General features: G+C 40.2%; 44 protein-coding genes and 1 pseudogene (1 of these 45 only partly in view). 26 read left to right on the top strand and 19 right to left on the bottom strand.

The annotated features are described in order from the left end of the window. The first annotated feature begins 217 nt into the window (after positions 1-217). The 3 genes from AAC000_RS04245 (at position 218) to AAC000_RS04235 (ending at position 3,254) form a co-directional block, all read left to right on the top strand. A complete protein-coding gene (locus AAC000_RS04245; RefSeq protein WP_339720368.1) occupies positions 218-1,732 on the top strand; it encodes a serine hydrolase domain-containing protein in 1,515 nt (504 codons plus the stop codon). A 142-nt stretch (positions 1,733-1,874) separates the two neighbouring features. Then, positions 1,875-2,114: a hypothetical protein gene (locus AAC000_RS04240; protein ID WP_339720366.1), complete on the top strand. Its 240-nt coding sequence runs from the start codon at positions 1,875-1,877 to the stop codon at positions 2,112-2,114. A 159-nt stretch (positions 2,115-2,273) separates the two neighbouring features. Further along, the gene (locus AAC000_RS04235) at positions 2,274-3,254 is read left to right on the top strand and encodes a transposase (protein WP_339720364.1); all 981 of its coding nucleotides are present in this window, start codon (positions 2,274-2,276) and stop codon (positions 3,252-3,254) included. A 274-nt stretch (positions 3,255-3,528) separates the two neighbouring features. Here AAC000_RS04235 and AAC000_RS04230 read toward each other — a convergent pair whose 3' ends face one another. Beyond that, a complete protein-coding gene (locus AAC000_RS04230) occupies positions 3,529-4,149 on the bottom strand; it encodes a hypothetical protein (protein ID WP_339720363.1) in 621 nt (206 codons plus the stop codon). 549 nt (positions 4,150-4,698) lie between these two features. Between AAC000_RS04230 and AAC000_RS04225 the strand changes: the two genes are divergently transcribed. From AAC000_RS04225 to AAC000_RS04210, 4 genes are all read left to right on the top strand, one after another. After that, a complete protein-coding gene (locus tag AAC000_RS04225; RefSeq protein ID WP_339720362.1) occupies positions 4,699-5,709 on the top strand; it encodes a DUF1028 domain-containing protein in 1,011 nt (336 codons plus the stop codon). A 333-nt stretch (positions 5,710-6,042) separates the two neighbouring features. Next, positions 6,043-6,810 (top strand): ABC transporter substrate-binding protein, encoded by a 768-nt coding sequence (locus AAC000_RS04220; protein WP_339720390.1) that lies wholly within the window; start codon positions 6,043-6,045, stop codon positions 6,808-6,810. Between the two features lie 129 nt (positions 6,811-6,939). Next, on the top strand, positions 6,940-8,385 hold the full coding sequence (gene modF, locus AAC000_RS04215) for a molybdate ABC transporter ATP-binding protein ModF (protein ID WP_339720388.1): 1,446 nt from the start codon (positions 6,940-6,942) through the stop codon (positions 8,383-8,385). Between the two features lie 110 nt (positions 8,386-8,495). Continuing rightward, the gene (locus AAC000_RS04210; RefSeq protein WP_339720361.1) at positions 8,496-9,695 is read left to right on the top strand and encodes an EAL domain-containing protein; all 1,200 of its coding nucleotides are present in this window, start codon (positions 8,496-8,498) and stop codon (positions 9,693-9,695) included. Between the two features lie 77 nt (positions 9,696-9,772). Here AAC000_RS04210 and AAC000_RS04205 read toward each other — a convergent pair whose 3' ends face one another. After that, positions 9,773-10,591: a hypothetical protein gene (locus tag AAC000_RS04205; RefSeq protein WP_339720359.1), complete on the bottom strand. Its 819-nt coding sequence runs from the start codon at positions 10,589-10,591 to the stop codon at positions 9,773-9,775. Positions 10,592-10,935: 344 nt separating this feature from the next. On the opposite strand from AAC000_RS04205, the gene AAC000_RS04200 reads away from it, so the two are divergent. Next, positions 10,936-11,685 carry a flagellar basal body L-ring protein FlgH gene (locus tag AAC000_RS04200; RefSeq protein ID WP_339720357.1) on the top strand — a complete coding sequence of 250 codons (750 nt, stop codon included), beginning with the start codon at positions 10,936-10,938 and terminating at the stop codon, positions 11,683-11,685. Next, positions 11,685-12,878 (top strand): flagellar assembly protein T N-terminal domain-containing protein, encoded by a 1,194-nt coding sequence (locus AAC000_RS04195; protein ID WP_339720356.1) that lies wholly within the window; start codon positions 11,685-11,687, stop codon positions 12,876-12,878. The genes AAC000_RS04200 and AAC000_RS04195 overlap by 1 nt, the downstream gene beginning before the upstream one ends. 103 nt (positions 12,879-12,981) lie before the next feature. On the opposite strand, the gene AAC000_RS04190 is transcribed toward AAC000_RS04195, so the two are convergent. Then, positions 12,982-13,392: a hypothetical protein gene (locus tag AAC000_RS04190; protein ID WP_339720386.1), complete on the bottom strand. Its 411-nt coding sequence runs from the start codon at positions 13,390-13,392 to the stop codon at positions 12,982-12,984. 342 nt (positions 13,393-13,734) lie between these two features. Further along, positions 13,735-14,277, bottom strand: a complete 543-nt coding sequence (locus tag AAC000_RS04185) for a hypothetical protein (protein WP_339720354.1) — start codon at positions 14,275-14,277, stop codon at positions 13,735-13,737. A gap of 302 nt (positions 14,278-14,579) precedes the next feature. Between AAC000_RS04185 and AAC000_RS04180 the strand changes: the two genes are divergently transcribed. The 3 genes from AAC000_RS04180 to AAC000_RS04170 are packed head-to-tail and all read left to right on the top strand — an operon-like array spanning position 14,580 to position 17,791. Next, positions 14,580-16,253, top strand: coding sequence for a SufS family cysteine desulfurase (locus tag AAC000_RS04180; protein ID WP_339720352.1), 1,674 nt, complete (start codon positions 14,580-14,582; stop codon positions 16,251-16,253). Next, positions 16,254-16,748, top strand: a complete 495-nt coding sequence (locus tag AAC000_RS04175) for a thioredoxin family protein (protein WP_339720351.1) — start codon at positions 16,254-16,256, stop codon at positions 16,746-16,748. 38 nt (positions 16,749-16,786) lie between these two features. Then, positions 16,787-17,791, top strand: coding sequence for a purine nucleoside permease (locus tag AAC000_RS04170; protein ID WP_339720349.1), 1,005 nt, complete (start codon positions 16,787-16,789; stop codon positions 17,789-17,791). Positions 17,792-17,799: 8 nt separating this feature from the next. Here the strand turns inward: AAC000_RS04170 and AAC000_RS04165 are convergent, their stop codons facing one another. Next, positions 17,800-18,294, bottom strand: coding sequence for a hypothetical protein (locus AAC000_RS04165; protein ID WP_339720347.1), 495 nt, complete (start codon positions 18,292-18,294; stop codon positions 17,800-17,802). Positions 18,295-18,550: 256 nt separating this feature from the next. On the opposite strand from AAC000_RS04165, the gene AAC000_RS04160 reads away from it, so the two are divergent. After that, complete coding sequence (locus tag AAC000_RS04160; RefSeq protein WP_339720345.1) at positions 18,551-19,018, top strand: VOC family protein; 468 nt, start codon at positions 18,551-18,553, stop codon at positions 19,016-19,018. A 16-nt stretch (positions 19,019-19,034) separates the two neighbouring features. Here AAC000_RS04160 and AAC000_RS04155 read toward each other — a convergent pair whose 3' ends face one another. Then, positions 19,035-20,303, bottom strand: a complete 1,269-nt coding sequence (locus AAC000_RS04155; protein WP_339720343.1) for a glycosyltransferase — start codon at positions 20,301-20,303, stop codon at positions 19,035-19,037. Between the two features lie 10 nt (positions 20,304-20,313). Next, the gene (locus AAC000_RS04150) at positions 20,314-21,570 is read right to left on the bottom strand and encodes a GGDEF domain-containing protein (RefSeq protein WP_339720341.1); all 1,257 of its coding nucleotides are present in this window, start codon (positions 21,568-21,570) and stop codon (positions 20,314-20,316) included. 138 nt (positions 21,571-21,708) lie between these two features. Here AAC000_RS04150 and AAC000_RS04145 point away from each other — a divergent pair, with 138 nt between their 5' ends. From AAC000_RS04145 to AAC000_RS04135, 3 genes are all read left to right on the top strand, one after another. Beyond that, a complete protein-coding gene (locus AAC000_RS04145) occupies positions 21,709-22,773 on the top strand; it encodes a 2-dehydropantoate 2-reductase (RefSeq protein WP_339720339.1) in 1,065 nt (354 codons plus the stop codon). Further along, a complete protein-coding gene (locus tag AAC000_RS04140) occupies positions 22,770-23,282 on the top strand; it encodes a hypothetical protein (protein WP_339720338.1) in 513 nt (170 codons plus the stop codon). The genes AAC000_RS04145 and AAC000_RS04140 overlap by 4 nt, the downstream gene beginning before the upstream one ends. Before the next feature lie 221 nt (positions 23,283-23,503). After that, positions 23,504-23,797: a HigA family addiction module antitoxin gene (locus AAC000_RS04135; protein ID WP_339720337.1), complete on the top strand. Its 294-nt coding sequence runs from the start codon at positions 23,504-23,506 to the stop codon at positions 23,795-23,797. Between the two features lie 33 nt (positions 23,798-23,830). Here AAC000_RS04135 and AAC000_RS04130 read toward each other — a convergent pair whose 3' ends face one another. Next, positions 23,831-24,520: a hypothetical protein gene (locus AAC000_RS04130; RefSeq protein ID WP_339720335.1), complete on the bottom strand. Its 690-nt coding sequence runs from the start codon at positions 24,518-24,520 to the stop codon at positions 23,831-23,833. A 123-nt stretch (positions 24,521-24,643) separates the two neighbouring features. Further along, a pseudogene (gene cysZ / locus AAC000_RS04125) lies at positions 24,644-25,381 on the bottom strand (sulfate transporter CysZ); the annotation flags it as partial. Between the two features lie 181 nt (positions 25,382-25,562). Here cysZ and smc point away from each other — a divergent pair. The 5 genes from smc (at position 25,563) to AAC000_RS04100 (ending at position 33,930) form a co-directional block, all read left to right on the top strand. Continuing rightward, entirely contained in the window at positions 25,563-29,051 is a 3,489-nt protein-coding gene (gene smc / locus AAC000_RS04120) for a chromosome segregation protein SMC (protein WP_339720333.1), read from the top strand. 53 nt (positions 29,052-29,104) lie between these two features. Next, positions 29,105-30,502, top strand: a complete 1,398-nt coding sequence (gene zipA / locus AAC000_RS04115; protein ID WP_339720332.1) for a cell division protein ZipA — start codon at positions 29,105-29,107, stop codon at positions 30,500-30,502. A gap of 84 nt (positions 30,503-30,586) precedes the next feature. Then, complete coding sequence (gene ligA / locus AAC000_RS04110; protein ID WP_339720330.1) at positions 30,587-32,626, top strand: NAD-dependent DNA ligase LigA; 2,040 nt, start codon at positions 30,587-30,589, stop codon at positions 32,624-32,626. Then, complete coding sequence (locus AAC000_RS04105) at positions 32,627-32,959, top strand: DUF3392 domain-containing protein (RefSeq protein ID WP_339720328.1); 333 nt, start codon at positions 32,627-32,629, stop codon at positions 32,957-32,959. It abuts the gene before it with no gap. Between the two features lie 248 nt (positions 32,960-33,207). Continuing rightward, positions 33,208-33,930 (top strand): helix-turn-helix transcriptional regulator, encoded by a 723-nt coding sequence (locus AAC000_RS04100; RefSeq protein WP_339720326.1) that lies wholly within the window; start codon positions 33,208-33,210, stop codon positions 33,928-33,930. Here AAC000_RS04100 and AAC000_RS04095 read toward each other — a convergent pair. Next, entirely contained in the window at positions 33,923-34,672 is a 750-nt protein-coding gene (locus AAC000_RS04095) for an RES family NAD+ phosphorylase (protein WP_339720324.1), read from the bottom strand. The two genes, AAC000_RS04100 and AAC000_RS04095, sit on opposite strands and share 8 nt — an antisense overlap. Then, on the bottom strand, positions 34,669-35,034 hold the full coding sequence (locus tag AAC000_RS04090) for an MbcA/ParS/Xre antitoxin family protein (RefSeq protein WP_339720323.1): 366 nt from the start codon (positions 35,032-35,034) through the stop codon (positions 34,669-34,671). The genes AAC000_RS04095 and AAC000_RS04090 overlap by 4 nt, the downstream gene beginning before the upstream one ends. A gap of 320 nt (positions 35,035-35,354) precedes the next feature. On the opposite strand from AAC000_RS04090, the gene AAC000_RS04085 reads away from it, so the two are divergent. From AAC000_RS04085 to AAC000_RS04070, 4 genes are all read left to right on the top strand, one after another. Next, positions 35,355-35,780: a GntR family transcriptional regulator gene (locus tag AAC000_RS04085; RefSeq protein ID WP_339720322.1), complete on the top strand. Its 426-nt coding sequence runs from the start codon at positions 35,355-35,357 to the stop codon at positions 35,778-35,780. Then, positions 35,777-36,679 carry an ABC transporter ATP-binding protein gene (locus AAC000_RS04080; protein WP_339720321.1) on the top strand — a complete coding sequence of 301 codons (903 nt, stop codon included), beginning with the start codon at positions 35,777-35,779 and terminating at the stop codon, positions 36,677-36,679. The genes AAC000_RS04085 and AAC000_RS04080 overlap by 4 nt, the downstream gene beginning before the upstream one ends. A 37-nt stretch (positions 36,680-36,716) precedes the next feature. After that, positions 36,717-38,582, top strand: a complete 1,866-nt coding sequence (locus AAC000_RS04075; protein ID WP_339720320.1) for a hypothetical protein — start codon at positions 36,717-36,719, stop codon at positions 38,580-38,582. Positions 38,583-38,756: 174 nt separating this feature from the next. Continuing rightward, positions 38,757-40,736, top strand: a complete 1,980-nt coding sequence (locus tag AAC000_RS04070; RefSeq protein ID WP_339720319.1) for an alpha/beta fold hydrolase — start codon at positions 38,757-38,759, stop codon at positions 40,734-40,736. 15 nt (positions 40,737-40,751) lie between these two features. On the opposite strand, the gene glpT is transcribed toward AAC000_RS04070, so the two are convergent. Next, positions 40,752-42,101, bottom strand: coding sequence for a glycerol-3-phosphate transporter (gene glpT, locus AAC000_RS04065; RefSeq protein ID WP_339720318.1), 1,350 nt, complete (start codon positions 42,099-42,101; stop codon positions 40,752-40,754). Positions 42,102-42,274: 173 nt separating this feature from the next. On the opposite strand from glpT, the gene AAC000_RS04060 reads away from it, so the two are divergent. After that, positions 42,275-43,102 carry a formyltransferase family protein gene (locus AAC000_RS04060; protein ID WP_339720317.1) on the top strand — a complete coding sequence of 276 codons (828 nt, stop codon included), beginning with the start codon at positions 42,275-42,277 and terminating at the stop codon, positions 43,100-43,102. On the opposite strand, the gene AAC000_RS04055 is transcribed toward AAC000_RS04060, so the two are convergent. The 7 genes in view from AAC000_RS04055 to xdhA are tightly spaced (at most 13 nt apart) and all read right to left on the bottom strand, a layout consistent with a single transcriptional unit that may run on beyond the window. Then, on the bottom strand, positions 43,095-44,309 hold the full coding sequence (locus tag AAC000_RS04055) for a urate hydroxylase PuuD (protein ID WP_339720316.1): 1,215 nt from the start codon (positions 44,307-44,309) through the stop codon (positions 43,095-43,097). The genes AAC000_RS04060 and AAC000_RS04055 overlap by 8 nt on opposite strands. Further along, the gene (guaD, locus tag AAC000_RS04050) at positions 44,309-45,628 is read right to left on the bottom strand and encodes a guanine deaminase (RefSeq protein WP_339720314.1); all 1,320 of its coding nucleotides are present in this window, start codon (positions 45,626-45,628) and stop codon (positions 44,309-44,311) included. Before guaD ends, AAC000_RS04055 begins: the two co-directional genes overlap by 1 nt. A gap of 13 nt (positions 45,629-45,641) precedes the next feature. Beyond that, positions 45,642-45,968 (bottom strand): hydroxyisourate hydrolase, encoded by a 327-nt coding sequence (uraH, locus tag AAC000_RS04045; protein ID WP_339720312.1) that lies wholly within the window; start codon positions 45,966-45,968, stop codon positions 45,642-45,644. Next, entirely contained in the window at positions 45,965-46,504 is a 540-nt protein-coding gene (gene uraD / locus AAC000_RS04040) for a 2-oxo-4-hydroxy-4-carboxy-5-ureidoimidazoline decarboxylase (protein WP_339720311.1), read from the bottom strand. Before uraD ends, uraH begins: the two co-directional genes overlap by 4 nt. Further along, positions 46,501-47,379 (bottom strand): xanthine dehydrogenase accessory protein XdhC, encoded by an 879-nt coding sequence (xdhC, locus tag AAC000_RS04035; protein ID WP_339720309.1) that lies wholly within the window; start codon positions 47,377-47,379, stop codon positions 46,501-46,503. Before xdhC ends, uraD begins: the two co-directional genes overlap by 4 nt. Beyond that, on the bottom strand, positions 47,376-49,718 hold the full coding sequence (gene xdhB, locus AAC000_RS04030) for a xanthine dehydrogenase molybdopterin binding subunit (protein ID WP_339720307.1): 2,343 nt from the start codon (positions 49,716-49,718) through the stop codon (positions 47,376-47,378). The genes xdhC and xdhB overlap by 4 nt, the downstream gene beginning before the upstream one ends. After that, positions 49,711-50,260, bottom strand: partial view of a xanthine dehydrogenase small subunit gene (gene xdhA / locus AAC000_RS04025; RefSeq protein WP_339720305.1) — the 3' portion only. Its footprint extends 929 nt past the window's final position; the window shows 550 of its 1,479 coding nt (coding positions 930-1,479); its start codon lies beyond the right edge, outside the window; it ends in the stop codon at positions 49,711-49,713. The genes xdhB and xdhA overlap by 8 nt, the downstream gene beginning before the upstream one ends.

Genomic DNA, 50,260 nt, shown 5'->3' with positions numbered 1-50,260 from the left:
TTTACCGTAAACTGTTTTAAAAGGGGTTAATGGGTAGGTGTATTATCCATACAAGAATTTCAAGCAGAACAAAATACAGTTGGCTTTTTGTTCACTACGTTCACCTATTTTAGCCAACTATATTTTGCCTCTTAAATGGGCGTTAGGCTGATCGATATTTCATCCACTCATCCACTCATCCACTCATCCAATTAAGTTAAATGCTCGGAAACTAGACATGAACAAAAGAATCCAACTTATAACGGTGTTAGCTAGCGTAATTAGTTCAACCACTGCTAATGCATCTGGAGTATTAGAGATTGAAAACAGCCAGCATGCTAATCTCAATTACTGGAATTGCTATGTGGCAAGTGATGCACAAGAGCGTAAGAATAAAGTTGAAAACGGCATACTACCTCAGGTTGTGTTTGATGGAGATATAAAGCCTACCAATATTGAAATGGATATGGCTATTTCAAAGACGCCTGCTTTTTCAGTCGCAGTAATCCATAACGGAAAACTAGATTGGAGTGCAACTTGGGGGCGGCTCAAAAGAAGTGGTCCTCAAGCCAGTTGTAGTAGTCTATTCCAAGCAGGTTCTCTTGCTAAGCCATTAACTGTTCTTGCGGCGATGCGTATTAAAACAGCTGGGGATATAGATTTTGATCGTGACATTGAAACCTACCTTTCATCCTACCAACTTCCGGTTGGCCGACAAACCAGCGAAAACCCAGTAACATTCCGTAACTTATTTTCCCATACGTCAGGAGTTACGAGGGGAGGTTATGCTGGATATACAAAGAAAGAACCGTTTCCAAGCGACCAACAGATCGTCCTAGGAGAAGCCCCTACTAATTCGCCTAAAGTTGAAGTGACCAACACACCTGGCGCAGCTCTAGCTTATTCAGGTGGAGGTTACACCGTCGCAGAAATTGCTTTGCAGGATAAACTACGCAAACCATTTGAAACGATCATGAATGAATGGCTGATTACCCCTTTAGCTATGAAGCAAGCAGAGTTTACTGTGTCATTACCCGATGATCGTCACTCTTATACTGCTAGCGGACATCAAGTGGATGGCACCATTGTTCCTGGAGGGTGGAATAACTACCCAGAACAAGCGGCGGCAGGATTATGGGCAACGGCAACCGATTTGGCCATGTTCCTTATTGAGATAAGCAAAGGTTATCATGGCGAAAGTAATGTATTCACTAAATCTAACATTCGAGAGCTACTGGATAATCCTATCCAAAATCATGTTTATGGATTTAGACAAATTGCCAACGGTGACCAAGTGTTTATAACACATTATGGTGGTACCGTTGGCTACAGGGCAGGGATGACTTTGAATTTGCAAACAGGTGACGGAGCTGTGTTTCTGAGCAATTCTGATAATGCCTCGAATCTTGGTGAAGCATTCTTGAGTTCTGTGTCCCGCGCCTATAACTGGCCAGTGTTTCAAGGAGAGAAAGTTAAACGAAAAGCCTATTCTTCAGAAGAATTGAAATCACTTGCAGGTACTTACGTTTTTCCTGAACAAGGCTGGGAGGTTTCAGTCGCTTACGAACATAATATACTCAAGTTTGACTTCCCCGCAGGCAACCGCCTACCCCTTGTTATGATACCGATTGAAAGTAAATACCGTGAGTTTGTTCATGAAACGGGTGTGCATGCATACTTTGATGGTGTAGGGCCAGACATGAAAATTAAATTATTTGGGCAAACGGGGCTGCGACAGTCAATCAAGAAATAGATTAACTCATGGCCATAACAGCCTAACAAGTTGCTAAAACGGAAAAATAACAGTTGGCCATCGCTTCGCGATTATAGCCAACCATTATTTTCCGCTTAGCAAAGCGTTATAAGTAAAGTCACTTTCAGGAGTATTACTAAGCATGGATGAAGCAAAACTAAAACGAATAATAAGAAAGCACAGAAATAGAGCTGTTAACTTTTTCATATTGTCGTCTCTCATTTTTCTATCAATTCATTATTATTATCAAAACCATGATGCGTTAGAGATATTGGCATATTCAACAGCTTTGGTTGTAGCGGCAGTTGCAGCTGTTTTAAGTTTTGTTGAAAAGAGTTTATTGGAAATTAATAAAAGCTTAAAAGACCCCAGTAATGAGTAATCATTTACTTATAAAGCAATTAAGAACAATTAAGAAGAACAATTAAGAAGACACCCAATTAAGAACACCCAATTAAGAAGACACCCATTTTTAAAAAGTAGCAAAACAGCTGCTTTGTCCTAAACTTTAAGGTACTCAAACAACCACGGATGGTCTGTTATGCCTCAGCCACGTAAAACCCAAATCAGTTTAATCGATACCCCTTATTACCACTGTGTTTCCCGCTGTGTTCGCCATTCTTTTTTGTGCGGAGAGGATAAGTTTACGGGGCAAAGTTACGAACATCGCCGAGGTTGGGTAGAAGAACGGTTGTTGTTTCTAGCCAGTGTGTTTGCCATTGATATATGTGCTTATGCAGTCATGAGTAATCACACCCATGTGGTTGTTTGTGTGGATAAAGACATGGCAGATAACTGGTCAATGAAAGAAATCATTAGGCGTTGGCATCAGTTATACCAAGGCACGCTGTTGAGTCAAAAATATCAAAGAGAGGATAGCCTCAGTAAAAGTGAGTTTATGAGCCTAGAAGAAACCGTGACAATTTACCGTCAACGTTTGTATGACATCAGTTGGCTCATGCGCAACCTCAATGAACACATAGCCCGTGAAGCCAATAAAGAAGATGGTTGTACTGGTAGGTTTTGGGAAGGGCGATTCAAATCCCAAGCATTGTTAGATGAAAGTGCGGTGTTAGCTTGTATGGCTTATGTAGACTTAAACCCTATTCGAGCTAAAATGAACTCTACACCAGAAACGTCAAAACACACCAGTATTCAACAACGTATTCACGCTCTTATTAAAGGAGAACAACCGAGAAAACTGATGCGCTTTGTGGGAAATTACAAACAAAACATGCCCAAAGGTATTGCGTACAGTCTAATTGATTACTGTGAATTAGTGGATTGCACGGGTAGGTGTATTCGAGAGGATAAAGCGGGGTACATCGAGCATCACAACAGCCCTATTTTAGAGGGACTAGGCCTTAACTCAGAGCAATGGTTAACGTTGACGACAGAGTTCGAACAACACTTCCATACCGCGGTAGGAAGTCGACATATGCTGCAACAATTCAAACAGCATACAGACCATCTACGTATACGAGGGATGGCAAAGGCTAGAGTGCTATTGCAACAAGCCTGAATCATTACTATCACATCTTTGAAAAGCTATCTGCATGCCATGCGTTCAACCGCGGTGCCTGTAATTTGAGTTTGACTATACATTCAACCGTTGTAAGCGAGTCCAGCCCCTACAAATTTAAAATTTCTAACTTTAAAACCAAAGAATCTAAATAACCGCAGGATTTTATACTTGGAGATTACGCTGCGATTGGGTAGTTTATTACCTTGGGTGTCTCAATATTTTGCTTTGGGTGTCTCAATATTTTGCCCTTTTTTCATCGTTAAGCGCAATCTTAATGATCATTCACAATCTGCTTGGCTAAATTAACCGCTTTAGATAAATTCTGGCTAGCGTCGCTAAAACCCTTCACGGTAACTGCGAAGCGACCGTTATTATCTGCCACTTGCAACTCGCCTAGTTTCGGCGCCCAAATGGCCTTGTTACCAATATCCTCAATCCAGTCATTAAACTCCACCTGTGTCGTATGCACCTTTCCCTTTACGGTAACATTGACACCCTTACTAAGCTCAGTAACTGTATTCTCAAGACTAGCAACAGCGTCTTGTGGCGAATCAAAAATTTGGTCAATAATCGTCAGACTCACCGAGTAGCCGGCCGCAGGAGGAGCGATTTTGTTAAACTCCTGCTTCAGCATTTTTGCCATAGCCTTTTGGGTTTCGTACTGGGTGACTGCCTTCGTTAGTTCTTGATGATTAGGCTTATCCCAGCTAGCTGTACACAACTTATGTGGTACATACTTAGAGCCCTCACGGAATGTCGCGATGCTGGCATCGCTGCCAAAAACATCAACTAATATGCCTGACTTTAATTTATCACAGGCCTCATTGGCCATGACGAGCGTTGGGCTACTTAGTGCTAGGATGCAAAGCACCCGTTTAATGGAATGGTTCATATTTACCCTCTAAGCTATTGGTCATATACGCATTACAAAACAAACACAAAAAGATTCATTCACTCAGGAACTTAATTTTAACCCAACAAGGGTAATTTTTCCTTTAGCAGCTCCCTAACTGCAAACTTTACCGAACCAAACTGAACTCGGTCAACTACTACGGATTTATCATGATTAAAGATATTTTCAATATAAAAATATAAAAATATAAAAGTATAAAAGTATAAAAGGTGATAATGATAAAGGGGTCAGTGTTGTTGAAATCGATAGTCATAAGAGAATTATAAGACCCATCATAAAGAAACCCTAAGCGGGAAGGGTGTTAATAAAATGGGCCAGATTCAATTTAATAAACAAAGTGGGCGGTTGCGTAAGATTAAAGACGATAGTGTAAGTTTAATATCAAGCCTTATTTGACACTGCCCTTAATTATTTAAAGTTATTGTTGTTGAGAACTATGCTGCTTTTAAGTATTCAGCTCTGGCTTCAGGGGCCGAGCATAAGTATGCTTACTATTTATCATTCTAATAAGATTACAAAGGTCATCACATGAGAACAACAATAATACTCGCTATGATTCTGCAAGGTGTAGCAACAACCGCTAGCTCCTTTGCCTTTGGCGCAGATTTTAAGCGCGATAATATTGCCCTACGACCAGCTCATACTTATTCCATAGTGGCTCGGGATCCGGTAAGCGGTCAATTGGGTGCGGCGGTTCAATCCCATTGGTTTTCTGTAGGTAAAGATGTTATTTGGGCACAGCCTGGCGTCGGTGCCGTCGCTACGCAAAGTTTTATTGAAGTGAGTTATGGACCCTTAGGTTTGGCCGCAATGGCTGAAGGGAAAAGTGCTAAGGACAGTTTGCAGTCTTTGTTGAATAAAGATGAACATCAGGATGTCCGTCAGGTGGGTATGATAGATGCTAATGGTGTAACTGCCGTGCACACAGGCGACAAAGCCATCATTGCTCATTGTAATATGTTGGGAGAGAACTTTACGGTACAGGCCAATTTAATGGAAAATGCCACTGTGTGTAAGGCTATGGCCGATGCCTTTTCTACTAGTAAAGAAGATTTAGCTGGGCGTATGATGGCAGCGCTGGAAGCTGCTCAGAATGCCGGAGGAGACATTCGTGGCAAACAGTCAGCGGCCATGCTGGTGGTTGAGGGCGAAAAAGGCACCCCAGTGTGGAAGGGCCGGTTAGTTGACCTGCGCGTTGAAGACAGCGTTGACCCCATTAAAGAATTAAGCCGTCTGTTAAAGGTGTCTCGTGGATATACTAAGATGACACAAGGTGATGACTTTATGACAGTGGGCGAGGTGGATAAAGCCCTGGCTGCTTATGCCGAGGCAGAAGTCATGATGCCGGAAAATCATGAAGCTGTATTTTGGCACGCGGCAACGCTGGCGGCGATAGGTAGGGTGGATGAAAGCCTGCCACTATTTAGGAAAGCCTTTGCTATGCACCCACAGTGGAGAGAATTGGTACCACGACTGCCTGCTTCGGGTTTATTACCTGATGACAAGTGCTTGATAGATAAAATAGTATCTCTGCAGTAAGGGAGTAAATACACAGTGATAATTAGGGGAAGAGACGTGGCTCTCTCCCCTCAAAACACAACGAATTAAAGCACAACGAGTTAAAACGAGTTAAAAGGACAGTCACGATAATTCGTATCAGAAATCTTCTTATCCAAAGCGCAGAAAGTAGCCTAATTAGCATTTACGTAGTTCCATGTTGACAAAAGGATGGCGAAACATGATGTGAGATTTAAAAAAGTCGAGTAAATTCACCTTTTAATTTTGTATAAAAAGTTTGAATACTCCTATAGTCTTTAATGACCACTCAGTCATGTATTTAAGTTTTAAATAAGGGGGCCAGCATTGATTAAAGTGTTTTTTTGTAGTGTGACACTTTTGCTCGTTATTTTCTCAAATTCAAGCGCAGCTAATACTCTAGAGTTAACACTAGATAAGCTTCCACAAGTTACTTTTTATACTGAGTCTTACCCTCCTGCTAATTTTATGAAAGATAATAAATTGGCGGGAATTTCCATCGATTCTTTAAAACTTATGTGGGCAGATTTAGGCTTACCTGAGCAGAATGTTTTAATGGTTCCTTGGGCACGGGGATACCGAAACGTACTAAAAACGCCGAATACTGCTTTGTTTACCATGTCTAGAACGCCAGCTCGTGAAAAGTTATTTAAATGGGTGGGGCCGCTTTTTAAATCGGTTCATGTATTAATGGCGAAGAAAAGCGCCAACCTTAAGTTTGAAAACTTAGCCGATGTATTAAGTTATAAGGTTGCGACAATTCAAGGTGATGTTTCTGAAATATCTTTACTAGAAATTGGTTTCCCTGACTTTAATTTGGCAAAAGTAACAGATCTTGAGCGCGCTTTTTTGATGATGCAAAAAGGTCGTGTCGATATGATAATGGTCTCTATTCATGGCTTTCAACATTTAACCAAGTTATTAAAGGCTGATCCTGCGGAATATGAACAAGTGTGGCAAGTCAATGAAATTGGCAATTACATAGCGTTTAACCTAGATACCCCCGATTTTGTGATCCAAGGTTATCAGCAAGCATTTGAAAATGTAGCTGAACAACGAAGATTAATTAAAGAAAAATATGCGCTACCAAAAATTGAATATTAGTCATTTTGATAAACTAGGTTCATAACGTTTCACGGCACGTGGAGTAATATCGCCCAGAAGTTGAGGGTTAATAATGAATAAACTTGAATATCTGCTAGGATATTGCAAATTTTTTCACTTTTTTTCTTTATGTCCTTAGTTAGTCTTCAAAATTGTCACGCTGTTTTTGGTGATCACTTTCACTTAAATATTGATTCTCTCACTATCAAACCTTTGCAACATACGGTTGTTTTGGGGCCAAACGGCAGCGGTAAATCCGCTTTGGCGGCTTTTATTGCTCAGCAAGGGGAGTTATTAGCGGGGCAGTGCCAAGTTGATGCTGATATAGCTTGGGTGTCAGTAGAGCAACAACAAGCGTTAATCGAGGCCGAAAAACAAAAAGATTGTGCGGATATTCTCGATATCATTCCCATACCCACAACAGTGCAAGAGATTTTGCTAGAAGACTTAAACCCTAATGAAATTGATCAAGGATTACTGCAACGGGTCACTGAGGTGTTTGCTCTGTCGGGGATGTTGCAACGGCCATTTCGCGCCTTATCTACAGGTGAAACCCGAAAATTACTCTTAGCAAAAGCTTTATTAAACCAAGCTGAACTGCTTATTTTAGATGAGCCATGGGATGGATTAGACACCCAAGCTTGTGCTGATTTTAATGGGTTACTGTTAGACATTTCGAATCAAACGACTTTAGTGTTAGTACTTAACCGCGTAAGTGAAGTACCGAGCTTTTGTCAGCAGTTAGTGTTGATGCAGTCTGGAAACCTGCAATGGCAAACCCAAATAGAAGGTGATCTAGTTGAACAACTAACCCACATAAAACAGCTACAACATATGCAGCAGCAAAGTTTGGTTTTGCCTGTTAAAGATGGTGATAGTTTTGCACCTCATCCATTAGACAGCAAAAAACCATTAGTCAAATTGACTAATGTTAAAGTGAATTACGCTGAAAATGTTGTATTTAGTGGCCTGAACTGGACTATTCAGCCTCAACAACATTGGCAAGTCACTGGCCCAAATGGTTCGGGTAAAACTTGCTTGTTGAATTTGATCACCGGTGATCACCCTCAGTGTTATGTGAATGATATTTTTGTATTTGGTTACCAACGGGGAAGCGGCGAAAGCATTTGGCAAATCAAACAATATATTGGGTACTTGTCTAATGCATTTCATTTAGATTACCGAGTTAATTGTTCGTTATTACATGTGGTGTTATCAGGGTTTTACGACAGCATAGGTTTGTACCAACAAGCCACAAAAAATCAAATAGCCTTAGCCGAGCAGTGGTTGGCACTTATGGCGCTCGAAAAACAATCAGCGACCCCTTTTCAAGAATTGTCTTTTGGTGATCAACGTTTAGTGTTACTTGCCCGCGCAATGGTGAAACACCCAGCCTTACTGATTTTAGATGAGCCTTGTAATGGTTTAGACGATATCAATCGTCTTAAAGTTTTAGCTCTGATCGACTTACTGGCTAGGGAAGGTAGCACAACATTGCTTTACGTAAATCATCATTTAGAAGATGCGATCCCTAGTATTAAACATCATTTGTCGATGAATGATTATAATTCTTAACGAGTATTGGATTAATAGTGAAAGTTTTCACTGAAAGGTGGGTCTCTTGTTTCATTGTTTATTCGTCGGCAGAGTGCCTAAAGTCATAAATTAAAGTTAGGAATATAATCATGTCACGGAATCAATATGTGTTTGCTGCATCTATCAATAGCACCGATATACTGGAAAGTATTCTTGGTGACATAGTGCTAGAAAATGCTTGGGTAAGCTTTGTCAACGCAATTGAACCACAAATCAAAAGCTTGTTTGCAAGATACACCAATATCTCTGAAGTGACTTACACAGATTATTCTTTCTTTATGTTTGTGTCAGCTCCCAAAGATGATGTGATGTTTGATATACAAGAGCAAAAGACGGTGTTGATACCACTGGCTCAGCAGTATTTTAGAGAGATGTTTGTTGCACATTTTGGTGGCAGTAGCGGTAGAAAAATCGATTTTTCATTACTTTATACCTCCGTTGTTCATTCTGAGCAATTTACCGTAAATACTATCCAAGAAGCTATCGCGATAGAAGGAATAAGTGATGCGTTACTGGTAGAAAGTTTTGATAAACAAGTCTCGCCTTATTGTGATATTACGCGGCAAGCTTTTAAACAAATACTAGACAACCAAGAGTTGCAAACTTATGTGCAATCTATTGTTAACCTTCAAGATGATTCTATCGCCGGTTACGAAATATTAACCAGAGGCCCGAAAGGTTCTACTGTTGAGCGAGCTGACAAATTATTTGGTTCGGCATCACATTTTGGTTTAACAAGAGAGATTGAGTTTGCTTGTGCTCGGCAAGCATTAACGTTTTTACCCTACGTCCCAAATAATCAATTTTTGACCATTAATGTAGGTCCTGATGTTTTGGCCAGTGATGAGTTATTGGCATTACTACAGGCATCAGAGATAAGGCCATTTCATCGCCAGTTGGCATTTGAATTAACTGAGCATCTGCCATTAGATGATCTTGGAAAGGTGACTGTGGCCGTTAAGCGCCTGCAAAATCTGGGTATTCAGGTGTTGCTTGACGATACAGGTTGCGGTTTTTTTGATATCAGTACCGCTGAAGTATTGCGACCAGCAATAGTAAAGTTGTGTATTACTGTAATTAGACGTATTGAATTGGGTGATGTGATCGAGAAAGAAATCACCTCAACACGGCAACGCTTAGATGAGTTGAATATTAATACCCTTGGGGAAGGCGTTGAAGAGACCTTTCAAGCTGACACGCTTAAACGTGCCGGTGTGCAATATGCTCAAGGTTATTATTTTGATATCCCTCAACCTATTGAGCACGTTTTGAAGCTAACTAAAGGATAAGGTATTTCTTCACCATATTATTAGGTAGGTACGAAATACCTGAACGGAGATTTACGAGTCCTAAATTTTCAAACCCGTCAAAAAGTGCGTTTCACAAATTGATAAGCGTCGCTGTCTGGGTTGATTCCTTCTGCTAATGCGTCGGTTGTTGATTCTATTGTGGCTTGTTGTTCATCGTCGAAAAAGACTTCTAATAGGTTACTGTAAATGGATTTTCCAGTGTAATTCTCTACCGCTAGGTTTGCCACTGCATAGCCTAATCCTAGTGCGCCACCATACATAAAGCTACCCACTACCTCTGCAATTGGGGCGACATCAGTTGCCATGGTTTCTTGGTATATGTCAGCAACAATAGGCACATGGTTGAGTATGTTGATGGTGTCAAATACCTCATTTAACCCTAGTTCTCCATCACCTAAAAATGCATTAGAGAGGTTTTCGATGTTTCCTATAAAGTCATTAGATTCAGCCACTTCACTGATACTACTAGTACCATCGGCAATAGTGTCGCTCCCAGTATCTGAAGCACTAAATAGGTTCGCTTGCAGACTTACCAAAAAAGCATTTTGTAAGCTGGCAATAGACTCATCTGAGGTTAAGTCAGCTAATGTACTGGCTCCAAAATTGTTCAGACCTAAAGCCGCGATTAGGCCTTGTTGAATAGTTTCAATAGGATCAGTCAAAGTGGCAATACTATTTACTAGTTCGTCCGTAGACGCCTCGCTGTCACTGGCATCATCAGAAGTTGATTCATCTGATTGCATTAAAGACATTAAGTTGTCGAAGACTTGACCTAAAGAACTGGTAACGCCATCGATAGTAGAATTGTCAGTAGAAGTTGATTCAACTACTGAACCCAATTTTAGACTACTGCTAAGGGTGTCAATTATTGTCATGTTTAATCCGGTAGTAATTAGATTGACTAAGCAACTGTCCCCACGGTTGCCTTCAGTAACAATGTTGCACGTTTCGTCAGTAATAGCCTATCTATAGCATTCACAAGAATAACGTTCAGCATTTGTTAAATAGCTGTCAATACCTCTCCAATTTTACCTCAGAGTAACTTTAACCTTAGGTTTCCAAAGTTGCAAAGCGCAAAAGTGCAAACAATGTGCAAACGAACAATGTGCTGTATTAGGGATGAATTTTTTACATTACTATCCCTGCAAGAGTTGGATATATGAGAGGCCGTTCTTAACGTAGTTACTACCAGTAAATAGTATTTTAGGATGTCTTTTTTATGAAACTCAAATATTTACACTATTTTTATCCTTGCATAGTTGTTTTGTGTGCTTGCAGTCAAACCCCCACTGTTGAGCAACAGGTCGTTGAAGACACGCCTAGTAACCCTTTGGTTAATCAAAGAGCCGTCGCCATCAAAAATGATCAAGTGATGCCAAATGATCCAAACTACAAACCCATCCACATGGAAAACATAGAAATAGTGCAAGTGCCTAATGGTTCTTTGTTTAATGAAGTGAATGCTGGGAGTCTCTATCAGTTACATAAAAACTACCGAGTAGGAGATATGGTTTTAGTTAAATTGGATGAGTCTACTTCTTCCAAAAAATCACTTAACTATTCATCTGACAAAAGTAGTAACTTTATACTGAGTCCTGTGAGTGTTAGCGCAGGACCCATTAAGGTTGCTGAAGGTGATTTTAATATCGAGCATAGCCAAGAAAATGATCTTGATAGTTCATCAAAAACCGATCAGTCAAACTCTCTAAATGGAGACATTACTGTATATGTTCTTGAAATATTGCCTAATGGCAATTTGGTTGTGGCTGGAGAAAAATGGATTACCCTAAACACTGGCCAAGAGTATGTACGGTTTTCAGGAGAAATTCGCACCGCCGACATAGATGCGGCTAATACTATTATCTCTTCTAAAGTGGGGAATTCTCGTATTGAATATAGCGGTAAAGGAAAGCTTCATAACAACCAACAGGATTCAATGTTAGACAAACTATTCGCGATATTTAAGTAATGCAAAATTCTCATTATTTACTTTGGATAGTGGTAATTACCATAATTGGCAGCTGTTGTTTTTCGCCTAAGGCACGGGCTGTTTGGCAGCAAGGACAAGCAACTGTTACCTTAGATGGTGCCGATCTTGAAAGTGCTCGGGTACAGGCTATCAAAAATGCAGTGGCTAACGCGTCATTTCAACATGGTAGTTTTGTGGCAGCAGAGGATATCGTTTTAGACGGATTATTGGTTAGCAGTAAATCTGTGATTACCACCCAAGGCAGTATCCAAAGAGTGGAAATACTCAGCGAGACAGTTCTTGATGATACTTTAAGTGTGATAGTCAGAGTCGACATTACCCCATTATTTAATTGTAGCAACGACCGATATGCCAGGTCGGTTTTGATAACTCAATTTCAATTGTTACGGCCTAAACAAGCCAGTCACGGAGGATTGTTTGACTTAGGTAAACAAATTACCAAACGTTTTGAGCGTCAGTTAAGCTCTGAGCAAAATGCACCTAAGGTTTCAATGATTGATAAAGCCTTTACCAATGTGCGCGTTCACGAAGAAATTAACCTACGTGAAATAACTGAAAAATCAAATTATTTGGCCAGACAATATGGTCAGCAATTTATTGTGTTTGGATTTATTAGAGACATTAGTTTGTTTGAACAAGTGAAAGAAGCCTTGTTAAGTGATGATGTCACGCTGAGGCGCAATTTTACCATTCAAGTCTATGTTTTGGATGCTTACAGACACAATATTTTGTTTCAAGAATCTTACCACAGCGAAGCAACTTGGGAATTTAATGACGAGTATAGTGTAGACACCAATAATAGTTTATTTTGGCGCAGCGACTATGGTCGTGTGGTGCTTAATACTGTTAATGGCGCAGTATCAGAAGTGGCGAGCTTACTGCAATGTGAAAAAAGTTTTGCGCAAATTATTAATAATAACCAACAAAAACTGACCATCAATATGGGCATTGAAAACGGCATAAAAATGGGAGATAAATTCACCCTTCATAAAAATCGTTTAATTACTACCTCAAACGGGATGAACACCCCAATATTAGAACCAATACCCGAACATCTGCTAAAAGTTATCCAAGTAAATAGTCTGACTTCAGTGTTAGACAGTGTCGACATCAGTACGACTCACAATGCTGACATCTTAGACTTGGTGAGTCCTACACTGAACTTAGAATAGATCCCAGTAGCAAGGTTACAGCTGGGAGCTATTTTGTTTGTAAATGAAACGGACATTCATTTAAATTGTGTGGCAATTTCTATGGATCTTTATGCAAACTTTATTATTTTTTGTCTGCCGCCAACTTTTCTGCTTTGATTGATTTTGCTATGTCACGAAACTCATAGGTTGGATAAATGTCGGTGGTAAAGGCACCCCAGGCAGATTTCTCTATGGCCAAATTCAGTTTTCTAAGGTCCTTAGGGTGGATTTTTACTGTAATGACTTGCCCCAGTCCCATAGCAACATACCATGATTCTATTTCCACGCCTTCTGGAGGAAATGATTGCCAAAACCGGCTTTCGTCCATCTTTCTTTGTAATTCAGTTAAATTTTTATCCTGCTGATGTTTTAGTACAACGGTAATTAAAATTTTATCGGTATCATTTGTCACTTCTTCAGCAGTAACAGTTTGTAATGAAAACAAAGTATAAGTTAATAGTGCTAATGTGAGGTATTTAACGTTAAACATAATGGTATTCCTAAAAAGTAACGGATATAAAGATATTTTAAATAATAGGGATATTGGTCGTTGATAAAATCTAAAAGGAATTACGCCCTTTAACATTCATTTATAAGTCGCTAGCAATCTACCGCTACTTTATAACTGAGTAAAGAAATTAGGATAATTGAAAGATTTTTATGTTGATAACTTTATGGGATTCAATTTTTATTTAATGCCTTGCACGATAAAAATCAAACAATTAGTTAGTGTGTGATACTCAAAGGATATTTAGACTAGCGTAGAGTTAGCCATAGAATTATCTTGGTTTTGATAGGTGAGTTATTACCAGCCTATTAGATCTAAATAAACACTTTAAAAACGTTTGAATTTTTTAAGATCAAATTGTATCCAATCTCCCCGAGTCTTTTGTCTTCCCTCTCTAAGTTTCCAGGAAAACTGTAGTAAACTGCCGTGTTTAAGGGCTCGAATATCAATGGAAGCAATTCTGAATTGCCCTTCGGGGAAGTCGACCTTAGTGTTCCGCTCGTCCGAAGCATCAAGGAAAAGATAGCTGGTTGATTTATTATTTAATTTAGCTTTAAAGGTCTTTTTGATGTCTTTCAAAGACATCCACAATGTGGATCTTCCAATAAAATGATGTTCAGTTGGGCCAAGTAGGTACCAATAATTCACCTCATCACCACCGGCTTGTTTGAGGTAATCAAAAATATCATTCATTTGGACTTGTGTTGTTCCTGGAGAAACATGAGCGCAAATCATTCTATTTGACATCATGCCCACAATGGCGATGCACTGCGCTATGCCGGGAAATTCACAGGTGTTGGTTGCAATACCAACTTGGTATTCTGGCAGACTTTGGTGCGTTGCAATTGGGTGAAATGTTATGTCGCTCATTAAAGTTTTAATCCTATAAACTGACATTTCCCGAATGGGAGTGTTTTTTCAGTATAAACACCTTGTCTAAAATTAGCGAATGAGGGCTTGGTTGGTTTAATCGTTGGCTGGAAAATTTATTACCTTTAGGGGGCAGAGTGATTTAGATGTATTTAAATATCAATAGTTTATCGTCAGTAACTTAATGACGATGTTTTGAGGATTTAGTGTAGCCTATGGTAATACGGTATATTAAATACCTTGCTAATCTGCGGTCGATTGACAACAATAATCCTCAGAAATTTATTTGTTTTATAGTATTCATGTCAGCCAATATTTTACGTCAGCATTTTCCCTTTTTTTTCGGTCCAAACTCGCAGAGCAGTGTGTATTTGGATAGCGCAGCTACCAGTCAGAAATTACAGTCGGTTATCGCTGTTACTCAGCAGTATTATCAAGAGCGAGCGGTGAATGTGCATCGCTCTAGTCATCAACTAGCGGCCAGTGTCACTGAGCAATTTGAGCAGTGTCGCAAGACTATTCAGCACTTTATTGGTGCTAAGAGCCATAAGGAAATTGTATGGACTAAAGGGGCGACTGAAAGCATAAACCTTGTGGCCAGTGGTTTAGCTAAAAATCACTTTAAAGCGGGTGACAGTATTTTGGTATCTGCTTTAGAACATCACGCAAATATTGTGCCTTGGCAACATGTGGCAAAGGATCTTGGGCTGCAACTTAGGGTAATGCCGGTTGATGCAATGGGGGTGCTACAGCTAGAAGAATCGCTGCAAATGATTAATTCAACCACAGCTTTGGTTGCAGTCGCTCATGTGTCTAATGCTCTAGGGAACATTAATCCGATTGCAGAAATTTTAAGCAAAGCCAAACAAATGGGGGCGTTAACCCTAATAGACGGTACCCAAGCCGTGAGTCATTTAAACGTAAATGTACAACAATTAGACTGTGATTTTTATGTGTTTAGTGGCCATAAAATGTTTGGGCCTACTGGTATAGGAGTGTTGTACGGAAAGTATCAATTGTTAGAACAATTACCCCCTTATCAGTTAGGCGGCGAGATGATTGAAAAAGTAAGCTTCGCTGAAACTACTTTTCAAGCGCCACCTTTAAAGTTTGAAGCCGGTACGCCGAATATTGCAGGGGTGTTGGGTATTGGAGTGGCCAGTGAATTTATTCAGAACAATAAAAATACCATGATGCAGATTGAAGAGACCTTATATCAGCATTTATTGAGTGTTTTGTCGGGTATTCCCCAAGTAAAGTTATGGGGTGACAAAGTGAATAGTATTTGCGTGCAATCTTTTACTATACCAGGCGTTAGTCATTATGACTTGGCAGTGTTGTTAGATAAACGCAATATTGCCGTTAGGGTAGGGCATCATTGTGCTATGCCCTTGATGCATGAATTGGGATTAGACGGCACTGTTAGAGTGTCTTTGGCCACATATAATACCAAATCAGAAATTAATACCTTAGGTGCGGCATTAATTGAATGTATTAGTTTATTAACAGAGCCTGTCACTCAAGTAGAGACTAACCACAGCGTAGACAAAGTAGAGCAAACAAAACTGCTACCTATTGCCCAGTCAATTCAACAAGCAAAAACTTGGGATCAAACCTACAGGCAATTGATGTTAGCGGGAAAAGAGTTAGCTAGGTTAGCAGAGCAATATAAAACCGAAGTCACAGCTGTGCATGGCTGTGAAAGCCAGGTTTGGGTCCACTGTCTTTTGGAAAATGATAGACTAGTGCTACAGGGTGATTCCCCTAGCAAAATTGTTCGTGGTTTATTGGCCGTGATATTTGAAGCCTTATCAGGGAAAACAAGTCATCAAGTCTTAGTCTTTAACTTAGCGGAATACTTAGAATCCTTACATTTGGGTAGACATCTAAGCCAGTCCAGAGGAAATGGGTTATCGGCAGTAGTCGACAAAATAATGGCATATTGCCAACATCCATCTGCTACTCAAGAAAGTTAAATGTTATTAAATAAGCAGCACCAGAGGGGTTCAACTTTTAGTAAATCCTTAGTCATTGGCGGGATCATATTATTGTTATCCGTTTTAGGGTATTACGGCAATAAGGCCGTGCAGAGTTTTCTAGGGCAACAAGCAATAGAGCAGACTGGATTGCAACTGCATACCTTGGAACAAGCACTGCAGCTGGCAAAAAGTACTGATAAATTAGTCTTGGCGGATATGTCAGCCATTTGGTGCCCAAGCTGCCGTAAATTAGATCAACAAGTGTTTTCAGATACGCGAGTTAAGGATCGCCTTAATCAACATTTTGTTTATGCGCGAATTGAGTACGACTCTGAAGCAGGTAAAAGCTTTATGCAAGACTACCAAGTCACGGGGTTTCCCACTTTGTTGGTGTTAAATTCACAAGGTGAAAAGTTAGTTAAGTTACCCCTAAGTTTTGAAGCCTTACCTTTTTTGTCGAATTTGGAAAAAGTGGTTAACGCTAATCCTTAAGGATTGTGTTCACCGATATTAATAACAGAGGAATTATTGTGAATATGCATAATTTAGTCGCTTTGATATTACTCAGCGCCTTGGCGTTTTGTCATCCAGTAGCAGCCAGCGATAAGCCAATTGAGGTGAAAGTATTTATTGCCGCCATGTTTGAAATAGGCGCTAATTCAGGTGATAAAGCCGGTGAATTTCAACATTGGTATAAACGTTATTTTAAAGACAGTTCGCCAATTTCTATAAAAGGGGCACATAAGCCTATTTACTGCAACAACCATGGTGTGTGTGGCGGCGTATTAGGTATGGGTAAGGTGGCGTCATCTGCTTCAATGCAAGCCATTTTATTGAACCCAAAATTCGACTTTTCGGACAGCTATTTCGTTTTAAGTGGAGTAGGCGGCACACCACCTTCAAAAGGTACTATAGGTGATGTGAGTTGGGGCAGTTGGTTAATAGATTACGACTTAGGTCATCGCTGGGCACCAGAAGAAGGAGAGGTAGGCGCGCCGACTTTTATGCCACGTAAAGGCTACGAAAATATTCGCCGTTATCAACTTAACCCATTATTGATTAAATGGAGCATGGCGTTAACCGCAGACCTAAAACTCAAAGATTCACCTGAAGCCCAAGCCTACCGTATGCGTTACCCCCAAGCAGAGGCAAGGCGATTGCCTAAAGTGCTTAAGGGTACACATATGACAGGCGACACCTTTTTTCATGGGCCTGGATTGTCGAAAGAAGCCCAATACATCACCGAGTTATATGGCGCTGATGATTACGTAGCCACTGAAATGGAAGCCGCAGCAATTACCCAAGTAATCAGTCGTAGTTTGGGCACACAACGTATTTTAAGCTTACGAGGATCAGTTAATTTTGATCAAGGTAATCCAAAAGAAACTACCTTAGAACATTTAGATCCTGCCCCCGGAGAGACTGCAGGTGGTTTTGCCGAAACAGTTGAAAACATTGTATTAGTGGGCGCTAAAGTGACAGATCATATAGTGAATAACTGGCAAGACTGGAGACTAGGTGCGCCAGCTTTATAATGATCTAGTTATTGAATTTTATGTTTTGCTACAAAAGCCTGACAATCACCAGCGTAAGTGACATCAATTAAGTATTGGATTTTCCACGCACCGTTGATCTGTACTAATTGAAAGCTGTTAGTACCACAATGACTCAATTTATCATTTAGATAAAAGGCAAAGGGGGTCCAAACACTGGCCAATTCATCTTGTTGTTGAGTCGTGACTGCCAATAAATGCTCATCTAAAGTGGCGCTATTTTTGCTGATACTGAGTGCAAATTGTTTCACATCAGTGTTGATCACTTCCCCGGTATGGGTAATGCGTTGCAATAATGCCTGCTTAGTGAATTGAGCTAGCAGTTTGTGTTGATCATGTTCACGCATGGCGTCGAATAATTGGTAGATTGGGACAGTAACAGCATTGTCTACTTGTGTGGGTTGCTGCAACTCATGAGCTTGAGTAAGGTGACTTAAACAGCTTAGCATTACCACAAGTAGTGTTTGAAATAGCATGGTTTTCATAATTGTTTGGTATCCATTGTTTTTTTAAAGTAGCCGTAGTCTTTCGTACTTTTGTGTGAAGTTATTTAGTACTCAATTGCCATTTCTTAATGGCAGTCTCGATAATTTAGGCATAATAAACGCTTCAGTAAAAAGTTAAAGGTAACTCATATTTATAATAATTTGTGAAGGCTGTCTTTTATTTCTTGCAATACTTTTGTTAGGTGCACGGTCTGATAGCGAATTGTAGTCATTATTTAATAGGGACCTGATACAAATGCCGAAACTAATCGCTGCTCTACTTTTTATTTCTGTTTTAAGTTTTAACGCCAACGCCAAAAGTACAATTCTTACCGAGGGCCTTAATCATTTAGGACTAACGGTAAGCAATCTGGATAGCTCAGTCTCTTTTTTTATTGATACCCTAGGTTGGGAAGAAAAAGGCGGGGACCCTGATTACCCTGCAAAATTTGTAAGTGATGGAAAAGTATTCCTAACACTTTGGCAAACTAGCTCGCAAGTCAATACAGTGAAATTTGACCGTAAAAAAAACGTAGGACTACACCACTTAGCGCTGACTGTGGTTAGCTTTGAAGCTTTAGATGAATTATATGAACGCTTTAAAAAGATTGAAGGTGTAGTGATAGAGTTTGCACCTGAGCTTGCATTTGGCGGGCCTGGTAAACATATGATGATACGTGAGCCAAGTGGTAATCGCCTTGAGTTTATTTTTAGTCCCAAATAAAACTTGGTTTTATCATTTATCGACTATTTTTAGCTTCAATCCACTGTGCCATATACTGGGTGCTTTTAAGCTGGTGGTGTTGCAACATTTGCCCAATGAAGTTATCTGCACGATGAGTGCTTAGCTTGTTTTGTATAGCAGTTATTCTCGCTAACAATTTGGCTTGGATTTTATCTTTGGTAAAATTGGCTTTAATCAGTTGATAACCCTGTTGTTGTTTTTGTTGCCACAGAGCTTCTTCTTGATATAGCTGTACTGCATGGTTAGCAATATTTTGGGCACTGTCTTCAAAACTATCAAAGGCATTTAAATCTGTTGTTAATCCTGGCCAATCAAACCCCATAGTCATGCCTTCAATTCCAACGTTTGTCGTGACATTGGGTGTACCACAAAACATTGCTTCAGCTAATTTACCTTTAATACCCGCACCAAACCTCAATGGCGCTAAACATACTCTGGCTTGTTGCATTACCTGTTTGGCGTCTTCGGCCCAACCTTTGACTAGAAAGCATTGTTTGGGATTATGTAACTGCGTCGCTTTGGGTGGCGGATAAGCGCCGTAAACATGTAATTCGGCTTTGGGTAATTGTTTGTGGATTAACGGCCAGATGTGTTGTTTTAAAAACAATACTGCATCCCAATTGGGTTCATGACGAAAATTACCAATGCTGATGAAATGTTGCCTGTCTGTGTAGCCATATGTTGATTCAGGTAGGTTAGTTAGGTCTAACATAAAAGGGCAGTGGAGTAGTATATGTTCAGGCACAGAGTAATGGTTTGTAAGCAATGCCAATTCAAAGTCGGAGATAATCAAACTCAAATCACAGCGAAAAATAGCCGCTATTTCACGTTTCGCTATATCGCTATTGAGGTCTGCATTAGTGACGGCTCTATTTTGTTTTAGCGCCTGATGCCTAGCATGGCGTAGTGAATGTAAATCTTCAGTATCTAAAATACGTATCGCGTCAGGACAATATTTCGCTATTCGCCAGCCAAATTGTTCTTCAAGCATAAAACGGTCGAACAACACTAAAGTGGGATTCAGTTCTTTGATGAAGCCATCAAAACTACTGCAGTTAAGCGCTACACTTTGTTCCGCGATACCCAGTTCGGTTAAGTCTACTTTATGATCTCCTTGTTGAGCAGGGCTTGCAAAAGTAACCTGATATCCCTGATTCACAAACAGAGTCAATAAGCTCAACATATGGCTACCCGCAGCCGAAGAATTAGGTTCAGGCCAAACGTATCCGAGTACTAGCAGTTTTGTATGAGGATTGGAATTCATATGCTTAAGCTCATTGTTTGGCGATCCTTACACAATTTCGACCGCCTTTTTTAGCTGCATACAAGGCAATATCAGCCTGTTTCATTATGCTGGCAAAGTCTGCATGTTCTTTTGTCCGCTGAGCTACACCAAAGCTAGTCGTCACTTTGACTATTTGTTCTTTGGCGGGCTTTTTAGCGGCTGGTTTTTTAGCTGCCAAAGCTTTCTTAGGTTTAGGTGGGCGAGGTTTAGCCCGTAAAGCAATATCGTAATTAGCTATGGTTTGGCGCACCATTTCTACAAAAGGTGTGACTTCAGCTGCTGTTTTTCGGGGAAAAACGATAATGAATTCTTCGCCGCCAAAACGAAAGGTTTTTCCGCCACCAGATACTTTATCCAATTTGCTGGCCACAAGTTTTAATACTTCATCACCCACATCATGGCCATAGGTGTCGTTAAACTTTTTAAAATGGTCGATATCAGACATCACAACCGTATATTTACGACCTAGGGTTTGTACAAATTGCATTAATGCGCGCCTAGACGGGATCCCTGTTAGTTCATCTTTAAAGGCCATGGTAAAGCTGTCTTTGAGTATCGAATAGCAGAACAAACCCGCTAAGCTGACGATACTAATCAACCCAAAGTCAGTATCGCCAACAATATGCATCAAGGCACTTAACACTAACGCAAAAAATAAAGCGTTATGGGTGTTATCAGTTTTGATCACTAATCTTAACAAGCCTAGTAACAGGCTAACAATAAGTAAGGCACTGTTAAAAGGAGTCACTAAAGTGCGTAAATCGGGAGACAGTTGATATAACATACCGTCTAAAGAAGTTAACCATGCTTGGCTAAACTGTTGCAGCGTTGGAATAGCTAACCAACTTACTGCAAATAAGCTTAAAAACACCACTAAGCTAAAACTAAAGTTTATAGCCGAAAATCCTTTGTCTTTGCTATACATCAAAAATACAAAACCAAACAAGATGCCGCTGTATTTCGCATCGAGTAATTCAGGAGGAAATGTGAGAACTTTATTCGCTGCAATAATTAACAATAATAAACATGCATAAACCAGTCGACTTCGACCAAACTGTAAGGCAATAATCGCGGCAATAGCTAAACTGGCATAACTCAACCACCAAAGATTGATTAACCAGCTTTGTAGCAACTCAGTGTTATAAAAATAAAAACCATACAAGACACTAAAAAAAAGCAATGTGGGAAAGAACAACCAACAAAAATCTGTCAATCGAGACAACAGGGGTGACAATTTAGCAGTCAAAGATAATGCTCACTTCGATTAAAAATGGATAAACAAACGCGGCTATTGTAAGTGAATTTACCCATTGGCAAAAGGTCAACAGGCCCTTTGCTTTGTGATAAGGTGTTTTAATCTCTATTTTGAATATGCAGTTCTTCAATGACAGATTTTTTCTCCTGGGAGCAACATACAATTTTTGGTGCGGGCCTGATTGGTAGTTATTTAGGTGGTGCTCTGAGTGCTCAGGGATTTCAAACCACATTAATTTGTCGAGCAAAGGCAAAATCAAAACTTACATCAGGTTTAAAACTCACTGATTACCAAGGCCATGAGGCCATCATAGCTAAAATAGATGTGCTCGATGATATACAGCTATCGACGCCAAATTTTACAATTAAAAAAGCTAGGTTTTTATGGCTAACCGTTAAATGTACTGGCATTAAACAAGCGGTTATCGATATAGCGCCATTAGTTGACGAGAATACCATTATTCTCTGTTGTCAAAATGGTTTGGGCTCAGACGCGGCTGTGAAACAAGCCTATCCTGAAAACCTGGTTTTAAGAGTCATGGTGCCTTTTAATGTAGTTGAACTATCCCCTGGTCATTATCACCGTGGTTCAGAAGGTAAGCTGACAATTGAACAGACACCACAGTCTAAAGTTGGCATCAGTACAGTCGTTATGGCAATACATTCAGAACTGCTACCCGTCACTACCACAGCAGAAATGGACGCGCTATTGTGGGCAAAGTTACAATTAAATTTGGGTAACAGTGTTAATGCATTAGCCGATATTCCGGTCAAAGCTATGTTAGAGCAGCGTAGTTATCGCAAGGTCATTGCTTTACTCATGGGGGAGTTATTGCAAGTAGCGGATGCGTTAGCGATAACACTTCCCAAAGTGACGGCCATCTCTGCTCACAAAATCCCTATGGTATTGCGGCTACCCAATTTTATTTTTAGCCGCGTGGCCAACAAAATGTTAGCCATAGATCCTAATGTACGTTCCTCTATGTGGTGGGATGTGTCGCAGGGTAAATCAACTGAAATTGAGCATATAAACGGCGCCATCTTAAAACATGCTAAAGCGTTACACATTCACTGTCCCGCAAATGAAAAAATAAGCAGTTTGATTAGGGCGTTAACCAACGATAAAGCACTAGATACAGATCACAAACCGCCTATTGCCGCAGAAACGCTTTTGAGATTGGTAACCCACAAGTGAAATATCTAGTTTGCATTTTCTTGCTGATTACCGGACTCAGTAGCTGTGCTTTAAATGAACAAAATGGTCTCTTCACACAAAGTACTGTGCAAACTGTTGATATGGGAAACCTTGATGGTTTAAGGATAATAGAACTTGCCGCACTCAGTTACCCAGAATCATCATCACAAACAAAAAACAACTTAATGTTTTCTGATAAGGATAAAGAAAATTTTGAAGACTCTTTAATTCACTCTTTAAATAGGTCAGGTGTTCGTGTGATGCCTTCAGCTCAAACAAAATTGCATATCGATTTTACCGAAATTGCGATGCCCGAAATGGAGTCTGGCAAAATAATCTCAATGAACGCCCAAATAGCGGTGAGTAGAAACGGTATTATCAAAAGAAAAACCATTAAAATTAGCCGGGAATCTAAGTTAACTATTGGCGCAACAAAAGACATTGCTTTGAAAAACTTCATTCTGAAACTGGGAGATTTGTTACGGGAACAAGCGTCGTATAAACAATAGAACATTGCATCAATATGTTCTAAAGTCTATTAAAACCGCTAATTTTAATGGTTGCAGTGAGTACACGTTTTCTCATAATTGGGGCACTTTTATTAGATTTTGTATGTGGTAATCTGACTTTAGAGTTTTTAATCGATGCGTTATGCGCATCGCGCTATCGTTAAGCTGTTGTTTATTGTTTTAACCTTTACAATGTAAAAATACTATGAGTAATACTATCAATGAACCTCTACAACCCTCCCCATCCTGGTGAGTTTATCAAAACTAACTATCTTGAACCTTTTGGTTACAGTTGCCGTTTTTTAGCGTCCCAACTTGATGTGGCATCATCCACCTTGAATCGTATTTTAAAAGGACAGAGTGGTATCACCCCTGAAATGGCTTTAAGATTGTCTAAGGCCTTAGGTAGGCCTCCAGAAACTTGGTTGGCAATGCAAGGGAGTTATGATCTTTGGCAGGTAAAAAAGAATCTTAATTTACGTAATGTCCATGCTGTATCTTTTAAGACAAGTTAGTTAACTTAAAAATTTTTTGAATAACTAAGGGAATTACTGCATCAAGGTTTTAATTTTGCTGGCTCGTTTGTGTAAAACCTGAGGTAATTTAGTATGTATTTTTTGCTGTAGCTGCTCAAGTAAAGCAAGGTGTTTTTTATGTATGACATGGTTAACTGGGATGCTCTTAATTTTAAACATTTGAAAGTCACTATTGAATTGACTCTCCATTAAGTTATCTAACACGAGCAGTGCATAGTTGTGTCGGTGCGCTTTAAGCATTTCGGGAATATTGGTGCCTAGTTGAAAATTGGCTTGGCGGGCTTTAAATTCTGTAGGGTCAAGTAAACTAATAGTGTTGTCTGCCGCTATAATTGTCGTGTGGTTGTTCGTCAAAACCTCTTTATTGCAAGGTACTTCCTTAACACAGAATAGGGTCAAAGCAGCATTATATAATGGAGGTTGTACAATAATTAAATTGGGATAGTTTTTAGCAGTGTTCGCTATCCTAATAACATCCGCATCTACTTTTCCTTTATCTAATAATATTAGTCCTCTTATTGAAGGGGTTGGAATAATGGTTAATTCAAAACCCAGCTCAATATAAATTTCTTCAAAAAGTGCGGTGTAGTCTTCAATATAGGGGTACTCAATATGTGTCATCGTAAAAGGGGCTGAAGACTGAGCCCACCCCCTTAAAGAACACAACGTAAATAAACAAAATATCCCTATCCCAATTTTCATGTGATTACCCTTGATCATTTATTAGACTGAGTAACCACTTATCTAAGGGCTACTTTTTTCAGTTTTACTGCGTAAGTTGTGATTTAGTTCACTTACCTTCTTAACTAGCTTTTAGTAACGCTATTAAATGCGTTTTTTTAACTTATCGACCCACAGTGCCGTTGCACCGCACACAGCCACTGGCATCACTAAAAAATTCAATATTGGAATAAGTGAAAACACACTGACCGTAATCCCAAAACTAAAACTTTCTGAACGGTTGGCGTGTAATATTCGTTTCATGTCAGCAAATGGGATTTTGTGGTTATCACAGGGGTAATCACAGTATTGAATCGCCATCATCCAAGCAGAAAACATAAACCACATCACTTGGCCGATGACAGGCAAAATAAAAAATAACAATAAAAATCCTATTGCTCGAGGCAAATAATAGGAAAGTTTTGATAGTTCACGTCCTAAGGTTCGTGGGATATCTTTAAACACATCTATTAAACCTGTGTCGTCCATGGGTTGCCCCGTAAGATGTTGTTCGACCTTTTCAGCTAAGAGTCCATTAAAAGGGGCTGCGATCCAATTAGCTAAGGTGCCAAATATGAGAGCAAATATTAACAAAATAGTGATTACAGCAATGGGCCAAATAATATAACTCAAGCCGTTTTTTAACCAACTTAGCCATTCCCAATCGGGTATTAAATCAGTTAACCAAACAATGCTTGCGCTAATTTCACCGAATAAAAAATAAAATGCTGCGGAAAATAAAATGAGGTTAACCGCTAAAGGAAAAAATACAAAACGCTTTAGTCCTTTGGTTTTGATTAAGTTAAAGCCTTGGAAAAAATAGTCCATGTCACACCTGTTTGAATTGCTGTTTTGAAAATTTTAACTAACTGAAAAACCGTAATTTTTATGAAAAAATTAATGCTTATTATACGTATGTCGTTCTAAGGAGCAAAACGTCAATTGTTACACTTGATGACTTTTGATACATTCACTGTCTGAACTAAAAAAATAATAACAATTTTCGGAACAATTCCACCTTTATATGCGCTTAAAAAAAATTAAGTTGGCTGGGTTTAAGTCTTTCGTAGACCCAACTACAATCCCTTTTCCAGATGATATGACCGCGGTTGTCGGGCCAAATGGCTGCGGCAAATCCAACGTGATTGATGCTGTGCGCTGGGTGCTAGGTGAAAGTTCTGCCAAAAATCTCCGTGGCGATTCCATGACAGACGTCATTTTTAATGGTTCAACCGCCCGAAAGCCCGTTTCCCAGTGTAGTGTTGAATTGGTGTTTGATAATTCATCAGGGCGTATTCAAGGTGAATATGCAGGTTACAATGAGTTATCGGTTAAACGCATAGTCACCAAAGATGCGCAATCGAGTTATTTACTGAATAACGCAAAATGCCGACGCCGTGATGTGACTGACTTATTTCTAGGTACCGGACTAGGCCCACGCAGCTACGCCATTATAGAACAGGGCATGATTTCTCGTTTGATTGAATCTAAACCTCAGGAATTGCGTGTATTTATTGAAGAAGCAGCGGGTGTCTCAAAATATAAAGAACGTCGCCGGGAAACCGAAACCCGGATTCGCCATACCAAAGAAAACCTAGAACGCCTAGAAGATGTGCGTGGTGAACTAGGCCAACAATTAGAAAAATTGCAACGCCAAGCTTCTGCGGCTAAGCGTTATAAAGAGCTTAAACAAAGTGAGCGCCGTTACAAAGCGGAATTAGCCGCTATTCGTTGGCGACAACATAGTAAGAAGATAGACATTCTAGAATCCGACATAGCCAAAAAAGACGCGGATATAGAGGCTTATGTAGCGAGCCAGAGAAATGAAGAAAAAGACATCACCGAATTTAAGCAACAGCAGCAAGATTTCAAACAACAATTAAGTGATATTCAGCAACAAGTGTTTCGCGTCAGTACCGATATTACTCGCATTGAACAGAATCAAATTCATACCAAACAAAGACGTCAGCAAATAGAGCAAGAAACTTACTCCTTGCAAGCATCTATTACCGATAATGAAATTCATCACCAGCAAAATCTTCAAAAAATTGAGGAACTGGAGGAACAACTTGCTATAGCTGAGCCTGAGAAACTGTTGTCTGAAGAACTGCTAGAGCAAGCACAAATTAGCTTGCTGGAAGCCGAAGAGCAGTTTAGCCAGCAACAACACCAATGGCGAAATCAAGAATTAGAATTTAATCAACGCAAGCAACAAGCACAAAGTTGTCATGGACAAATTCAGTCTTTAATGTCGATGCAAATGCGCACTCAACAGCGCATAGGCGAACTTAAAGATGAACTAAACGAAGTCTCAGATGATGAGTTAGCAATACAATTAGAAGAGAGTGAACAAGAAATATTAATACTTGAAGAACAGATTGAACAAAGTGCTGAAGCAACACAGCAATCTTTGTCTATTGAACAAAGTGTGCAACTCAGTTTAAAACAAGTTGCACAAAATCAAATGAAGTTAAGAGGCGAGATACAAAGTTTCGAAGCCCAATTGGCGGCGTTAAATGCCTTACAACAAAGCAATGATCTCGATAAAAAATCACAAGAATTCTTAGAAAATCATCAGCTTAGCAACCAGTCTTGGTGGCAAACCTTAGATATTCAAAATGGCTGGGAAGAAGCATTCGAAACGATTACTCAACAATGGCAAAGTGCCATAGTGCTTCCACACAGTGCACAAAAAAGCCAATTAATTGAATTGTCTGGTTCAACTTGGTTGTTTCAAGATGACTATATCGATATTGATTCAACCAAGATCAATGATAAAAGTATTGCGACTAAACTTAACAACAAGGCTCTTCCGAGCTGGTTAACCCACATTATGTGCGCAACTGATCTAGCGCAAGGGCTAGTAATGTTAGCTAACTTGAAGAGTTATCAAAGTGTAGTGACGCAAGATGGTTATTGGATGGGGCAGGGCTGGATAATTGTAGGCAGTGCCGATCAGCAAAGTGGTTTGTTAAAACGAGCTAATCAAATTAAACAACTTGAAGAACAACTGGAGCTTGTACAAAGTTCCCTTTTAGAAGCCGATGTGGCGGTGAGTAACGAAGAAGATGAGCTGGTTATTGCTAAACGAAATGCTGAAACCACCAAGCAACAATTTGAGCATTTAAAGCTCAATTTGCAACAAACCAAAAACAAAGCACAGTTGTTGCAACAGCAACAACAGCAAAATATGGGACGAAACACTCGGCTTTCTCAAGAATTAGTGCGCCAGCAAGAAACTTCAGAACAAGAGCAGCAGCAACTAGAGGTGTTATCTTCGCAAGCTGAAGAACTAGAACAAGCAGTTGAAAGCTTACAAGAGCAGCAACTCGATTTTGAGTTAAATCGAGAGCAGCAACAGCAAAAAGTCGCCGATAATCGTACGCAATTGGAAACCACTAAAAATAGGTTACATCAATTGGCTTTGCATTTACAAAGTGTACAAAGTCAATATCAAGGATTAACGGAAAATCAGCAGCGTGAAGTACATCTATTAAATAACATGCAGCAAAAGTTGGGTTTATTAAACACAGAGTTTGCAGAGTTGGCTATGCCATTAGAAGACCAACAAGAGTCGTTGCAACAGCTATTAGAGCAAAAAGCCATCTTAGATATTCAGCAACAAGAGTTGAATGATAAGCTATCTATCATTGAAGAAAAGCTGGCAGTGGCTGAAAAAGGTCAACAGGGGGTGACTGATAAAATTCAGATGATGCTCAGCGAATTACAAAGTATTAAACTTGAATGTGAAGGGTATCGTGTTCGCGCTAAGGGTGTATTAGACCAATTACAAGAGATGCAACAAAATCTCAAATCAGTGTTGGATACCTTACCCGAAGATGCAACTGAAAATGCATGGCAAACTCAATTGGATAAAACCATTGCGTCAGTGGGCAGACTAGGTGCAGTTAACCTTGCAGCGGTTGAAGAATTTGATATCCAGGCTGAGCGTAAAAAACATCTTGATGATCAAAATGATGATTTAGTGTCAGCATTGGAGATTTTAGAACAAGCGATCCGCAAGATTGATAAAGAAACCCGCTCTCGTTTTAAAGAAACCTTTGATCAAGTGAACGAAGACTTAAAAATGTTATTTCCTAAGGTCTTTGGCGGTGGAATGGCGTATCTTGAACTAACGGGTGATGATTTACTCGAAACAGGTGTGACTATTATGGCCAGACCACCGGGTAAGAAGAACAGTACTATTCATTTACTTTCTGGTGGTGAAAAAGCGCTGACCGCTTTATCATTGGTATTTGCTATTTTTAGATTAAATCCAGCGCCTTTTTGTTTATTAGACGAAGTTGATGCACCCTTAGATGATGCTAATGTGGTTCGCTTTTGCAAGTTAGTGTCTGAGATGTCAAAAACAGTGCAGTTTATTTTTATTACGCACAATAAGATAGCCATGGAAATGGCGACACATTTAACCGGTGTGACTATGGCGGAGCCAGGAGTGTCACGTATGGTTGCTGTTGATGTTGATGAAGCTATGGCCATAGTGCAGGCCTAAGCATAAAAACAGTATCCCTTTTAATGAATAATAATGAAGTACGAGTAAGTTAAATGGAAGCAAATGTTTTACGTTGGTCGTTAATAATACTTGGTAGTTTGGCAATTACAGGTATTGCCATTCATGGTATTTGGCTATCTCGCAAAAATGGTGAACAAAAAACAAACGCCAAAAAACGTCAAAATGACCAAGAGTATCAACCTTCTGGGTGGCAGTCTGATACTGATGGGTATGACGACATTAGCAATGACACAAACGCTTTAAATGACGACTTGGTTGAAGATTCAACTATCAAATTCGATATAGAAGATGATGACCCAACTAATGAAGTGGATTCTGAGTTAGCTACTAATGAATTTGATGATTTAGGACTAGGCGCGGTGCGTGTTGTGTCTAGGGAGCCAAAAGTGGACACGGAGGACGACGAGCCCGTTGTTGCTGCGCAGTCAACACCAGTAGCAGAACCGGAATCAGACCCAGAACCTACGGCCCCAACCAGCAAAATATATGCGTCGGTGGTGACACAGCCTAAGCCTGAGTATGCCGCAAAATATACCTCTTTAGCGGCGGAAACCGTGGCGATTACCCAACAAGAACGGGCAACATCACATAAAGCAAAAGTGCTTACCCCGCAGTTTACAGCACCGTCTAATAACGGCTTACATTCCAATGATAATTATCAAGCGCCAGAACCCCCACCTTTTCTATTAAAAAAGGAAACAACCGAGGCGGATAATGCTGGTGATAAAGACATTTCAAAGGAACAGTCAATTACGAGCAATTCTCCTGAGGCAACCAATGTAAAAGAGGCCGAAGAACACACTCAAGCTGCTTTGGCTGAAAAATTGAGTTTATCTGAACAAGCTCGTAATTTGGTTAAGCGTAAAAAGGCAGATACAGTTAAAAAGCGCCGTGAGCCAAGAATTGCTGAAGACCAACTGCGCATTGATTTTGATGATGAGCCTGTTGCAGAACCTGAACCAAAAGAGGACGTAAAAGCCAAACCAGTAGAACCTGCACAACCTCAAGAGGTATTAGTGCTGAATGTTAAGTCGGCAGATGATAATCCTATTGCTGGCTCTGCATTGTTACCTATGTTGCTTACGTTAGGGTTTAAGTTTGGTGATCAAGATATCTTTCATCGCCATGTCAATTCTAACGGAAAAGGGCCGGTACTATTTAGCCTAGCCAACATGTTTAAACCAGGCAATTTTGATATTGACAGCCTTGAGAACTTTACTACACAGGGAATATCCTTGTTTATGATCTTGCCGATAGAAGGTGACCCCCATCAAGTCTTTAATATGATGCATAATGCCGCCCGTAAAATTGCTGATGAATTCTCAGCGCAAATATACGATGCTAAACGCACACTATTAACAAAACAAAGTTTGCAGCAATATGTCGAAAAAATTCGTGAATTTGAACGTCAGCGTTTATTAAAAGGCTGAGTGACAACACCCTCAACACTCTATTTTGCTCTAGAATAATTATTCAGGGCAAAAATCAACTCTCTTTTTTATTGGAATGCTTTTATGGCAGCCTCGCAAGATACTATTGAACAACTCGCTTTACTTAAAACCACACTCGCAGAATATAACTATCAATATTATGTGTTAGATAATCCTAGTGTGCCTGATGCCGAATACGACAGGCAGATGCAAGCATTGCAGGCGATAGAACAACAATACCCAGAATTATTGACGAATGATTCTCCTAGTCAAAAGGTAGGAGACATACCTTTACCTGAATTCAAACAAGTTGAACATGAAGTGCCGATGTTGTCCTTGGACAATGCCTTTGATAGAGAATCATTTTTGGCTTTTGAAAAGCGTATGCAAGATAGGATAAAAAATGTCAGCGAAATTAGTTATAGCTGTGAACCTAAACTGGATGGACTTGCAGTTAGTTTATTATATGAAAAGGGCAAGTTAGTACGCGGTGCAACTCGTGGTGACGGCAGAACCGGTGAAAATATCACTGCCAATGTACGTACTATCAAAAATATACCTTTGTTACTAAGAGGTAATGATTACCCAGAACGTTTGGAAGTACGTGGTGAAGTGATTATGACCAGAGATGGTTTTATCAAACTTAACCAAACCCAACTAGAACAAGATAAGAAAGTTTTTGCTAATCCAAGAAATGCTGCAGCAGGTAGCTTGCGTCAATTGGACTCACGTATTACCGCTAAGCGTCCATTATTATTTTTTGCTTATTCATTGGGTTTAGTGGAAAACGAACAGCATCCTTTAGGTGAGACACATTCAGGGCGATTAAAGCAGTTAAGTGAATGGGGATTACCACTGAGTAAGGAATTACAAGTGGCCCAAGGAGCTGAAGCGTGTTTGGATTATTATCAACACATTGCTGATATCCGCGATTCACTTAACTACGATATTGATGGAGTGGTTTTTAAAGCAGATAACATTAAATTGCAGCAAGAGCTCGGCTTTGTTGCCCGAGCTCCTCGTTGGGCTATCGCTCACAAATTCCCTGCTCAAGAAGAAATGACAGTAGTGCAGGATGTGGAATTTCAGGTTGGAAGAACAGGCGCGATAACACCCGTGGCCAGACTTGAGCCAGTATTTGTAGGTGGTGTAACTGTGTCTAATGCCACTTTGCATAATCAAGATGAAATACAACGCCTTGGTTTAAAAATAGGCGACACAGTGATCATCAGACGGGCAGGGGATGTGATCCCGCAAGTGGTCTCGGTGATCGTTGATAAACGTCCTGCAGATGCACGGGATATAGTGTTCCCAGAAACCTGTCCAATATGTGATTCTGCTATAGAAAAACTAGAAGATGAAGCGGTAGCCAGATGCACTGGTGGCCTGTATTGCGGCGCTCAACTTAAAGAGTCAATGAAACACTTTGCGTCGCGTAAAGCCTTTGATATTGATGGTTTAGGCGATAAAATTATCGAACAATTAGTCGACCAAAAATTAGTGAAGACACCAGCAGACTTTTTTAAACTTGAATTAGTACAAATCGCTAATTTAGAGCGTATGGGCGAAAAGTCCGCCGCCAATTTGATTCAATCCCTTGAAAACAGTAAACACACCACACTGGCGAAGTTTATATATTCCCTAGGTATTCGTGAAGTAGGTGAAGCCACAGCGGCTAATCTTGCGGCTCATTACTGTGAGTTAGATGCCATTAAACAAGCAGATTTGGTCAGTCTCCAAGAAGTCAGTGACGTGGGTGGGGTTGTGGCTCAGCACTTAGTCAATTTTTTTGCAGAAGAGCATAACGTTCAAGTGATAGAGGAGTTAATCGCGGCAGGTATCACTTGGCCAAAAATTGAGAAAGTAGAAATTGAGTCTTTACCTCTAGCAGGGCAAACCTTCGTATTAACTGGCACCTTAGAACAAATGGATAGGAATACCGCTAAAGCAACACTACAAGGGTTAGGTGCCAAAGTAGCGGGCAGTGTATCTGCAAAAACCAGTTGTGTGGTGGCAGGTGAAAAAGCAGGCTCTAAGCTGGCCAAAGCAGAAGCACTGGGTGTTAAAGTCATGAACGAACAACAAATGTTGGATCTGTTTATCGAACTAGGAGCGTTAAGTTAAATGGAGTGGATACAATCAGTTTTGAAGCAACTGACTCAATGGATGCAACCCTATTACAGTGAAATTGCCTTAACTATCTTGGCCACCATTCTAGTTGTGTATGGTGACGTGATAAATAAACATATCAAACGTATGATCAGTCCTTATCATTTTGTGATTCGCACCACTGTATTTGTGCTTATCTGTGCATTTGGTTATGGCATGTTACTCATTTTTGCTACGCCTTTTATAAAACAGTTTATATTATGGATACCCTATTTATACCGCGGAGTAGCCGTTGTTATGGTTTTCTTACTTCTAGGTTACTTGGCTGAGCATAGACGTTATATTTAGAGATAAAACTGAGTTTCGGGGGTTAGGGACAATTAAGTATGTTTGGCTTTTTATTTGTAACTGGCAGCCGTTAAGCAAAATTCACCCAACTAGCGTCTGTTAATTTGGCAATTGTGGTGGAGTTTATGTTCAAGATTTAAATATTCATCGATAGTAGCTAATATTCATCTTTTTAGTCCAGAAGGAATACCTAAGACTATGCCCATCTCATCAGTGTTTGATGAGCATTTAATATAAAGGAGTCGGTTATGACCTTGGGTAAAAAATTAAAAGTATTACGAGCAGAACACAATTTAAGTCAACCTGAATTGGCTGAAAAAATTGGTATCGAACAGTCCTATTTGTCTAAGTTAGAAAATGATAAATCTATTCCATCAAGTGATATTTTCAATAATATTCTTCACGCTTTCAGCGTAAGCTTAGAAGAATTTGTTAGTGGTTTTAGTCAAGGAGCTGAATTAGAGCGCATAAAACAAATTCCTGATGTTGAACGTTATTTTTCAAAGCAGCAAAAACATCAACAAAATAATCAACGCAGATTTTTAACTCTCTCCAGCTTATTAATAGTGCTTGCCACTACTTTATTTTATGTGGGATATAGCAAGCAGTTGTTTTCAGAATTACAGTTTCAATATCACTCTGAAGGAATTATTTTAGAAAACGAACCCGTAGACGTTTTCAAAATGTGGCGACATTTACTGCCGCCAGAACTAGAGCGTGATTATGAGTTTATTGCGATGAAAAGGTTGGAAATGGCAAAGAGAGTTGATGAAAAGGTAATTAATGTATTTGAATACGCTGGTCCTTTCATTCGAGTTGATTCTAAAGAAGGCTATCGTCAATATCGATTCACGGGCACAAAGGAGGTAAAGCGCGCCATTAACGCATGGCTTCAAGTGTTAGGAGTTTTCTTGTTTAGTGCGGGGATTATGGGCTTTGTGCTTGAAATAAGGCTGTTTAAACTTAACTAAGTAAGGGCAAAGTCCCCTCAACCAAAAACTGCTCCCTAGTAAACATGACTGGAAAAGTCCTTGGTTGCGAAAATCTTAAAATGCCAGTTTGTGGGTCAAGCTGGCAGATGTATTCTACTTTGTCTTCGGGTTTTTCAGATTGAATAACTGTATGGTTATCAATGGCGACATTGATACCTTGCTCTTGGCTTCGCGCTGAAAAGTAGCGCAGCAGATCAGCACCACCTTTGCGAGCATGAAGTCCAACTTGTTGAGTCAACGAATAAGATTGTGGATCGGTTAACCGATGCTGCGTATCTGCATCTGAAATTTGTGTCAGATCTATTGCATGATGACTCTGTACCTTTACAAAAAATAAAGAATGCTGTGACTGAATCACCTTAGGGAAGGGCGTTTCAGTACCATCAATCAAATAAAATCGATAAAAGGCCGCTTCAGATAAACATGTATGAATTGATTCACTGGCATAAAAGTAACTAGGCTCGGTAATTGCGCCAAAACGCGAACCATATTTTAAAGGTGGATACCGAAATGGTGTGGATATCAGGTAGTGTAAATTCTGGGTGTCGGCAGCATAACTAGGTTTAAACTCATCTAAAATTTGCTCTAATATTGCCTGCTCTTCAAGATCATCCACTAATGAAGTGGTGGCAGCATATTCTTGGGTTTCAACCATTCTGCAAACAGCATTAGCATAAGAACTTAACCCCCCAGCAGCATCAATAATATCGCTTATATTCAAGCCTTACCTCTTATTGCATCTAAGTAAGCGTTGATGTTAACAAGGCCAGTAATCGTAAAACATAATTCTCTAGGGATCCCACGAATATGTTTATTTTTATGATCGAACCAATGTCTCATTGAAGCCAGATCGCCCCCAAACATGGCGAACAAAGAGCGATAAAGCCTAATAAACAAAATTTGCAATTCGTTTTGTTTAGAGTCTTTTTCAAATCCTGACTTTCGCAACAAAGTTGAACGCCCCACACCAATTAATTTTGCCGCTTGGGTATCAGAAATACCCAGCACTTTATATGCATTGGTATAAGCCTTCATTACGATGCTTTGATTATCTTTGGGTTTATTCAGTTGTATTTCGTGCATGGTTCACCTGCTTGTAGTTACTTTCTAACTCTGCAACGTATATTAGCATGAATTGTTTTATTGAGACAATATATAGGTAAATGTTTCAAATGAATCAAACCTGTTTTTGCCTGTAAAAATTCAAGTTAGCTATTTACTGATTGAAAAAATAAATTTTCAAACATTAAGAAAATATAAAGTAGCTATATTTCAATAAGATAAAGTAATAATTTGCTTTCTATCCTTAATCAAAAAAATAAATCACTTGACTGATTTTTAAAGTGTATCTACTGTAATATTACAGGTAGTACAGTGGTGGTTTTTTAGTATGATAGGTAACTATGTCTGATATTAAAGCGGTCAATATTCATATTGCACCGGGTGATACGAGACCCATTTTCAAACAAATAGTAGACGGTATCCGCATGGAAATCGCTTGTGGAAATTTACCTGTTGGTAGCAAGTTACCCAGTGTAAGGGGATTGGCAATGCAGCTAACCATTAACGCAAATACGGTGGCTAAAGCTTATAACGAGTTGACCTCGCAAGGTTTACTAGAGGCCAGGCAGGGCTTGGGGCTCTTCGTTAGTCAACCGCGTCAACAATTGAATTTGGCTGAGCAACATAAACGTTTAGATAACGCGGTGCAAAGCCTAGTAAATGACGTGGCATATTTAGATTTTGAACCACAACAAATATTAGAAAGGGTATCTAGTGCCTTAGGTAAATTAGCAACAAATAGCAAAAATGAAACGGAAAAATCATGAGTAATAATTGTATTGAGACTTATCAATTAACCAAACAATACGGCAATAAAACCGCAGTTAATCAGTTAAACCTAACAATAAAGAAAGGTGGGATACACGCTATTGTGGGAAGTAATGGCGCAGGAAAATCAACGCTGTTTAGATTACTACTGGGTGTTGCAACACCTACATCTGGCTATGCAAAAGTGCTGGGGCAGGATAGTCAGAAGTTGAGTGCAGATATACGAGGCAAAGTCGGTTACGTAAATGAAGAACATACACTTCCAAACTGGATGGCCGTTGAAAAAGTCGTAGCGATGCAAAAACACTTTTATGCAAAATGGAATGAGAGTATTTACCAAAAGGTAATTGGCTTTTTTGATGTTGATCCTAAGCAGTGCGTATCGGGTCTTTCGCGCGGAGAGCGTGCAGGGTTTAATCTTTCCATGGCACTGGCTCAAAGTCCCGAAATCCTGATTTTAGATGAACCAACTTTGGGCTTAGATGTTGTCGCGAAACAGTCATTTCTTGAAGCTTTGATGTTTACTGAAACTGAAAACGAGTCAACCATAATTTATTGTTCGCATCAGATGGAAGAAGTAGAAAGAGTGGCGGACAACCTGATTATCCTAGAGAAGGGGCGCCTCACAAACAACAGCATTCCTGATGATTTTGTTGAAAGAATAAGTAGTTGGATTGTAGATTTCAATGAAATAAATATTGAACCTAGTCAGATTCAAGGACTACTCAGTATGAAGAAAATAGATGGTCAATGTCATCTAATGGTGGCCGACCAAACCCCTGATACGTTTAGGAATCATCTAACTGCATTAGGCGCTGAGAGCATCCATTCTATTGGTGTAAATTTAAATAGCGCCGTAAACGCATTCTTGTCTAAAAATCACAATGTGCCTAGCTAATTGCTAAGGGTATACGTAAGAAAAATTGGAAAATATTATGTTTGAACTTGGTAAAAGTGAATTTTTTCGTTATCAAAAATGGGCCGTATTAGTATGCGTTATCCTTTTGGGAGTATTTGGGTTTATCACAAAACTTAAACCTTTTTTGGACCCTTCCGCTGAACAAACGGCATTGATTTATTTACTGTTTATTGGTGGAAGTTTTGCTTTTGGCATTATTCAAATGGCTTTGCATAAAAGGGTTAATCATTGGACTTATCTCATTCATAGACCAATTGAAACCAGTCAAATTTATATTGCTTTGTGCACTGCAGGTATTGCTATTATCTTTGTAGGGTTTGGTTTGCCCTATTTAATTATGGTGACTAGTTTAGACGCTTTTGGCAGTAGTGTTGTTGATACTCGACATTATCTTTACGTGTTATTTTTGCTTTTAACCTGCACTATGAGTTATTTAATAGGCAGCTTAGTAGTGCTTAACGCTAGTTGGGGGATTGCATTACTAATGATTATGCTGGTATTGGTTCTGCTACCGAATCCAGATAATCATTTCAAGCAATTTTTTCCCATTATCTTTATTGTAGCGTCCCTATTATATCTCAATATTAAGAGTTTTAAGCCAGACTTGAGCCTCCATCTTAAGCAACCTTTCAGTCTTGTCCTTTTAGCGGTGCCTATGTGTTTCGCGTTAGCGTTTTGCATAATTCTGTCTTCAACAGTTTTCTACCATATTCCTAGGTTTATCGCGGGTAATCATCCTGATAACAACCCGGTTGATGGCTCTTATACATACCTATGGGAATACGATGCTAAAGAATTTCCTGCCTATATTTTGGAAAAAACCGATACTGTTTTGGCCAAACAAATGATTCGTCAAGCAAAGTTAGCAGACGAAGAGTGGATTGATGCCGATACATGGACATTTCCAAGAAAAGGGCAACTCTATGTAAATGATAAGCAATATTCACTCAACCATAGTGGCACCAATTCAATTTGGCAGTTTTCCCATGATGAAATGTTACTGATTGGGTTGCATAAAACTACTGGCGAACCTATCGGTATTCTCGGTAAAAATGGCTTTATTGAGAAAGATACAAAGGTTATGGAAAGTGATCGTTTTATAGAAGTGCCATTCTTACTTGGCGAAAAATACTTTATGACTAAAACGACTATTTTCCAGGTTAATTTTGACGAAAATCTTTTAGAGGTTAAATATCAGTTGCAAGGCCAAGAGGAATTCATTGGTATCCCTCAATTAAAAGAACATTTTGTGGCGGTCTCCACAAATAAGAATATATTGCTGTTTGATCCAAGAAGTTACAACGATGAATACGTCGAGCTAATACCTGATTACGTTGTGCCTCATCCTGTTGCTACAAAGTTTCTTTATGGCGTAAAATCATATCGTTTAGCTGATGGGTACTTGTTAACCTATTTTAATCGACATCACTTTGGCTATGATCAACCTGGCGCCGAAGCTTATTATATTAATCTAGATGGGGATGTAGCCTTGGTAGGAGGGCGGGAATTTACTGTTCATTCGCATCCAGCCTGGATAAGACATCTACACTATATTACATCTCCAATTATTTACGCTTCAAACAATATGCTGTTTCATTTTCTTGAGAAAGAAGAAACTGGCTATGGCCATTTATCTCTATCTGAAATACGTTCATTTAATTATCCAAGCTATGTTAATTATATTGCCATTTTCTTGCATGTTATTAGCGTTCTTGGCGCCATTTTATTATGTCGAAAACATAAACTCTCGCCAGCACAAGTTGCCACTTGGGTGTCTTTATGTGCATTTTTAAGCCTACCCGCACTAATTAGTATGTTGTTGTTAAACCCTTGGAAAACTGAGGTTTCCTTAGATTCAATAAAATCTGCGGCCACTTCATAACTACAGACCAAGTCTTTAATTGTGCGCACTGTTGGGTGCACATTGAACATTTATTTAAACAGGATAATCTGGATGCACAATATGCCAATTGCCTACGCTCCGCGTATTCTAATGTGCTTGAAAAACATGTGTCTATTGTTTCTTATTGGGTGCTCATATTCATTTGCAGGATCCTTGGATAACGCAATAGAGATAAGTGAAAAGAGTTTTCCTGCACCGCTCATTGAGCGTAGCAAGTTTATGGCTCGTAAATCGATTCGCGAGATGGGCCTGTCGCCAGATGGAGCTCATATATATTATGTACTTTCTAAAGTCGGTCGTTCTGAATTATGGCTACTAGACATCGACAATCAACAACATCGAAAACTTTTTAGCAGCAAAGATATAGAAGACACTCTATGGTCTAATGACAGCCAATTTCTATTTATTCAAACCAAGAACGGGCTTTCAGGCATATCTATTTTGCCCGGTAAACGACCTGAATTGATTATCAATCTTGATAGTAACGAGGACGAGTATTTTTATGGCGTGGATCATAGCCAAGCACAAGCCGTGATTGTCTCGTTAAAGCAACAGAGATCTACCGTCCATGATTTAGTGCGAATTAAGAGTGATGGTTCTAAACAAGTCCTGTATACGGATCCTTCTCGAGTCATAGACTATGTTATTGCAAAGTCTGGACAGCTTAAGGTTATTAAACAGCTTGAAGGTGATAGCACCAATCTATTTGATATCAGTAGCAATCAAGTCAAATTAATAAGGAATTGTAAATTTGACGATATTTGTTCACTACAAAGTTTTGATGAAAAAAACGGATTATTATACTTAATAGCACGATTTGAAGAAAATTTAGGATCACTGTATTCCCTTAATACCACGAGCAATGAATTAGAGTTAGTACATCAAGATCCAAAAGCAAGGTTTGACTTGTCTAGGGGTTTTTACGATATAAACGGTCTCCCCAAACTGACCCGATATAACGACCATTTTATTAGTCACTATTCATTAGACCAGGAGATCCAAGGGCATTTGGATAAGATGAACGAACTAATTAATAACTTCAAGAAACATCAGGCTTTTCTTTACATGGCCCCAGATAAGTACTTTAAACGTTGGCTGGTTTTCGATTATGGTCCAATGAATCAAGGCCGAGATGTCTACTTGTACGATAGTGAAACTCAATTAGTTAGTGAACCATTCGAAACGTTAGTTAGCAGTAATGAGTTTTCAGAACAGTTTATTCAACAACAATATATCGCCCAAAAAGTGCAGGTGGAATACCAAGTGAGCGACGGCATGAAGCAATTTGGATATGTAACCTTGCCATTAGGTAAAAAAGTCAAAGAAGTGCCGCTAGTTGTTGTGCCTCATGGTGGACCATGGAGTAGGGTGAAGGGCCATTACAGCAGCATTATTCAGTTTCTGGCGAACAGAGGTTATGCGGTGTTTGAACCCAATTTTAGGTCGTCTACAGGTATGGGAAGACACTACGTGTTGTCGGCAAATAAGGATTTTGGCGATGGCATAGTGCAGCACGATATCATCGATGGAATGCGTTATGTGTTATCCCAAGGAATAGGAGATCCTAACAAACTCGCAATGTTTGGCCATTCTTTCGGCGGTTTTTCTACTCTAGCTGCATTAGCATTCACGCCAAACTTGTTTAAAGTAGGGATTGCTGGCGCACCACCTTCCAACCTTGCAAATTCCATAAAGCAACTCTCAGAAAACAAACAAAATGAAGAAGACAAAATTTGGCAAATAAGATTGATGAAATTGGGAGTCGATCTCACTGACCCGCAAGAGTTACAAAGGTTATCGGCTCAGTCCCCCGATTCAAACTGGCAAAAGGTTAATAAGCCACTGTATCTGTTGGCTGGCGGTAAAGATGACAGAGTAGCGATAACTGGAGTGCGAGATTACGCGATCAGATTAGAGCATGCAGAAAAGCCCATAAGTTTGCTTGTTGATGGAGATGAAGGCCACAGCTTCAATAAAGACATAGCCCGTGAAGCCTATGCTTATGTATTAGAAAAGGCCTTGGCTAAACATTTAGGAGGTGTTTACCAACAAGAAGTGAGTGAAAACCTCAAGCGCTATTTAAAACGAAAAATGCTTATCGATAAAAACGGAGTACTAGACTCCGTTCATTAATAGGTAAGCAATGAATTATACAGGCGCTTGCTGACTTTCGTGTGCCACTTCATGTTTTAGTGTCAAAGCTATCAGTAAGATGGCACAAATACAGCCGCCCACTAATAGTACAAAACCACCATCCCAACCAAAGTGATCCACTGTGTAACCTAGTGCAATATTGGCTACTACTGCACCCCCTAAATAACCGAATAAACCGGTTAAACCTGCTGCTGTGCCCGCTGCTTTTTTGGGGACTAGTTCAAGAGCAAATAACCCAATTAACATCACTGGGCCGTATATCATAAAGCCAATTACCATCAGGGCTGCTATATCTACTGTGGGATTACCTGCAGGGTTAAACCAATAAATCAAAACCGCTACCAACACTAATACCATGAACAAAATAGCGGCGGGTGCTCGGCGGCCTTTAAACCATACGTCACTTATATAACCACACAGCAAAGTACCGGGAATACCAGCCCACTCATACAAAAAATACGCCCAAGAACTTTTATTAAAGGAAAAGTCTTTCACTTCATATAAGTAGGTTGGCGCCCAATCTAAAACGCCATAACGAATGAGGTACACAAAAGCATTGGCCACAGCGATAAACCAAAGTAATTTGTTATTCAGTACATACTTTAAGAATATTTCCTTAGTGGTAAATTCTTGTTCGTGTGATGCATCATAATCTTTAGGATAGTCGTTGCGATGGGCTTCGATGGGGGGTAATCCACATGATTGCGGGGTGTCCCGCAGGGTAAAAAAGATAAAGACTGCAACTAGAGAGGCGGCAAAGGCTGGTACATAAAAAATGCTATGCCATTCGTTAAACCAAGCCATACCCAAAATTGCCAGAGGCCCAATTAAGCCTCCGCCTATATTATGGGCGATGTTCCAAACCGACACGGTTTTACCCCGTTCGTTACCTGAAAACCAATGCACCATAGTACGGCCACAAGCAGGCCAGCCCATGCCTTGGGCCCAGCCATTAAGAAACAACAAGATAAAAATGGCGCCGATACTTTGAGTGGCCCAAGAGGTAAACCCAAATATAAACATCACACCAGCAGAAATAAGCAGGCCTGTCATCAAGAAAAAGCGGGGGTTGCTGCGGTCAGATACACTGCCCATTAAAAACTTACTTAAGCCATAGGCGATAGATACCGCCGATAACGCAATACCTAGCTCACCTTTACTGAAACCTTGTTCTTCAATGAGAAAGGGCATGGCGAGTGAGAAATTTTTACGCACCAAATAATAACCAGCATAACCGACAAATATACCGATAAATACCTGCCAGCGGAGCCGTTTATAGTCTTTGTCGACTTGATCATTAGGTTTTACTGCTAGATGTGGAGCGGGCTTGAAAATTCCAAACATAAAAAACTAACCTTATTGGGTTTTAACAATTAAAACAGATAATTACTGGCAGATGTATTAAATATTTAAAATCTAAGGGATTTTATAACTTGAACTAGTGCCTCATTGATATTTGACTGTTAATCTTAGTTACTAATCTATTGGCATAAAGTCTGGGGGCAGTCGTTTATTGTATGAAAATTGCGTATTTTGGCTATGATCCTCTGTCTTGCTGTTTGGATGTGTTTCTGCAACAAGAATATGAATATACAGTTATCTATACAGGAGAAAGTAGCCCCTTTTCTGACAAAGTGATTGAATTCGCCACTCAAAATAACCTTAACTTGTGTTTTGAAAAACCAACCTTAGCTAAGATGCAATTATTAGTAGAGCAAGGTGTAGAGTTGTTTTTTAGTGCTGAATATCCATGGAAGATCCCTGTTCCTACTGGGCTGAAATATGCCATCAACATGCACCCAACACTATTACCAGAAGGGCGAGGCATGACACCTTTACCTCATTTGATCCTTAAACACTCTCATTATGCTGGGATCACTTTTCATAAGCTTGAGAATGATTTTGATTCTGGTGACGTTTTGCTACAACAAGCTATCGCCCTTGAAAATAATGAAACCTTTGATAGCTTAAGCGCTAAAATATTTCAGCAGACCCCTGAGTTATTACGAGCGTTACTGTCCAATCTTGATGATGTTTACCAAAATAGCCAAGAACAGGGGGAGGGAAGTTATTGGCCTAGCATTTCAAAGGAGCAACAGAGCCTTGATTGGCAACAACCAACGGCTCAGCTTTTAACAAGGTTACGTGCGTTTGGCAGTTTAGGTACTTATGCCGATATTGCTGGACAAGCCTACATAATAACATCAGCTCATGGGAAACAATACCAGCACCAATACAGCGCTGGGCAAGTCTTACTGGATAATCCACAACAGATTATTGTTGCCACAGTTGACGGTGAACTGTGTATTCCCAAAAAGGCGTTACTGTTTAGCGCTATTAGTTAGCCGATAAACCCTCAAACCAGCTTCCGATGGTTTGTCTTTCTTGAGCCGTCATAGCCGTCTTATTCATCATCGGCATATCCTTAGTCACCACAGCGCGTCTATGGATAACGGCAGCCCGTTGTTCTATTTGCTGCCAAGTATCAAACATTAAACCTAAAGGTGCGATTACAAATATTTCATCTGTCGGCTTGGCAGAGTGACAATTTGCGCAATGGGTTTGCATCACATCAAATACTGCTTGTTGCTGAGCATTGAGTTGAACTGTCTTAGCCGGCGTTACCGCAACTTTAGCTGAATCTTCTTCAGGCGCAACAGGTGTGGATACCCAGCCTGCAATCACTATCATGCCAATAGCGCCTGTGATTAAAATCGATGGACGAGAAATACCGATATGTTTCAAATTGAAATAATGACGTATCCAGGCCGAGACTAAACCAATTGCCATTAACACTAACCATGCATTTTGATGTTGGTAAGTCATAGGGTAATGGTTGCTGATCATAATAAATAACAAGGGTAGGGTAAGATAATTGTTGTGCACCGAGCGTAATTTGGCACCTAATCCCCAGCTAGGATCAATCTCGGTTTTATTGGTTACTGCATCAACCATGAGTCTTTGGGCTGGCATGATTTTGAAGAATACATTACCCGCCATAATAGTTCCTATTAAGGCGCCAACGTGAATAAATGCGCCACGGCCACTAAACCAATGGGTAGCTAAATAACTGGCAGCGGCGATAAGTACTAAAAACAAGATACCAAACACCCGTGGATAGTTGGCTAGCGGACTGCGACAAGCCGCCTCATAAATAAATAATCCACCAAAGATTAGCCCTAAACCTCGACTTATCGCTTGGCCAGGCGTTAATTCCATAACCGAGCTATCAATCAAATAAATCGCTGCACCGTGGTAATAGACTAAACCGAGTAATAAAAAGCCGCTGATCCAAGTGGTGTAGGCTTCCCATTTGAACCAGTGTAATTTTTCAGGTATGACTTCAGGACCATATTCATATTTAGCCACTTCGTAAAAGCCGCCTCCATGCACAGCCCATAAATCGCCTTTAATGCCTTTTTGTTTTTTCCAGTCGGGCGGGGTACGTAAATTATTGTCCAGCCAAATAAAATAAAATGAAGCGCCAATCCATGCCACGCCTGCGATTACGTGAAACCAACGCAGAAATAACGAAATCCAATCAAGCAACATTAACGTACTCCTTCTAGTGTGTGTGTATCCGCTTGGTAAACGGCTGTACCTGCTACAAAAGTAGCAGTGATGGCTCTATCATCGGCTAACATGCTTAACGCAAACAGCATATCTTGCGGAGTGCGGTGGTGTTCAAACCGCAGCGCACTCAATTCGTCAAACTCAGGGTTGAGAATAACAAAGTCTGCATCTGTGCCGGGGTTTAGGTTGCCAATAGAGTCCTCTAGACCTAAACCAACTGCTGCACCTTGGGTCATTAAATACAAGCCATGCATGGGATCCATTTGGTTGCCTTTTAACTGACAGATTTTATAGGCTTCTCCCATGGTTTTTAGCATGCTAAAACTCGTGCCGCCACCTACATCTGTCGCCAGCATCACAGGTACATTTTGTTGTTCAGCTTTGGCCAAATCAAACAATCCGCTGCCTAAGAATAGATTCGAAGTGGGGCAGAAGGCGATACTTGCTTGGGTTTCTTGCAAGCGTTGCCATTCAGTTTGTTGTAAATGGATCCCATGACCAAATACCGCGCCCTTTCTAAGCAAGCCATAATGATCGTAAACGTCAAGGTAGTTCTTTCGCTCAGGAAATAATGATTTTACCCAGGCTATTTCATTATGATTTTCAGACAAATGAGTTTGAATGAATACATCAGAGAACTGCTGTGCAAGCTCCCCTAACAAGTGCAATTGCTCGGCACTACTAGTGGGGGCAAATCGCGGCGTTATGGCGTATTTAAGTCGACCATTGTTATGCCATTTTTGAATAAGATCGGCGCTGTCTTGTTGTGCGCTTTGTGGTGTGTCTTGGAGCCAATCAGGGCAGTGTCTGTCCATACACACTTTACCAGCAATTAATAACATATTGTGGCTAGCAGCTTCTTGGAAAAGTGCATCGGCTGCTTGTTTGTGTACCGACGAATAGACCATGCCAGTAGTGGTGCCATGACGATGCAATTGCCTAACAAATATCTTGGCAATGTGACTGGCGTATTCTGGATCAGCAAACTTGCGTTCCACCGGAAAAGTATAATCAGTTAGCCAATCAAGTAACTGTTCACCAAAACTAGCGAGCATTTCTGTTTGCGGGAAATGCAAATGGCTATCAATAAAGCCGGGTAACAATAGTTTTCCTGAATAATCATGGATTATAGCGTCAGCATATTGATTTATATGGCTTTTATACTCTCCAATAAAAACTATCTTTTTGTTACGCGTAACTAAAAGTCCATCTTCAATGTATTGATATTGCTGTTTTGGGCAGTCACTTTTTTCAGGAAAGTGTAATATAGAGGCTCGATAAGCTTGTGTTGTGTTCAATCTCAATTTCTCACTAACTGCCGCGGTAACTGCTAAAACCAAAGGGGGAAATCAATAGGGGCACATGGTAATGGCCACCATTTTCAGACAGTTCAAAGTGCACATCTACAAAAGGATAAAATGCTTCTTTGTGATGGCACAGTAAATACTCTTTAGTATAAAAACGTAAGCAATATTGACCTGCAACAAAGTCAAATTCTGCCCAGTTATTACAACGTCCATCATCATCTGTTTGCGCTTCAATCACTTGCCCATCATGGGTGGTTAACGCAAGTTTCATATTTGCTGCGGGTTTGCCAAGCGTGGTGTCCAGTACATGACTGGAAAGACTGATGCTCATGTTGTTTGTATTCCTTTTTCTAGGCCTTTTTCGAGCCTTAGTAGGGTGATTTTGATTTGTTCTGCCGCGGCCAATTGAATTTCCTGTTGAGTACTATTGTTTATCCGCTGCATAAGGGCATTTAACATAGTGTCAGCGCTTAGGCCTGTGGCACAAATAATAAAAATGAAACCATGTTTAGCGAGATATTGATGATTGGCTTCAGCTAGAGCCTGTAATGTTTCTTCACTGGCCTGTGTGGCACCATTTTGCTCATTACTGGCGATGTTTTTAGTGGCAGCATACTTAGCCCGTAAACTGTTTACATCACCAATCATGGGATGCGCTTCAAAAGCGATAAGAAAGTCTGCTTCGCTGCATTCTAACCAAAGGGTTTGGGCCACTTGTTTTAGTTGTTCTATATCGGTAAAAGGTCGTGCATTTGCCATACCTTGAAACCATTTAGGTGCGGCGCAGCAATGGCTAAACCATTGTTGTGCTTCAGAAGGACTCAGGTTATTGATAGTGTCTAACGACACCACTGCTTGCGGATTCATGATTGTGACTCTGGTTGACTGACAAGGGATTGAATGAGTTGTTTGTTATCGCGCCATGCCTGTTTTTTCTGATCTTGGGTTTCAACACTATTGTCAAGCATTTGAATCAGCTGTGCGGCCATAGAGACAGCCACTTCAATAGGGCGTTTACCAGGAATGTTCAATAAACCAACAGGGCTAATTAAACGTTGGATATCCTGCTTTTTAAACCCTTTATGGGCCAACCTTGTTTTAAAGCGTCTGGCTTTAGTATCAGAACCGATCATGCCTACAAAAGCCATCTCTTCGCGGCCTAGGGCGGCTTCCACTATTTCAAAGTCGAGTTGATGGTTGTGGGTCATGATCATTGCCCAAGCATTGTCTGGCAGTGTACTAATGGTTTCGTCAGGTTGTTCGCTAAAAATTAAGTTTACGTTACTTGGTTGGCCTTGTTGCGCGATCTTATCCAGCATATCTTGGCGGTTGTCTATCCAGCTTATTTGCAAGGGCAATTGCGCTAAAATAGGCACCAAAGCTTGGGATACATGGCCAGCACCGTAAAGAGCAATATGTTGGGTGTGTTCTTTAAATACTTCGAATAAAACGTTAGTAGCGCCACCGCAACACTGACCCAATTTGCTTGAAAGAGGATAATGCTCGAGCTTTTGGGTTGTGGTGTTTTGGAGTAACAAGTTGCGGGCTTGTTTGGTGACTTCAAACTCAAGATGGCCACCGCCAATAGTGTCAAAGGTAGTATCGTCACACACCAACATTTTGGTCCCACCATTTCTTGGAGTAGAACCGGCGGTAGCAAGCAGTGTTACTAACACATAACTTTTACCTTGTTGCTGGCATTGGTGCAGTGCGTCAAACCAAGTTTTTGTTGGTAAACTCATTTTTGCCTCTCAACCCAAGTTTGTGCTTGTGCCACTGCGTTAAAGACTTTTTCTGGTGTAGCAGGGGGATGTAACACAGGATCAATTTGATAATCAGTGATACTGGAAATCGCATCCTTTAAAGCACACCATACAGAATTGGCTAACATAAAGGGCGGTTCACCTACTGCTTTTGAATGATAAATACTGTCCTCGTCGTTGGCTCTAGGATACAAGTCCACGTTGAAAATTTCCGGTGTATCACCTATGGCAGGTATTTTATAGGTAGCCGGATTATTACTGATAAGTTTTCCACTATCATCCCACAATAATTCTTCACTGGTTAACCAACCCATACCCTGTATAAAGCCACCTTCAATTTGGCCAATATCTATCGCCGGGTTCAAACTTTTGCCCACATCATGCAAAATATCCACGCGATTGACTTTGTATTCGCCGGTTAAAGTATCAATAGACACTTCCGAACAACTGGCTCCGTAAGCAAAGTAGAAAAAGGGCCTGCCTTTACCTGTAGTGCGGTCGTAGTGAATTTTTGGGGTTTTATAAAAGCCAGAGGCAGAAAGTGACACACGGCTCATATAGGCTTGCTGAATTAATTCTGCAAAGGCAATACTATGTTCGCCTAAGGTGACAGTTTGTTCAGTAAAAACAACCTCTTTCGTGTCACCTTTAACTTGTTCTGCATAAAAGTCGGCAAGTCGCTGCTTAATGGTCAAACAGGCATTTTGTGCTGCTTTACCGTTTAAATCAGTACCACTTGAGGCCGCGGTTGGAGAAGTGTTGGGTACTTTATCAGTGCGAGTTGCAGTGACTTCAACATGTGACAAGGGCACACCAAATTCATTCGCCACTATCTGGCCAATCTTGGTATGCAGCCCCTGACCCATTTCTGTGCCACCATGATTGATTTGCATGCTGCCATCGGTATAAATATGCAGCAACGCACCTGCCTGATTAAGATGTTTTGCGGTAAAAGAAATCCCAAATTTTACCGGGGTCAAAGACAAACCTTTCTTAATGATAGGGCTAGTTTTGTTGAACGCAGTTATTTGTTTACGGCGCAGTTGGTAATCACATGATGCTTCTAATTTATCAATCAGATCGGCTAATAAATTGTGTTCTACTTGCATGCCATATTGAGTGGTGTTTCTGCTGTCTTTACCGTACAAATTGAGCTTGCGGATGGCCAAAGGATCTTTACCTAGTTTACGGGCAATCGCATCCATCATGGCTTCAGCGACTATCATGCCTTGGGGGCCTCCAAAACCTCGGTACGCAGTGTGTGACACTTGATTGGTTCTACACCTATGGCCCTCTACATAACAATCGGCTAGAAAATAGCCATTGTCTGCATGAAACATAGCCCGATCGACTATGGCGTCAGATAAATCTGGAGAGTGCCCACAGTTACCGTTGATTTCCACATGAGTAGCTTGGATCAAGCCATGGTTGTCAGTGGAGACTTTAAAACGGTTTTCAAAAGGATGGCGTTTTCCCGTAGCCATCATGTCTAACATGCGAGGTAGTCTAACTTTAACCGCGACTTTATTACGATTAGCGAAAAGTGCAGCTAAACATGCCCATTGTGCCGCTTGGGTTTCTTTTCCCCCAAAACCGCCGCCCATACGGCGCATATCGACTACCACTTTATGTAGTTTAATATCTAAGACTTCAGCTATGAGTTTTTGCACTTCACTAGGATGTTGGCTAGAGGTGTAAACCAACATCCGGTCCTCTTCTTCGGGAATGGCCATAGACACTTGGCCTTCAAGATACATATGCTCCTGACCACCAATAAGCATTTCGCCTTCTATCTGAACGGGACTTAGTTGATAACTCTGATTAAAATCACCGCGACGCATAAAGTGCGGCGGGCGTACAAAGTTTTCTTCGGTTTTAGCCTGTTCAACGGTTAAACAAGGGGTTGTTTCAGTAATTACTATTTTGGCTTTTAGTGTGGCTTGGCGCGCTAAATTGACGCTGCTTGCTAACACTGCAAATATCGGTTGGCTATGGTACAAAATCTCTGAGTTAGCTAACAAAGGATCCCCTGGAAATACCGGACCAATATCTTTGTGACCAGGTATATCGTCGACAGTGATCACATCAATTACACCAGGGCTGGCTAATACTTCAGACAAGTCTACAGAGGTGATTTTTCCACTGGTGACTGGACTAACTCCTACTGCAACATGATGCAGATTTGCAGCCTCTGGCATATCGTCTACGTAACGTGCTTGACCACTGACCTGACGCTCAGCACTTTCATGTTTATGTGATTTTCCCGCTGCGCCTTGAAGCGCTGCATCAAAACCTGGTTGTTCAATAAGTTTACGCATGACCCACCTCCTCATTAGCTGAGGGAATATGTACCACTCGGGTTTCAATTTTTTGGGCATTCTGGTTTGTTTCTAACCAAAAGCGTTTCCACAAATTACTCAACATTGAGATTCGATAAGTTTTACTGGCGCGCACATCATCTAAGGGTGAAAAGGCTTGCTTAAGTATGGTGTTTCCCAACTCAAAGGTTTCTTTGCTTGACCAAGTTTGACCCACAAGTTGACTGTTTAAGGCGGACACTGTTGCCGGGATAGCCGCTACTCCACCAAACCCGCAGTGCACGCTATGTACTTTGCCATCAATAATTTGAGCGTTAAATACTGCACACACCGCTGAAATGTCATCTTCATAACGTTTGGATACTTTATAAGCGCGTAGCAAATTTGTGGAACCGGTATAGGGAATAAAAATAGCTTCTATCCATTCTGAAGGTTTTAATGCCGTCTTGCGGTAGTCCAAAAAGAATTCGCTTGCGGCTATTGTTCTTTTTTGATGGCCGTCATCTACATGAATAATAGCATTAAGTGCTAATAAGGCAGGC

The organism is uncultured Paraglaciecola sp., from assembly GCF_963977085.1.
GTDB lineage: Bacteria > Pseudomonadota > Gammaproteobacteria > Enterobacterales > Alteromonadaceae > Paraglaciecola.
Note: the sequence above shows the minus strand (reverse complement) of the source record. Positions and strands in the feature narration are given on the sequence as shown.

Bases quoted from the DNA above. Each gene is read 5' to 3' on its own strand.
- AAC000_RS04245 (WP_339720368.1), top strand. From the start codon at position 218: ATGAACAAAAGAATCCAACTTATAACGGTGTTAGCTAGCGTAATTAGT.
- AAC000_RS04240 (WP_339720366.1), top strand. From the start codon at position 1,875: ATGGATGAAGCAAAACTAAAACGAATAATAAGAAAGCACAGAAATAGA.
- AAC000_RS04235 (WP_339720364.1), top strand. From the start codon at position 2,274: ATGCCTCAGCCACGTAAAACCCAAATCAGTTTAATCGATACCCCTTAT.
- AAC000_RS04230 (WP_339720363.1), bottom strand. From the start codon at position 4,149: ATGAACCATTCCATTAAACGGGTGCTTTGCATCCTAGCACTAAGTAGC.
- AAC000_RS04225 (WP_339720362.1), top strand. From the start codon at position 4,699: ATGAGAACAACAATAATACTCGCTATGATTCTGCAAGGTGTAGCAACA.
- modF (WP_339720388.1), top strand. From the start codon at position 6,940: ATGTCCTTAGTTAGTCTTCAAAATTGTCACGCTGTTTTTGGTGATCAC.
- AAC000_RS04210 (WP_339720361.1), top strand. From the start codon at position 8,496: ATGTCACGGAATCAATATGTGTTTGCTGCATCTATCAATAGCACCGAT.
- AAC000_RS04205 (WP_339720359.1), bottom strand. From the start codon at position 10,591: ATGACAATAATTGACACCCTTAGCAGTAGTCTAAAATTGGGTTCAGTA.
- AAC000_RS04200 (WP_339720357.1), top strand. From the start codon at position 10,936: ATGAAACTCAAATATTTACACTATTTTTATCCTTGCATAGTTGTTTTG.
- AAC000_RS04195 (WP_339720356.1), top strand. From the start codon at position 11,685: ATGCAAAATTCTCATTATTTACTTTGGATAGTGGTAATTACCATAATT.
- AAC000_RS04185 (WP_339720354.1), bottom strand. From the start codon at position 14,277: ATGAGCGACATAACATTTCACCCAATTGCAACGCACCAAAGTCTGCCA.
- AAC000_RS04180 (WP_339720352.1), top strand. From the start codon at position 14,580: ATGTCAGCCAATATTTTACGTCAGCATTTTCCCTTTTTTTTCGGTCCA.
- AAC000_RS04175 (WP_339720351.1), top strand. From the start codon at position 16,254: ATGTTATTAAATAAGCAGCACCAGAGGGGTTCAACTTTTAGTAAATCC.
- AAC000_RS04165 (WP_339720347.1), bottom strand. From the start codon at position 18,294: ATGAAAACCATGCTATTTCAAACACTACTTGTGGTAATGCTAAGCTGT.
- AAC000_RS04160 (WP_339720345.1), top strand. From the start codon at position 18,551: ATGCCGAAACTAATCGCTGCTCTACTTTTTATTTCTGTTTTAAGTTTT.
- AAC000_RS04155 (WP_339720343.1), bottom strand. From the start codon at position 20,303: ATGAATTCCAATCCTCATACAAAACTGCTAGTACTCGGATACGTTTGG.
- AAC000_RS04145 (WP_339720339.1), top strand. From the start codon at position 21,709: ATGACAGATTTTTTCTCCTGGGAGCAACATACAATTTTTGGTGCGGGC.
- AAC000_RS04135 (WP_339720337.1), top strand. From the start codon at position 23,504: ATGAACCTCTACAACCCTCCCCATCCTGGTGAGTTTATCAAAACTAAC.
- AAC000_RS04130 (WP_339720335.1), bottom strand. From the start codon at position 24,520: ATGAAAATTGGGATAGGGATATTTTGTTTATTTACGTTGTGTTCTTTA.
- smc (WP_339720333.1), top strand. From the start codon at position 25,563: ATGCGCTTAAAAAAAATTAAGTTGGCTGGGTTTAAGTCTTTCGTAGAC.
- zipA (WP_339720332.1), top strand. From the start codon at position 29,105: ATGGAAGCAAATGTTTTACGTTGGTCGTTAATAATACTTGGTAGTTTG.
- ligA (WP_339720330.1), top strand. From the start codon at position 30,587: ATGGCAGCCTCGCAAGATACTATTGAACAACTCGCTTTACTTAAAACC.
- AAC000_RS04105 (WP_339720328.1), top strand. From the start codon at position 32,627: ATGGAGTGGATACAATCAGTTTTGAAGCAACTGACTCAATGGATGCAA.
- AAC000_RS04100 (WP_339720326.1), top strand. From the start codon at position 33,208: ATGACCTTGGGTAAAAAATTAAAAGTATTACGAGCAGAACACAATTTA.
- AAC000_RS04090 (WP_339720323.1), bottom strand. From the start codon at position 35,034: ATGCACGAAATACAACTGAATAAACCCAAAGATAATCAAAGCATCGTA.
- AAC000_RS04085 (WP_339720322.1), top strand. From the start codon at position 35,355: ATGTCTGATATTAAAGCGGTCAATATTCATATTGCACCGGGTGATACG.
- AAC000_RS04080 (WP_339720321.1), top strand. From the start codon at position 35,777: ATGAGTAATAATTGTATTGAGACTTATCAATTAACCAAACAATACGGC.
- AAC000_RS04075 (WP_339720320.1), top strand. From the start codon at position 36,717: ATGTTTGAACTTGGTAAAAGTGAATTTTTTCGTTATCAAAAATGGGCC.
- glpT (WP_339720318.1), bottom strand. From the start codon at position 42,101: ATGTTTGGAATTTTCAAGCCCGCTCCACATCTAGCAGTAAAACCTAAT.
- AAC000_RS04060 (WP_339720317.1), top strand. From the start codon at position 42,275: ATGAAAATTGCGTATTTTGGCTATGATCCTCTGTCTTGCTGTTTGGAT.
- AAC000_RS04055 (WP_339720316.1), bottom strand. From the start codon at position 44,309: ATGTTGCTTGATTGGATTTCGTTATTTCTGCGTTGGTTTCACGTAATC.
- uraH (WP_339720312.1), bottom strand. From the start codon at position 45,968: ATGAGCATCAGTCTTTCCAGTCATGTACTGGACACCACGCTTGGCAAA.
- uraD (WP_339720311.1), bottom strand. From the start codon at position 46,504: ATGAATCCGCAAGCAGTGGTGTCGTTAGACACTATCAATAACCTGAGT.
- xdhC (WP_339720309.1), bottom strand. From the start codon at position 47,379: ATGAGTTTACCAACAAAAACTTGGTTTGACGCACTGCACCAATGCCAG.
- xdhB (WP_339720307.1), bottom strand. From the start codon at position 49,718: ATGCGTAAACTTATTGAACAACCAGGTTTTGATGCAGCGCTTCAAGGC.